This is a genomic window from Allobosea sp. ASV33, assembly GCF_016428755.1.
Lineage (GTDB): Bacteria > Pseudomonadota > Alphaproteobacteria > Rhizobiales > Beijerinckiaceae > Allobosea.
In genome coordinates this window covers 1-56,322 of sequence record NZ_JAELTI010000004.1, presented here as the reverse complement: position 1 = coordinate 56,322, position 56,322 = coordinate 1, and the positions used below count along the sequence as shown (strand labels likewise).

Genomic DNA, 56,322 nt, shown 5'->3' with positions numbered 1-56,322 from the left:
CCCAACCCCTTCCCGAACTTCCACACCATGCTGACGCGCGAGACCTGGAAGGGCACGGTGATGGATGCGGCCCAGCGCGTCTCGATCGAGGAAGCGCTGCAGGCCTATACCGAGTTCGGCGCCTTCTCCCAGAAGCAGGAAAAGGTGAAGGGCAAGCTCGCGCCGGGCTTCCTGGCCGATGTCGCTGTGTTCTCGCGCGACCTGCTCACCGCCGCGCCGGCCGATATCCTCAAGGACACAAGCTGCGATCTCACCATCCTCGGTGGCGAAGTCGTCTACGAGCGGGCTTGAGCGAGGGCATTTTCGAGCGGAGACGATCGGTTTTCGTGAAGAAAATGCGAAAAAAATTCGGAGCAGACCCGCGCCCTTCTGAATTGCGGAGCTGCTCCGGAGATTTGACGGCGTGGGGGAAGACAAGCGCGGCAAAGCCGTTATGGTTTCACTTGAAAGCAAACAACTCCGGATCAGCCGGAGCGGATAAACGGGAGGAATGATCGTGTTGTTGAAGAAATTGGCCTTTGCGACCGCGCTGACGCTGGCGGCCTTTACCATCTCGGCGCAGGCCCAGGAGCCGCGCCGCGGCGGGACGATCCGCTTCACGGCGCCCTATGGCGCGTCCTTCGTCAGCAATGACAGCCACGTCTCGAACCAGATCCAGGACGAGATCTACGGCTATGCGCTGCACAGCATGCTCTACAAATGGGATGCGCAGGCCGGCAAGCCGGCGCTCGACCTCGCCAAGAGCGTGACGGTCTCGCCCGACGGCAAGACCTATACCTACAAGCTGCGCGACGACGCGCTCTTCCATAACGGCCGCAAGATGACGGCCGACGACATCATCTGGTCCTATACCCGCCTGATGGACGGCGCGAAAAACTATCCCGGCGCGCGCTATATCGCCCGCGTCGTCGGCGCGACCGATGTCCAGAAGGGCCAGGCCAAGGAAATCTCCGGTCTCAAGAAGATCGACGATTACACCCTGGAGATGACGCTGACCGACAAGGCCGATCCCGGCTATTTCCTGTTCAGCGCGACCACGGCGATCATGCCGGCCAAGGAGGCGCAGGCGCCGGACTTCTTCAACAAGCCGATCGGCCTCGGCCCGTTCAAGTTCGTCGAGCACGTCCCCGGCTCGCGCATGGTCTTCGAGCGCTGGGAGAAATACTACCAGGCCGGCAAGCCCTATGCCGACAAGCTGGTGATCTCGCCGATGGGCGAGGCTGCGGCGCGCGACGTCGCCTTCCGCAACAAGGAGATCGACGTCTCGATCCTGGGCTCGACCCAGTATGTCGCTTACAAGGCCGACGCGAACCTCTCGAAGGGCATCCTCGAAGTCGCCGAGGTCTTCACCCGCAACATGGGCATGAACCCGTCCTTCAAGCCCTTCTCCGACAAGCGCGTCCGCCAGGCGATCAACTATGCGATCGACAGTGAGCTGATCATCAAGCGCCTCGTCCGCGACAAGGCCTATCGCGCGGTGAGCTGGCTGCCGCTCTCCTCGCCGGCTTTCGACAAGGACGCCAAGCCCTACGCCTTCGATCCCGAGAAGGCCAAGAAGCTCCTGGCCGAGGCCGGCTATCCCGACGGCTTCGAGTTCGAATGGACGGCCACTCCGAACGAGAGCTGGGGCGTTCCGATCGTCGAGGCGACGATCCCGATGCTCGCCAAGGTCGGCATCAAGGTGAAGGTCAAGCCGGTCGAGACCTCGGCGCTCGGCGGCGTCGTCGTCGGCGGTGACTTCCAGTCCTATATCTGGTCGAACACCTCGGGCCCCGACTCGCTGACGGCGCTGAAATGCTTCCACTCGTCGACGCCGCGTTCGTCCTGCAACTATACCACCTTCAAGAACGCGGCCTTCGACAAGCTGATCGACGACGCTTCGGCCGAGACCGATGCCGCCAAGCAGCTCGACCTGCTGAAGAAGGCCAACAACCTGCTGCAGGAAGAAGCCCCGGTCTGGTTCTTCAACTACAACAAGGCGGTCCTGGCCTATCAGCCCTGGCTGCACGGCCTGCAGCCGAACGCGACCGAGCTAGCGCTGCAGCGCTACGAGGACCTCTGGGTCGACGCTTCCTCGCCCGCGGCGAAGTAAGCGCGGTTGAATCTTGCCATCCGGGCTACCGGCCCGGATGGCGGAAGCATCTCCGTCATTCCGGACAAGCCGCGTCAGCGGCGCTGATCCTGAATCCATCGAAGGGCGTCGCGCTCTGCGATGGATTCCGGGTCAAGCCCGGAATGTCGATCCGGTTTTCCGCGGTCACCATGTGTCATGGGTCGGGTTTGATCCGCTTTTTCGGCGTCTGCCGGGATCGAACGGCGCCCCCGCACAGCGGCGGTCAGGAGTTCTCGCCATGTTGCCCTATGTCTTGCGCCGCCTGCTGCAGGCGATACCGATCCTGCTGGCGGTCGCGGCGCTGATCTTCGTGATGTTCAGTGTCATCCCCGGCAATTTCGCCACCAGCCAGATGGCCGACGGGCGCAGCAATATCGACGCCGCGACGATCGCGCGCATGAACGAGCAGTTCGGGCTGAACGACCCGCTGCCGCTGCGCTTCGCCAAATATGTCGGCGGCCTCGCGACCTTCGACCTCGGCGATTCCTTCCGCACCCGCCAGCCGGTGACCCACCTGATCGGCGAGCGGCTCTGGCCGAGCCTTCAGCTCGCGCTGGCTGCCATGCTCTTCGCCATCGTCATCGGCGTGCCGCTCGGCTTCTTCGCGGCGCTGAAGCCAGGCAGTTGGGTCGATATGCTCTCGATGGTCTTCGCGGTCTCGGGCCTGTCGCTGCCGATGTTCTGGCTCGGCCTGCTCCTGATGTACGGCTTTGCGCTCACGCTCGGCTGGTTCCCCAGCTTCGGCTATGGTGACGGCAATCCGCGCTACATCGTGCTGCCGGCGATCGCGCTCGGCGTCTCGCCGCTGGCCTTGCTGGCGCGCACCTCGCGCGCAGCTGTGCTCGAGATCATGCATGCCGATTTCGTCCGGACCGCGCGCGCCAAGGGCGCGAGCGGCTATCGCGTCATGCGCTGGCATGTCGCCCGCAACGCGCTCGTCATCATCCTGACCACGCTTGGCCTGCAATTCGGCTCGGTGCTCGGCCAGGCTGTGGTCGTCGAGAAGCTCTTCGCCTGGCCGGGCCTCGGCTCGCTTCTGGTCGACAGCGTCACCTGGCGCGACATCCCGGTGGTGCAGGGCTGCATCCTGACGATCGTGCTCTTCTTCCTCGTCGTGAACATCGCCGTCGACGTGCTCTGCGCGATCGTCGATCCACGCATCAAGTACAGCTGAGAGGCACGCGCCCATGAAGTTCCGTGCCAATCTCTGGATCGGCGGCGCCTGCTTCGCGCTCGTCGTCGCCGGCGGCATCTTCGCGCCCTGGCTTGCCCATACCGACCCGGTCATGGACGCCAACCTCATGAACGCCGAGATCCCGCCGGGCTCGGAATTCTGGTTCGGCACCGATGCGCAGGGCCGCGACATCTATAGCCGCGTGCTCTACGGCGCGCGCATCTCGCTGACGGTCGGCATCGTCTCGCAATTGATCAACACCTGCATCGGCGTGGCGCTCGGCCTCTCGGCCGCCTATTGGGGCGGCTGGTGGGACGATTTCGTCAACGGCCTCACCAACATGATGCTCGCCATTCCCTCGCTGGTCTTCGCGCTGGCGATCATGGCGATCCTCAATCCCGGCCTGACCAGCTTGCTGATCGCGCTCGGGCTGACCAACTGGTCCTTCACCTGTCGCCTGACCCGTGCCGCGACGCTCTCGGTCAAGCAACTCGGCTATGTCGAGGCGGCGCGCTCGCTCGGCTATGGCACCTTCCGCATCATGCTGACGCAGATCCTGCCCAATATCGCCGGCCCGATCATCGTCATCGGCACGCTCGGCATGGGCGGCGCCGTGCTGGCGGAGGCCTCGCTCTCCTTCCTCGGCCTCGGCATCCGCCCGCCCTTCCCGAGCTGGGGCTCGATGCTCTCCGATGCGCGCGACCAGATCTCAACCGCGCCCTGGATCTCGATCTTCCCCGGGCTTGCGATCTTCCTCACCGTGCTCGGCCTCAACCTGCTGGGTGACGGCCTGCGCGACATTCTCGACCCTCACTCCCAGCTTCGCAAAGCCTGACAGACAGACCGATGACGACCCAAGAAACGCCCGAAGACCTGATCGATCCGCCGCTCGAAACCATTCGCTTCCACGGGTTGAAGGCGGGGCCGAAGCTCCTCGTTTCCGGCGCCGTCCACGGCAACGAGACCTGCGGCCCGAACGCCATCGCCCGCGTGATCGAGGATTGCCGCGCCGGCCGCGTCGTGGTCCAGCGTGGCGAGGTCACCTTCCTGCCCGTCGCCAATCCCAAGGCCTACAGGCAGAACACCCGCGAGGGTGACCGCAACCTCAATCGCGACCTGCGCGAGCGGCCGCAGCCAGAGGACAACGAGGACCGGATCGGCAACCGCCTCTCCGCCATCCTGCGCCAGCACGACATGCTGCTCGACGTCCACTCCTTCACCGGGGAGGGCGTGCCCTTCGTCTTCTTCGGCCCGGACGACAATCGCGGCACGCTCGAACCCTTCCGCCATGGCGCGGCCGAGGCCGCCTTCGCCGCCTGCCTCGGCGTCGACCTGATGATCCATGGCTGGCTCGACATCTATGTCCGGCTGATCGCGGCGCGCGAGCGACTGAACCTGCCGCGGCTCGCCGTCACCGAAGGCTTCGGCACGACGGAATTCATGCGCTTCGCCGGTGGCTATGGCGTGACGCTCGAATGCGGCCGCCACGAGGACCCGGCCTCCGTCGATGTCGGCTACAAGGCGATCCGCAACGTGCTGGCCCATCTCGGGCTGACCGACGAGGCGCCACCGGCTCCCGAAAAGCGCGTCGTCGTCCACATGGACGATCTCGTCATCTGCGAGGCCGAGGGCGACCGCGTCGAGGGCACTTGGAAGACTGGCGACCGCGTCGCCAAGGGCACGCCGATTGCCCGCCGCGCGGATGGCACGGTCGTGGCGATGCCGCGCGACGGCTTCATCATCTTCCCCAATCCCAAGGCCAAGCCCGGCGAAGGCATCTGCTATCTCGGGACGGAGAGCACGCGCCGCTATTGAGGCGGAGCGGTCTACCCGCCGCTCTTCTCCGGCTTGCCGATGCGGCTCAAGTCGAGCTGCTTCTGCAGGCCGAGCATGACGCTGAACGAGGTCACCGGCGTGAGCCCGGTCTCCTTGGTCTTGCGCCAGGCGCCGGAGGCCGTGGCGGTGAAGCCCTTGCTTAAGCTGCGCTGGTAATCAATGCCGATGCCCTTCTGGTCCGAGCGGGCATCGAGCCCGACATAATCGTCGGTCTTGCGGCGAGCGGAAAGGCTGATGGCATTGTCGTCGTCGATCCGGGCCGTCAGCTTCGCCTCATGCGCCGTCGTCACATTGATGACGGAGAAAGGTAGGGTGGTGTCCTCCACCGTGCGGGCCGAGCCGAGATCGAGCGTGAAGCGCTCATAGGGCAGGCGCAGCTTTGCCGTGTAGAGCAGGCTCTCGACCGCATCGAATTCCTTCTCCGGGAAATAGGCCCGGAACGGCGACAGCGAGCCTTCGATCGCGGCCCCGCCCAGCACCGTCGAGAAGAACAGGTTGGGCTGCAGCCGGTTATGGTCGCGCCGGAAGCCGAGATAGTCGACGCCTTCGATGTAATGGACGCGCGAGGCGCTGAAGGAGAGGCCGATCTCGGTCTCGCCCGAGCGCCAGGCCGCGCCGGCCGTCAGCCCGAGCGTGCCGAAATTTTCGTCGCGTGGCAGGAAGTCGCCGAGATTGAAGACATTGCGCTCGTTCAGTGCGGTGAGGCGCGCCTCCCCGCTGGCAAAGAGGCGGAACGGGCCGATGCCATGGTCGAGGCGCTCGCGCCAGGCCAGGCTGCTCTTCCGGCGCGACCAGCTCTGCTCGTTATTGACTGACAAGGAGGATTGGAGCGCGCTCGCATCGCCCAGGCTGAAACCGTGCTTCAGCGTCAGCGAATGGGCGCGGGCCGAGGCGAGCGCGCGCGGGTCGTACTGCGTCTCGACCAGCGAGAGGTTCAGCCCGTAGCCGTCCTGCAACGTACCGTGAAGATAATCCCAGGTTGCATAGGTCGTGACGACGGGAGTGCCCTTTGCGCCCTGGATGCCGGCCGGATTGCTGTCGAAGCCGCCGCGAAGCCCGATGACGGCGATCGAGCTTTCCCTCTCTTCGCCGGATGCCTCGGTCGCCAGCGCAGATGGCGAATGCAGGGCTAGGGCTGAAAGGATGATGATGCGCGTCGCTACCGCCATAGTCTCACCAATTCTGTCGTGATCATGCGATGATATTGGTTAATGAATTGGAAATATCTTAATTATTACTGTAAATTGCAGTTTGTGTTATTCAGTTCGCTGCGTATTGAATTCGCCGAGTTGCTGTAAGTATGTCCCGAGATGCGGGTTAACTTTACCCGGTATGGTTAATGTGGAGACAAAGTTGTCTTATCTAGTTGTTGCAACTTATACGAGTGTTGTCGCTTCCGGCCCGGAGGCGAAGACAGGGAGAAGCAAGATGAAATACGTGATTGTTCTCGCTACGGTTGCAGCTTTCGCCGTTTCTCCGGCCATGGCCGGTGGGCGTGGCGGCTCGCTGATCGGCGGTATCGTCGCCCCGGTGACCACCGCGGTGTCGGGCGTCAAGATCAATGCGCTCAACAATGTCAGCGTCCTTAGCGGCAACGGCATCGCCAACGGCAACAAGATCGGCATCGTCGCGCCGGTGAAGGCGATCGTCAGCAAGAACGGCCTCGTCGGCGGCCTGCTTGGCGGTCTCGGCCATGGCTGCGGCTGCAACTGACGCCGCGTTTCCGACATCCCCACATGAAACTTGGAATGGGGCTGGCACGCGCCGGCCCCTCTTTTTTGCGTAGGGATCGCATCGCGCCGGGCGATCCCTAAAATGCCCGGGATCGGGCTGACGGGTTCTTAGAGCCTCGCGCGTAGAGCCATGCGCCATGCATCTGCTGATGAGGCCCCGCAAACGCGCCGCGCAGTTGCCCGCGGATATCGAGATCGAGATCATCTCGCGTCTCTTCGCGGCCCTGCCTCAGATTCTCTGCATCGCGGCCGGGCTGATCGTCGGCTCCGCCATCATGGCCGTGCAGACGGGCGAGGCGGTCTTCTGGTGGCTGACGGCAGCCGGCGTCGCGACGACGTTGGCGCGCATCGCCAATATCGTCGGCTTCAAGCGGCGCGACCCCGCGCGCAAGCTCACGCTTGCCGAGGCCCGGCGCTGGGAGGCGGGCTACGCCTATACCGCCTTCGCCTTCACGCTCGTTATCGCCGCGCTGACTCTGACCGCCGCGGCCGTGGACCATGCCGGCGGCTTCGTGCTCAGCCTCGGACTGACCATGGCGCTGACGGCCGGATCCTATCTGCGCACCTTGCGCTACTGGATCTGCGCCGTGCTCTCGACGATCGCGATCGGTACGCTGGTCGTCGCCTTCCTCGTCTCGGGCGATCCGCTCTATCAGGCGCTCAGCGTGCTTCTCCTCGTCTATCTCTATTCGATCTACGAGAGTTCCGATCACATCATCGGCCAGTTCGAGGAGTTGCTGATGGTGCGTCGGGAGCTCGACTTCGCCGCGAGCCACGACCCGTTGACCGGGCTCGTGAATCGCCGGGGGCTCGACCGTGTGCTGCGCGAGGCCGGCGAGAGCGGCGAGGCGCTCGGCCTCCTGCTGCTCGATCTCGACGGCTTTAAGCTGATCAACGATCGCCATGGCCACCAGGCCGGCGACGAGCTGCTGCAACAGGTCGCGATGCGGCTGAAGGGCGTCGTCCGCCCCGGCGACAGCGTGGCGCGGCTCGGCGGCGACGAGTTCGCTCTTGTCGTGCGCGGCGTTGCCGATGCGGTCGCGCTCTCGGAGGTTGCCGAACGGGCGGTCTCGGTCGTCAAGGCGCCGTTCATGCTGGCTGGTCAACTGGTCTCGGTCGGCGCCAGCGTCGGGGTCTCCGTCAAGTCGGAGCAGGATGCCGGGCATTGGACGGTCGAGGTGCTCACGCGCGCCGCCGACCAGGCGCTCTATGGCGCCAAGCGCGCCGGCAAGGGCCGCAGCATGGTCGCGCATTGGGATGACGTTGCCTGACATCGCCTGGGAATGCCGTTAGCTTGATCTTGGCATCTCGTTCACCTACCGTCCGGCAGGTAGCTGCGCGGTGATGCGATGCAGGAACGGGAGAAGGCGATGTCATCAGGCGGAAAGCTTGTCGCGGAGGGCGCGCGCCGTTCGCCTTACTTCACCGAGGAGCATGAGGCGCTGCGCGACCAGGTCCGCCGCTTCGTCGAGACCGAGATCAAGCCGCATGCCCTGCAATGGGAGGAGGATGGTTTCGTCCCGCGCGCCGTGCTGCGCAGGATGGGCGAGCTCGGCTTCTTCGGCATCCGCTATCCCGCCGACTACGGCGGTTCCGAGATGGATATGATGGCGACCGTCGTGCTGGCCGAGGAACTGGGCCGCTCGACCTTCTCCGGCGTCGCGATCACCGCGCTGGTCCATACCGACATGGCCTCGGTCCATATCGCCAATGCCGGCAATCAGGCGCAGAAGGACAAATACCTGCCCGGCATCATCGCCGGCGAGAAGATCGTCGCGGTCGCCGTCACCGAGCCTGATGCGGGCTCGGACGTGAAGGGCATCCGCACCACGGCGCGGCGCGAGGGCGACCATTACGTCCTCAACGGCGCCAAGATGTTCATCACCAACGGCGTCCATGCGGATCTCTACTGCGTCGCCGCCAAGACCGACCCGCAGGGGCGGCCCTCGCAATCGGTCTCGATCTTCGTCGTCGAGAAGGGCACGCCGGGCTTCTCGGTCTCGCGCGCGCTCGACAAGCATGGCTGGCGCTCGTCCGATACGGCCGAGCTCTCCTTCGTCGATTGCAAGGTGCCGGCCGAGAACCTGCTCGGGCAGGAGGGGCGCGGCTTCTACGCGATCATGAGCAATTTCCAGAACGAGCGCACCGTGATCGGCGCCATGGCGATGGGCGAGGCGCAGGCCGCGATCGATTTCACGCTGGACTATGTGAAGACCCGAAAAGCCTTCGGCGCGCCACTCTGGGAGAAGCAGGCGATCCGCCAGCGTCTGGCCGAGCTTGCGGGTAAGGTCGAGGCCGGGCGCCAGCTCGTCTATCACGCCGCTTGGCTCGATGCGCAGGGCTTCGACGCCACCCGCGAGGTCTCGATGGCCAAGGCCTATTGCGGCGAGCTGGTCAACGAAGTGATGTACGATTGCCTGCAGTTCCATGGCGGCATGGGCTACATGCGCGAAAGCGCGATCGAGCGCATGACCCGCGACGCCCGCGTCCAGGCGATCGGCGGCGGCGCGACCGAGGTGATGCTCGAGGAAGTGGCGAAGCGGCTGTGAACCAGAGGCGCCTGTCATCCCGTGCGCGCCGCAGCGTGAAACGCTGCTGCGCAGACACGGGACCGTCTCCCGGAGAAGGCGCCTTCTCGTCACGCGGTCCCGTGTCTGCGCAGCGGCACTGCGCGCCGCAGCGCGCACGGGATGACACTCTATGAATGACGCGCCAACCACCCGGCCAGCCGCCGAAGGCGGCTCGCGCCGGCTGATCCTCGACCATGCCGCGCGGCTGCTGCGCGGCGGCGGCTACCACCAGACCACCTTGCGCGAGATCGCCGAGGCGGTCGGCATCCGCAAGGCGAGCCTCTATTACCATTTTGGCTCGAAGGAGGAGATCGTCGAGGCGGTCGTCAACGATGGCGTGCGCTTCGTCCATGAGGCGGTCGTCGCTGCGCTCGCCGCGGAGGAGGATGCCTCGCCGCGCGTGCGGCTGGAGGCGGCGATCCGCGCGCATCTCTGCGCCCTGCACGGCCATGGCGATTACACCTCGGCCAGCATCAAGGTCTTCACCTTCGGTGCGGCGCCGGTGCCGGAAAGCGTGCGGGCCGTGCGCCGCGCCTATGAGGATGTCTGGCGCCGCCTGATCGCCGAATGGCAGGAAGCTGGCGGCATGCCGGCCGGCAATTCGCCGGATGTGCTCAGGCTCTTCCTCCTCGGCGCGCTCAACGGCTCGACCGATTGGTACCGGCCGGAGCGCCATGCGATCGACGCGCTGGCGCGCGAATTCGTGGCGCTGCTCTCGCCGCATTGACCGGTAGTCCCGCCTTCCACGCAGGGGCGGGCGGCATCGCCATGGCTGACCGATGCTCCGGCGATTGCTAGCATCCCCGGCGCGGGGCTGACGGTCGCCTCGCGATCTGACGAGGATTCTTCGCCTGATGCGCGCCTTCTATCACCCCGACCAAGCCCTTCACGATCCCCAGCAGTACATGCGCTTCGGCAAGGTCGTGGCCCCCAAGGACCTGCCGGAGCGGACGGAGCGCCTGCTTGGCGCGCTCGGGAAACACGGTATCGCGCCGGAGAAGCCGGCGGCGCATGGCAAGGAGCCGGTCCTGGCGATCCACGATTCCGGCTTCGTCACATTCCTCGAAACCGCCTGGGCGCACTGGCAGGACCTGCCGGCCGAGCGCGGCCCGGAGGTCTGGCCGAGCACCTTCCCGTATTGGAGCGGGCGCCCGGACGAGGATGTCCGCCCGCCTTGCCGCCCGACCGGCTTCATCGGCCAGCTCGGCTGGTATCTCGGTGATCTCTCGGTGCCGATCGGCGAGCATTGCTGGCACTCGACGTTGCGCTCGTCGGAGACGGCGGTCTCCGCAGCCGATGCGATTCTGGCCGGCGAGCGCGCCGTCTACTCGCTCTGCCGCCCGTCCGGCCACCATGCCCGCGCCGATCGCGCCACCGGCTTCTGCTATCTCAACAACACCGCGATCGCGGCCCAGCGCCTGCGCTCGAAATTCGGCAAGGTTGCAATCCTCGACGTCGATGCCCATCACGGCGACGGCACGCAGCAGATCTTCTATCGCCGCAACGACGTGCTGACGATTTCGGTCCATGCCGACCCAGCCAACTACTACCCGTTCTTCACCGGCTATGCCGACGAGCGCGGCAACGGCCCTGGCGAGGGCTTCAACCTCAACCTGCCGCTGGCGCATGGTGCCGGCGGCGCCGCGATGGAGGCCGCCGTCGCCGAGGCCGGCAAGGCGATCCGCAATTTCGGCGCCGAGGTCGTGGTGATCGCGCTCGGCTACGATGCCCACAAGGACGACCCGATCGGCGTCTTGAAGCTGGAGGCTTCGGACTTCGGCACGATCGGTCGGCAGGTGAAGGGTTTCGACCTGCCGACGCTGGTGGTGCAGGAGGGCGGATACGCCATGGAGGCGATCGGCGATTGCCTCGACGCGTTCCTGGGCGGGTTCAAGTAGCGCCTGTCTTTTCTGGGATTACCGCTGTCATCCCGTGCGCGCTGCGGCATGAAATGCCGCTGCGCAGACACGGGACCGCGCGACGAGAAGGCGCCTTTCCGGGGAATGATCCCGCATCTGCGCCGCAGCACTGACGTGCCGCGGCGCGTGCGGGATGACGCCCTTCAGTGCTGCTCGATGCAGCTCAGATCGCCGCTTCGATCAGGAACGGCCCCTTCCGGCTCAGCGCCGCCTTGAACAGGCTGGTGAACTCCTCGGCGGTTGTGGCCCGCGCCGCTTCGACGCCCATGCCCTTGGCCATCATCACCCAGTCCAGCGCCGGCTCGTCGATGTTCAGCATCAGCGTGGCGTTGCGGCCGAAATCGTTGACGCCGACGGCGCGCATCTCGCCATGCAGGATCTGGTAGGTCCGGTTGGCGAAGACGACGGTGACGATGTCGAGGTTCTCACGCGCCTGCGTCCACAGGCCCTGCACCGTGTACATGCCCGAACCGTCGGCTTGCATGCCGATGACCTTGCGGTCGGGGCAGGCGACGGCGGCGCCGATGGCGAGCGGAATGCCTTCGCCGATCGCGCCGCCGGTGAGCTGGATATAGTCGTGCTGCGGCGCGCTGTGGCAGTCGTAGTAAAAGCTGCGGCCGGACGAGACCGACTCGTCGCAGACGATGCAGTTCTCCGGCAGCAGGGCCGAGACGATGGCGCAGGCCTTGTCGGCATCGAGCTTGCCGGTCGGCAGGCCGGGCTGCTCCTTGCGCGCCGGGGCGATGTAGAGCGGCGCCGTCTTGGTCGCGCCCATCTCCTCGGCGAGCGCGGTGATCGCGGCCGGCAGGTCGTCGCCGGAGATCGCGAGCTTGGCGACCTCGCAGCCGTCATGGATCAGGCGGCCGGGCTTGCCGGGATAGGCGAAGAAGCCGACCGGAACCTGCGCGCCGACAAGCACGAGATAATCGACGTCCTTGAGCTGCTCGAGCGCCTTGTCGATCGGATAGAACACCTTGGGCATGGCGACGCGGCCGGCGCCGCGCTGGATGCGCCCGTTCGACATCTGGCTGAAGATCTGGGCGCCGGTCACGGCGCAGATGCGGGCGGCCATCTCCATCGGCTTTTCGCGGAGCGCGAGGCCGGTCAGCATGATCGCGCCGCGCTTGCCGTGCTTGCGCAGGCCGGCCGCGACCTCGCGGATCGTCGCGCCATCGACGTTCTTCAGCGCCGGCAACTCGGTCGGCTTCAGCGTGGCGGGCTCGACGCTGCCCCAGGCGCAGTCCGCCGGCAGGATCACGGTGGTGACGCCGGGTAGGGTCAGCGAGGCGACATAGGCTTCGCCGATCGCCGGGCCGACATCCTCCGGCGTCGCGATGCGGCGGACGAAATGCGACATCGGCTCGGCCAGGCTCTCGATATCGCTGGTCAGCGGCGCGTCATGCTGGAGGTGATAGGTCGCGTGATCGCCGACGACATTGATCATCGGCGTGCGGGCGCGCCGGGCATTGTGCATGTTGGCGAGCGCGTTCGCCATGCCGGGGCCGCAATGCAGCAGCGTCGCCGCCGGCTTGTCGGCCATGCGGGCATAGCCGTCGGCCGCACCGGTCACCACGCCCTCGAACAGGCCGAGCACGCAGCGCATCTCCGGCTTGCGGTCGAGCGCCGCGACGAAATGCATCTCGGAGGTTCCGGGATTGGCGAAGCAGGTATCGACGCCGTTGATCAGAAGCGTGTCGCAAAGGCGGTCGGCGCCGTTCATTGGAAAACCTCGACTCGAAAGAAATAAGGGCGTCTACGCGCCGGCGGGCGGAAGAGGAGGAAATTCCCTCTGCCCTGTCAAACGAGAGAATGTCATGACTTCCCCAAGCGGCGCTGATCGGCCGCTTGACGTGTTTGCATATGCAATTAGGTTGTCTTGGAACGAAGGTTGCATCGCAGCACGAATGACGTCTAGGCGTCGCAGTGAGGCGTCAGCCCAAAAGCAGGGGAAGGGTTTCAATCATGGCAGTTTTCAAGCGCACCGGCGCGGCGGTCGGTTTTGGCCTTGCGGCGCTTCTCGCGGCAGGCGGCGCCCAGGCGCAGACCAAGGTCAATATCGGCATTTCCGGCTGGACAGGCTTCGCGCCGCTGGTGCTGGCCAAGGAAGCCGGCATCTTCGCCAAGAATGGTCTCGACGTCACCATCAAGAAGATCCCGCAGAAGGACCGCCACCTCGCCATCGCCTCGGGCGACGTCCAGTGCGCCGCGACCACGGTCGAGACCTGGCTGGTCTGGGATGCCGCCGGCATCAAGACCAAGCAGATCTTCCAGCTCGACAAGAGCTACGGCGCCGACGGCATGGTCGTGCGCAAGGACATCGCCTCGATCAAGGATCTGAAGGGCAAGACCGTTGCGGCTTCCGCGCCCGGCACCTCGCCCTATTTCGCCCTGGCCTGGATGCTCAAGGAGAACGGCCTCTCGGTGAAGGACGTCAAGGTCGTCAACATGGAGCCCGGCCCGGCTGCGCAGGCCTTCATCGCCGGCCAGAACGACGCGGCGCTGACCTATGAGCCCTATCTCTCGACGGTGCGCGAGAAGCCGGATGCCGGCAAGATCATCGCCACCACGCTCGACTATCCGATGGTGATGGACACGTTCGGCTGCACGCCCGCCTTCCTCGTCGACGAGAAGGCGGCGGCTGCGCTGACCAAGAGCTATTTCGATGCGCTCGCCATGATCAAGGCGGAGCAGGCCAAGGCCTATGAGATCATGGGCGCCGACGTGAAGCAGACCGGCGAGCAGTTCGGCAAGTCGGCCGGCTATCTGCGCTGGTCGGATGCCGAGGGCAACAAGACCTTCTTCTCAGGCGAGTGGCAGGCCTTCAACGCCAAGGCGGCCGATGTGCTGCTGGAGGTCGGCCTGATCAAGACGAAGCCTGATTTCGCTTCGCTGGTCGATACGCGCTTCGTCGCCGGCAAGTGAGGCCCGGGGCTGCTTGAGATCTCCGCAAGTCCTCATCCTGAGGAGGCCCGCAAGGGCCGTCTCGAAGGATGTTTCAGGAGGTTCGGGAACCATCTGGAGCATCCTTCGAGACGCCGCTTCGCGGCTCCTCAGGATGAAGGCTGCGGGATGACAGCGGATCTTGATCGCGTAAACGGCGACATCCTCCCGGATGTTCTGGAGCCCGGCCTGCATGTCGTTTTCTGCGGCACGCAGGCCGGCGCCGCCTCGGCCAGGCTCGGCGCCTATTATGCCGGGCCGGGCAACAAGTTCTGGCCGGTGCTTCATGAGATCGGGCTTGTACCGGAGAGGCTTCGGCCGGAGGAGTTCCGGACCATCCTGCGCTACGGCATCGGCCTGACCGATGTCGCCAAGCGCAGCTCGGGCCCGGATTCCGCGCTGCGCGGCGACCATTTCGACGTGGCCGGCTTCGTCGAGCGGATCGCTGCGAATCGGCCCCGCATCCTCGCCTTCAACGGCAAGCGTGCGGCGCAGGCCGCTCTCGGCATCCGCGAGGGCCGGCTCGCCTACGGGCCGCAGGCGCACAGACTGGCCGACGCCGACATCTACATCCTGCCCTCGACCTCCGGCGCCGCCGCCGGCTTCTGGTCGATCGAACCCTGGAAGCAACTGGCCATGGCCATGACCGGAATCCAATCGCGATGAGACCCTTGCAACCCGTCTCGGCCTCGGCCCGTATCGGCTATGGCCTGGCCTTCTTCGCGCTCTTCGTCGCGCTCTGGTCGGTCGCGACCTTCGGCGGCTATGTCCAGCGCCTCTTCCTGGCCGATCCGCTGACCATGGTCGGCGAAGGCTACAACCTGATGGTCCGCTACGGCTTCAGCTTCGACATTCTGATGACGATCTGGCGCGTCGTCGGCGGCTTCGTCATCGCCGTCATGGTCGCCCTGCCGATCGGCATCCTGATGGGCGCCTACAAGCCGGTCGAGGCCTTCCTGGAGCCCTTCGTCTCCTTCGCGCGCTATCTGCCAGCCTCGGCCTTCATCCCGCTGCTGATCCTCTGGGCCGGCATCGGCGAGACGCAGAAGCTGCTCGTCATCTTCATCGGCTCGGTCTTCCAGCTCATCCTGATGATTGCGGTCTCGGTCGGCTCGATCCGGCGCGACCTCGTCGACGCCGCCTACACGCTGGGCGCGACCGACAGCTCCGTGGTGCGCCGCGTGATGCTGCCGAACGCCGCGCCCGAGATCGCCGAAATCTTCCGCCTCGTCCTCGGCTGGGCCTGGACCTATGTCATCGTCGCCGAGCTGATCGGTTCGTCCTCCGGCATTGGGCACATGATCACCGACAGCCAGGCGCTGCTGAACACCGGGCAGATCATCTTCGGCATCATCGTCATCGGCCTGATCGGCCTCGTCTCCGATTTCCTCTTCAAGGCGGTCAACCAGCGCCTGTTTCCGTGGGCGCGCGCATGAGCAAGCTTGTCATCGAGAATGTCGGCAAGGTCTTCGCAGGGCAGCGCGGGGCTGAGCCGACGCGCGCCCTGATGCCGACCTCGCTCACTGTCGCCGACAACGACTTCATCACCATCCTCGGCCCCTCCGGCTGCGGCAAGTCGACCTTGCTGCGCATCATCGGCGGGCTGGAGACGGCGAGCGAGGGGCGCGTTCTGCTCGACGGCTCTGCCGTCGTGGGGCCAGGCGCCGATCGCGGCTTCGTCTTCCAGAGCTACACGCTCTTTCCTTGGCTGACGGTGCAGCAGAACATCGCCTTTGGCCTGCGCGAGAAGGGCTTGGCCGAAGCCGAGCGCCTGAAGATCGCGCGGGACTGGGCGGTGCGCGTCGGTCTGGGCAGCTTCGTCGACCATTTTCCGAAACAGCTTTCCGGCGGCATGCAGCAGCGCACGGCGATCGCCCGCGCGCTGGCCAACGACCCGAAAATCCTCTTGCTTGACGAGCCCTTCGGCGCGCTCGACAACCAGACCCGCGCCCTGATGCAGGAAATGCTGCTCGGCATCTGGGAGCGCGAGCAGAAGACCGTGCTCTTCGTCACCCATGACATCGAAGAGGCGATCTTCGTCGGCTCTCGAGTCGTGGTGATGAGCAAGCGCCCGGGGCGGATCAAGGCCGATATCGCGGTGGATCTGCCGCATCCGCGGCCCTACACCATCAAGACGACCCCGGAATTCGTCGCCCTGAAGGAGCGGCTGGTCGAGGAGATACGCGCGGAGGTGATCGCGGCGGATCACTAACCGGACGGCCCGCCATGCTTCCGTAGCGGAACCGGGTGACCTTGCCTGCGTTGTCATGTCGCAGGCGAAGGGCTGCCTTGCGCTTAAAGGCCGTTACGGCTGCGTGGCAAATTGCCATCTTGAGCGAAAGGGGCGCTGCCGAAGGTAGGGCCAATGCATTCGCTGATCGCCAGAATGTTGTCTCGGCTCGCGATCGAGCCACGTATCGATGTCGTATTTCCCGACGGGACATTGCAATCCGTCGGGCAGGGCGCCGCGCCCCGATTGCGCATGCGCATCGTGGATTCGCCGACGGAACTGAAACTCGCGCTCAATCCCGAGCTCGCCCTCGGCGAGGCCGTGATGGACGGCCGCGTCGTGGTCGAGCAGGGCTCGCTCTACGACCTGCTCGATGCGCTCGTCGCCGCCGTGCACCGCGCCCGCCCTAAGGGCTGGGGCAAGGTCCTGGAGGGGCTGCGCACCGCGGTGCGCCGCTTTCACCAGCACAACACGCCAGCGCTCGCCCGGCGCAATGTCGCGCATCACTACGATCTCAAGAGCGACTTCTTCCGGCTCTTCCTCGATCCGGACATGCAGTATTCCTGCGCCTATTTTGCAGAGCCCGATATGACGCTGGCCGAAGCACAGGTCGCCAAGAAGCGCCACATCATGGGTAAGCTCGATCTCAAGCCCGGCCAGCGCGTGCTCGATATCGGCTGCGGCTGGGGCGGCATGGCGCTCTCGATCGCCGGCGAGACCGGCGCCTCGGTCACCGGTATCACGCTTTCCGAGGAGCAACTCGCCATCGCCCGGCAGCGTGGCGCCGAATCCGGCCTGCCGGTCGAATTCCGCCTGCAGGATTACCGCCACCTGAACGAGCCCTTCGACCGCATCGTCTCGGTCGGCATGTTCGAGCATGTCGGCGTCGGCTATTACCGCGACTATTTCCGCAAGATCCGGGAATTGCTGAGCGACGATGGCGTCGCGCTGGTCCATACGATCGGCCGCTCGACCCCGCCCGGCGCGACCAATCCCTTCATCGCCAAATACATCTTTCCGGGCGGCTATATCCCCGCCATGTCGGAGGTTGCAGCGGCGGTCGAGCAGGAGGGGCTCGTCATCACCGATGTCGAGGTGCTGCGCTTGCATTATGCCGAGACGCTGAAGGTGTGGCGCGAGAACTTCCTCGCCCGGCGCGACGAGGCGGTGGCGATGTATGACGAGCGCTTCGCCCGGATGTGGGAGTTCTATCTCGCCGCCTGCGAGGCGAGCTTCCGACATGACGATCTGGTGGTGTTCCAGTTCCAGCTCGCCAAGAAGCTCGACGGCCTGCCGATCACGCGCGGCTATATCGCGGAGCGTGAGGCCGAGCTTGGACGGAAGGCGACGCAAGCGAAGGTCGCCGAGCCGGCTTAGATGGCGGCTTCTAACAGCACCACCTTTGTCATTCCGGGTTCTTCGCTCCGCGAAGCCCCGGAATGACAAAGTCTTCGAGCCGGCCTAGGCCGGCTCCGGCCCGACATAGCGGGCGCGAGGCCGGATCAGGCGTCCGGTCTCACCTTGCTCCAGCGCATGCGCGATCCAGCCGGCGCAGCGTGCCGCGGCGAAGAGTTGGAACGGCACATCCGGCGCAAGCCCGAGTTCAGTCGCGATTGCCGTCAGCACGAAGTCGATATTCGGCTCCTCGCCGGTCAGCGCCGTCACAGCCCGGCGCGTCTCCTCATAGGCCGGTGGTAGCGAGAAGGCCGTGAGTAGCGCCCGTGCCCGCGCATCGCCGTCCGGATAGAGCGGATGGCCGAAACCGGGCAGGGGCATGCCGGTCGCCAGCCGGGCAGAGACCGCCATCTCGACGCCCTCACTGGCGATCTCGCGCATCAGCCCGAGCACCCGCGGGGTCATCCCGCCATGCAGCGGTCCCGACAGCGTCGCGAGCCCGGCCAGGATGCAGGCCGCGAGCGAGGCGCGTGTCGAGGCCGCGACCCTGACCGCGAAGGTCGAGGCGTTGAGCTCATGGTCGGCGAGCAGCACCAGAGCGCGGCGGATCAGGTCGGCACCGCGTTCGTCGCAGCCCCAGGCCTGCGCCAGCCGGTGATGGATCGGCCCCTGGCCCGGCCGCCCGGCGATGGCGTCGACGAGCGAGTCGATGACGGAGGCGGCTTCCAGATAGAGCGCCTTCTTGGTGCGGCCGGCCATGGCGGGGTCGCTGGCGGCGCGCGCGGCGATCACCGCGAACATGCGCTGTCGGGCCGGCGCCTCCGGCACGATCGTGAATAGCGGCGGAAAGCGCTGCGAGCCGCAATCCCAGAGCAGCCGCGCGACATCCTCCAGCTTCGCCGTCTCGGCCAGCTTTTCGGCATCCTGTCCGCGATACCAGAGCTTGCCGCGCTGGATCGTGGCGATGCCGGAGGCCAGGATCGGCTCGCCGAAGGCGATCGCATCCTCTGCGATGGCTGCCGGTTTCCGCCCCCGCGCCTTGCGATGCTCCAGCCGCGCCACATCCTCGGCCCGGTAGAGCCGGCGGCGCGAGTCGCCCGCATCGCCGCGCGCCTCGATCAGCCCGCGGCTGACATAGGCGTAGAGCGTCTGCGGCTTCAGCCCGAGCCGCTGCATCACCTGTTGCGCTGTCAGCCAGTCGGTCATGGGAAAATATATTGATTATATTGTTCAAGATTGATTCTATCGGCGAGGCTATCAATCTTCAAGGCCTCAGATGTTGAGGAGAACCGCCATGTCCGATGGCCTTGAAGATGTCGTTGCCGCCCATACCGTGCTCTCGGAAGTCGATGGAGCGGCGGGCCGGCTGGTGATGCGCGGCCACAGCCTCGATGAGCTCGCGGGCCATACCTCCTTCGAGGAGATGGCCGCGCTGATGCTTGACGGCTTCGTGCCGGACCTGCCCGCCATGAAGGACTTAGCCGCAGCGCTCGGCGCGGCGCGGCAGGAGCTGTTCGAGTCCGTGGTGCGGAAAGCTGTCGTCCCTCTCACGCTCGCCCCGGTCGAGATGATCCGCGCGATGACAGCGCTGATTCCCGATGGTGAGGATGCCGGCACGGTCCTGCGGCTGCTGGCGGCGCCGGCCGTGTTCACGGCTGCGTCCCTGCGTCTGCGGCAAGGTCTCGCGCCGATCGCGCCTGATCCGTCGCTGTCGCAGGCGGCCGACACATTGCGCATGCTGACGGGCAAGGCGCCGACGAAGCAGCAGGCGGCGGCGCTCGACACCTATCTGGTGACTGTCGCCGATCACGGCCTCAACGCCTCGACCTTCGCGTCGCGCGTTGTCGCCTCGACCCGCGCCGGGCTGGTTTCGGCGGTGCTCGCCGGCATCGGCGCGCTCAAAGGCCCGCTCCATGGCGGCGCGCCCGGCCCGGTCATCGAGATGCTCGATGCGATCGGCTCGCCCGCCAATGCCCGGAACTGGCTGGAGACGGCGCTCGATCGCGGCGATCGCCTTATGGGCTTCGGTCACCGCATCTATCGTGTGCGCGATCCGCGCGCGGATGCGTTGAAGGGCGCGATCCGCCGGCTCGGCGCCGATAGCGGGCGCCTCGCATTGGCCGAGGCGGTGGAGCAGGCGGCGCTCGCCATCCTGCGCGAGCGCAAGCCCAACCGGACGCTGGAGACCAATGTCGAGTTCTACACGGCGCTGCTGCTGGAGGCGCTCGGTTTCACGCCGGACTCTTTCACTTGTGTCTTCGCGTTGGGCCGGACGATGGGCTGGCTCGCCCATGCCAAGGAGCAGATCGCCGGCGGCCGTCTGATCCGCCCGCAATCGGTCTATGTCGGCCCGCAGCCGCGCCAGGCGGCCTGAGCCGCCCACTCGCGCGTCATTCCGGGCGACCAAAGGGAGACCCGGAATCCATCGAAGGGCGATGTGCTCTACGATGGATTTCGGCTCTGCGCCGCTGGCGCGGCTTGGCCGGAATGACGGAGTTCAGGCTTGTGAGGTTAGCTTCACGACGAACAGCTCGCCGCCATTCTGGGCAGCGAGCTTTGCGGTGACGGGCGCTTCTAAGACAGCGCTATCTCCAGCCGCCAGAGCAGCTCCATTCACCTGCCACTCTCCATGCCGAGCCACCAGGACCAGCACGCCACGCTCAACCGCGATCTCATGCGATCCGCCGCTCAGGCGCTCGACGCTATGGCTCCACGCCCCGCGGCGGCTCATCACATTGAGGTCGTCGATCGCTCCATCGACCAGCACCCCGTCCACCGCCCGGTCGGCGGCGAAGAAGAACGGTGCGGTCGCGCGGTCGAGCGAAACCGTCTCGCCATCGCCAAAGGCCAGCCGGATGCCATTGCCGGTCAGCACGGACAGCGTTCGGTCGATGCCGGGAAAGGACGAGAACGGTCCGTCGGCGCCCACATGGGCCATCGATATCCGCCAATCGAAATCGCCGAGCGAGGCGCCTTCAGGCGCCGCCGCGATTTCGGTCGTGGTGCCGCCGCCGTTCTTCCACGGCATGACCTTGCAATCGGCGGCGCGGATGATGCGCATGGCAGACTCCTTCGAATTCAAGCGGAACACTTGTCATTCCGGGGCTCCGCGCAGCGGAGAACCCGGAACCCACGACCGGGCGAGGCCGCCCTGGTCAAGGCGTCACACCCAGTCGTGGCTTCCGGGTTCGCCCTTTGGGCGTCCGGAATGACAAGGAGGTTCCTCAGCCCAAAATCCCCGGCAGGTTGAGCCCCTTCTCGCGGGCGCAGTCCAGCGCGATGTCGTAGCCGGCATCGGCATGACGCATCACGCCCGTCGCCGGGTCGTTCCAGAGCACGCGCGAGAGGCGGGCGGCCGCATCGTCGGTGCCGTCGGCGCAGATCACCACGCCCGCATGCTGCGAGAAGCCCATACCGACGCCGCCGCCATGGTGCAGCGAGACCCAGGTCGCGCCCGAGGCCGTGTTGAGCAGGGCGTTGAGCAGCGGCCAGTCGGAGACGGCATCCGAGCCGTCCTTCATCGCTTCGGTCTCGCGGTTCGGCGAGGCGACCGAGCCGGAATCGAGATGGTCGCGGCCGATCACGACCGGCGCCTTGAGCTCGCCGGTCCTGACCATCTCGTTGAAGGCGAGCCCGAGGCGGTGGCGATCGCCGAGGCCGACCCAGCAGATGCGCGCCGGCACGCCCTGGAACGCGATGCGCTCGCGCGCCATGTCGAGCCAGTTGTGCAGGTGCTTGTTGTCGGGCAGCAGTTCCTTCACCTTGGCGTCGGTCTTGTAGATGTCCTCCGGATCGCCCGAGAGGGCCGCCCAGCGGAACGGGCCGATGCCGCGGCAGAACAGCGGGCGGATATAGGCCGGCACGAAGCCCGGGAAGGCGAAGGCGTTCTCCAGCCCCTCGTCCTTGGCGACCTGGCGGATGTTGTTGCCATAGTCGAAGGTCGGGATGCCCATGTCCTGGAAGGCGATCATCGCCTCGACATGCTCGCGCATCGAGGCGCGGGCCGCGGTCTCGACCGACTTCGGATTGGCTTCGCGCGCCTGCTTCCACTGGCCCATGGTCCAGCCCTTCGGCAGGTAGCCGTTGATCGGGTCATGCGCCGAGGTCTGGTCGGTGACCATGTCCGGGCGGATGCCGCGGCGGACCATCTCGGGCAGGATCTCGGCGCAGTTGCCGAGCAGTCCGACCGACTTCGCCTCGCCGTTTTTGGTCCAGCGGGCGATCATCTCCAGCGCCTCGTCGAGCGTCCCGGCCTTCTCGTCGAGATAGCGGGTGCGCAGGCGGAAATCGATCGAATCGGGATTGCACTCGACGGCGAGGCAGGAGGCGCCGGCCATCACCGCGGCCAGCGGCTGGGCGCCGCCCATACCGCCGAGGCCGCCGGTCAGGACCCATTTTCCCTTGAGATTGCCGCCATAATGCTGGCGCCCGGCCTCGACGAAGGTCTCGTAGGTGCCCTGCACGATCCCTTGCGTGCCGATATAGATCCAGGAACCGGCCGTCATCTGGCCGTACATCGCGAGCCCCTTCTTATCGAGCTCGTTGAAATGATCCCAGTTGGCCCAATGCGGCACGAGGTTCGAATTGGCGATCAGGACGCGCGGCGCGTCCTTGTGGGTGCGGAACACGCCAACCGGCTTGCCGGACTGGACGAGCAGGGTCTCGTCGGCCTCGAGCTGGCGCAAGGTCGCGACGATGCGGTCGTAATCCTCCCAGGAGCGGGCGGCGCGGCCGATGCCGCCATAGACCACGAGCTCCTGCGGGTTCTCGGCGACATCGGGATGCAGGTTGTTCATCAGCATGCGCAGCGGTGCCTCGGTCAGCCAGCTCTTGGCGCTGAGTTCGGTGCCGGTGGCGGGGCGGATGACGCGGGTATTGTCCAGGCGGGTCATGAACGGCTCCGTTCGAGTTCCTTGGCCGCGTCGAGGGCGGCGGCGATGATGGCTGACAAGGCGGTTTGCAAGGCGGCGGCCTTCGGCGCGTCGAAGGTCCAGGGCGCGGTCTCGTCGGTCAGATAGGCCGAGAGCGCGATTTCCATCTGGAGCGCGTGAACGCGCTCGGAGGGGCGCCCGTAATGGCGCGTGATCCAGCCGCCCTTGAAGCGACCATTGGCGATCTGGGTCAGGGGATGGCCGGCCATCGCGGTGACGGCGGCGGCCTCGACGCTCCCGGCGCAGCTCTGGCCGGAATTGGTGCCGAGGTTCAGTATCGGCAGCGTGCCCGGAAACAGGCGCGGGATCACCGACTTGATCGAGTGGCAGTCCCACAGCACGCAATAGCCGTGCTCGGCCTTCACCCGTTCGATCTCGGCGGCCAGCGCCGTGTGATAGGGCTGGAAATAAGCTGCCTTGCGCCGCTCGATCTCGTTCGCGTCCGGAGCCTTCTGCCAGATCGGCGCGCCGTCGAAGGTCGTGCTCGGAACGAGCTCGGTCGTCGCCTGGCCCGGATAGAGCGAGACGCCGGACGGGTCGCGGTTGAGGTCGATGACGAAGCGCGAGAGCTGCGCCTCGACGATTGTGGGCTCGAACGGCGCGGCGAAGCCGTAGAGCTGGCGCATATGCCAGTCAGTATCCTCGACCAGCTTTCCGCGTTCGTTGAGCTGCGCCGCGACCTCCGGCGGAAGGCCGGTGCCGGGATGCGGCATCGAGAGGATCAGCGGGGACGAGCCCCGCGTGACCGTGACGGTCTCGGCGCTCATGCGCTGCACTCGGCGAAGCTGTCGAGGCCGGCTGCCTTGCCGACGGCGCCGGAGAGCACGAACTCGGTCGCGGCCGCGAGGTCGGGGGCGAGATAGCGGTCCTCGGTGAGCGGCGCGATCTTGCTGCGCAGCAGCGCGAGCACCGGCTCCAGGCGCGCGCTGGTCTTGAGCGGGCGGTGATGCTCGATCGCCTCCGCCGCCGCCATCAGTTCGACGCCGATGATGCTGGCCGCGTTCTTCGCCATGTCGATCAAGCGGAAGGCGCCATGCGTCGCCATCGAGACATGGTCTTCCTGGTTGGCCGAGGTCGGGATGGTGTCGACCGAAGCCGGATAAGCCTTCTGCTTGTTCTCGGAGGCGAGCGCGGCAGCGGTGACCTGCGCGATCATGAAGCCCGAGTTCAGGCCGGCATCGCGGGCGAGGAAGGGCGGCAGGCCGCTCATCACGGGGTCGACCAGCAGCGCCATGCGGCGCTCCGAGAGGTTGCCGATCTCGCAGACGGCCATCGCCAGGATATCGGCGGCGAAGGCGACCGGCTCGGCGTGGAAATTGCCGCCCGAGACAATCTCGCCGGGGCCGAGCACCAGCGGATTGTCGGTGACCGCGTTGGCCTCGATGGAGAGTGTCGCGGCGACATTCGCCAGCAGCCCATGAACCGCGCCCATCACCTGCGGCTGGCAGCGGAGCGAATAGGGGTCCTGCACCTTCGTATCGCCATGGCGATGGCTCTCGCGGATCGCGCTGCCGGCGATCAGGTCGAGCAGGATCTTGGCGACCTTGATCTGGCCGGGCTGACCGCGCAGAGTCTGGATGCGCGGGTCGAACGGAGTATCGGAGCCCTTGAGCGCATCGACCGAGAGCGCGCCGGCGACGAGCGCGGCGTCGAAGACGCGGGCGATGGCGGCCAAGCCCGTGAGCGCCAGCGTGGTCGAGACCTGCGTGCCGTTGATCAGCGCGAGGCCTTCCTTGGCGCCGAGTGCCAGCGTGGCGAGGCCCGCACGCTTGAGGGCATCTGCCGCCGGAAGCGTCTCGCCCTTCAGGCGGATCTCGCCGTAGCCCATCAGGGCTGCGGTCATATGGGCGAGCGGCGCGAGGTCGCCGGAGGCGCCCACCGAGCCCTTGGCCGGGATCACCGGCAGGGCGTCGGCCTTGAGCGCGTTAGTCAGCGCTTCGATAACGACGGGGCGCACGCCGGAGGCGCCGCGCGCCAGGCTCGCCGCCTTCATCGCCAGCAGCAGGCGGACGACACCGTCGGGCAGGGCCGGGCCGGTGCCGACCGCATGCGAGAGGATCAGGTTGCTCTGGAGCTTGGCGAGATCGGCATCGGCGATGCGCACGCTGGCGAGCTTGCCGAAGCCGGTATTGACGCCATAGGTCACGGTGCCGGCAGCGACGATCTCCTCGACGATCTTCTGGCCGGAGGCGATGTTCTTCGCGCTCTCACCACTGAGCGAGGCGACGGCGCCGTCGAGGATCGCGCGCCAATCGGTGAGATGTGCTGCGCCCGGGTTCAGCGAAACCGTGATCATTGTCCGTTCCAGATGCGGGTGTGAAGGGGATTGAAACCGATGCGGTAGGCGAGTTCGGCCGGGCGCTCGATCTCCCAGATCGCGAGATCGCAGCGCTTGCCGGATTCGAGCGTGCCGATTTCGTCCTGCAGGCCGAGCGCGGTCGCGGCGTTGCGGGTGAGGCCGGCAAGAGCCTCTTCCGGTGTCATGCGGAAGAGCGTGCAGGCCATGTTGAGCACCAGCAGCGGGGAGGTCAGCGGCGAGGAGCCGGGATTGGCGTCGGTCGCGAGTGCGATCGCCGCGCCATGCTTGCGCATCAGTTCGATCGGCGGCTTCTGCGTCTCGCGCAGGAAGTAGAAGGCGCCCGGCAGCACGACCGCGACCGTACCGGCCTTGGCCATGGCGATGACGCCGTCCTCGTCGAGATATTCGAGGTGGTCGGCGGAGAGTGCGCCCATCTCGGCTGCGAGCTTGGCGCCATGCAGGTTGGAGAGCTGCTCGGCATGGATCTTGATCGCGAGGCCCTTGGCCTTGGCGGCCTCGAATACTGCCTTGGTCTCGTGGGGCGAGAAGGCGATGCCCTCGCAGAAGACGTCGACCGCATCCGCCAGACCCTCGGTCGCGACGGCATCGAGCAGCGGCCCGGCGACGAGCGCGGTGTAGTCGCCCGACCGCCCCTTGTATTCCGGCGGCACGGCATGGGCGCCGAGGAAGGTGGTGCGGACGGTGACAGGGCGCTCGCGGCCGATCCGGCGGGCGACGCGCAGTTGCTTGAGCTCCGCCTGCTGCTCCAGCCCGTAGCCGGACTTGATCTCGACGGTGGTGACGCCCTCGGCCATCAGCGCGGCGAGGCGCCGGTCGGCGGAGGCGAAGAGCGCATCCTCGCTCGCCTCGCGCGTCGCCTTGACGGTGGAGAGGATGCCGCCGCCGGCCCGCGCGATCTCCTCATAGGTCGCGCCCTGCAGGCGCAGTTCGAACTCGTGCGCCCGGTCGCCGCCATAGACGAGATGGGTGTGGCAATCGATCAGGCCGGGCGTGATCCAGCGTCCCGCGCAGTCGATGGTCTCGGCCGCCTGGAAGGAGGGCGCCGCGCTGCGCGGCCCGGCATAGACGATGCGTCCGTCGCGGGCGGCGATGACGCCGTCCTCGATCGCACCATAGGGCGCATCGATCGCGGCCGACATCGTCGCCAGCCGCGCATTCGTCCAGAGCTTGTCGCAGACAATCGCTTCACCAGGCGCTTTCGCCACCGTGCGTCCTCCCGCTACTCTTTGATATCAGGCCATGCTATCCAATTGCATATGCAATTGGCAAGTGGTATTTGCATATGCAATTGAGCGCCAGCGAGCGACGGAGCGAAACGGTGACCGAGACCCTGCATCTGGCCGAGGCTCTTCTGCCCGAAGGTTTTGCCAGCGATGTGAAGCTGACCATTGTCGAGGGCACGATCGCGTCCGTTGAGACAGGGGTGAAGCCAGCAGGGGATCAGCACAGCTTCTCAGGGATCGCTCTGCCCGGCATGCCGAACCTGCACAGCCATGCCTTCCAGCGCGGCATGGCCGGCTTGTCCGAGCGCCGCGGCGCGCCGGAGGATTCCTTCTGGACCTGGCGCGAGGTGATGTACCGCTTCCTCGACCGGCTCGATCCCGATGACGTGCAGGCCATTGCCGCGCAGGCCTTCGTCGAGATGCTGGAAGGCGGCTTCACTGCGCTCGCCGAGTTCCACTATCTCCATCACGACAAGGACGGGGGCGCCTACGCCAATATCGCGACGATGGGGCAGGCGATCGCCTCGGCCGCGCAGGAAACCGGCCTCGGCCTCACGCTTCTGCCGGTGCTCTATCGCTTCGGCAATTTCGGGCAGGCGCCCTCGGTCCACGGCCAGCGCCGCTTCGTCAACGAGCGCGACGCCTATCAGCGCCTGCTCGAAGGCAGCGCCACCGCGATCCGCGACCTGCCGGACGCGCGGCTCGGCGTCGCCCCGCATTCACTGCGCGCGGTCGCGCTCGACGATCTCGATTGGGTCTCCTCGCTGCGCCCGAACGATCCCGTACATATCCATGTCGCCGAGCAGGTGCCGGAGGTCGAGGCCAGCCTGAAGATCACCGGCAAGCGCCCGGTCGAACTGCTGATGGACACGATCCCGCTCGACAAGCGCTGGTGCCTGATCCACGCGACGCATCTGAGCGATTCCGAGCGGAACGGCATCGCGCGCAGCGGCGCAGTGGCTGGGCTGTGCCCGATCACCGAGTCCAGCCTCGGCGACGGCATCTTCGATGGCATTCGCTATGCCCAAGCGGGCGGCGCCTATGGCGTCGGCAGCGATTCCAACATCCAGATCGATGCCGGCTCGGAACTGCGCCAGCTCGAATACTCGCAGCGCCTGCGGGATCGTCGCCGCGCGCTCTTCGCCGAGGAGAAGGCTTCGACCGGTCTCGCGCTCTGGCAGGCCGCTTGTGCCGGCGGCGCGCGGGCCTGCGGCCGTGCCATCGGCGCCATCGCGCCCGGCCACCGCGCCGATTTCATCACGCTCGATACCGATCATCCGGCCCTCGTCGGCCGCTCCGGCGCCGAGGCGGTCGACAGCGCGATCTTCGCCGCCAACGCCATGCCTTTGCGCGATGTCGTCGTCGGTGGCAGGAGGGTGGTGGCCGAGGGGCGCCATCTCGCCCGCGATTCGGTGCGCGCGCGCTTCGCCAGCGTGATGCGGCGCCTGCTCGCAGCGGAGTAACCAGGGACGACGATGACGGAAACCCGGCTCGACGCGGTGAAACTGGACGGTGCCGGGCCGGTCTATGACCAGATCCGGCGGGCGATCCGCGATCTCGTCGTCAGCGGGGAATGGCAGCCCGGCACGAGCGTGCCGCCGGAGCATGCGCTGATGGAGCAGCTTGGCGCATCGCGCATGACCGTGCATCGCGCTCTGGTACAGCTTGCCCGCGAGGGGCTGATTACCCGCCGCCGCCGCTCGGGAACCGTGGTCGCGACGCCGCCGGCGAGCCACGCCATGCTCGACATCCTCTCGATCCCGGAAGAGGTGCGCCAGCTCGGCCAAGCTTACGCGTATGAGGTGCTGGCGCGCACCGACGGCCGGCCTTCGCCGGAGGTCGCCGAGCTGTTCGGCCTGAAGCGCTCCGACAAGGTGGCGCATCTCATCGTGCTGCACCGGGCTGACGGCAAGCCGCATGTTCTGGAGGAGCGCGTCATCCATGCTGCCGGCGTGACCGGACTGGCGGATGAGAACTTCGCCGAGACGCCGCCGGGCGACTGGCTGCTGCAGCATAGCCTCTGGTCGCAGGCCGAGCATGCGATTAGTGCGATCGGGGCAGGGGAGGAGCAGGCGGCATTGCTCGACATCGCGGTCGGCGAGCCCTGCCTGCTGGTCGAGCGGCGGACCTGGAACCAGTCGCATCCGGTGACGGCGGTGCGCCTGCTCTATCCGGGCTTCCGCCACCGCTTCGTCGGGCGCTTCGGACCGTATGGGGCCGCCTGAGAGCAGCGCGCCTCACGCTCTCCGCAAAAGAAAAGGCCCGCCGGTCGGGCGGGCCTTCGTTTTAGGTGATGCTGCCTCAGCAGTCGTAGACGTAGCGGCGGCCCCATTCGTCGCGCCCGTAACAGCGCTGCGGCGTTGCCGCGCCGCCGATGATCGCGCCGCTCGCGCCGCCAATCGCGGCACCGGCCAGGGCGCCGCCGGCGCGTCCGGTGGCTGCTCCGCCGATGATGGCGCCGGCGCCCGCGCCGACCAGCGCGCCCGTGCCGGCATTCTGTTCGCGGGCGGTACAGGCGCCGAGAGCGGCACCCAACGCCGCGACGAGCATTAGCTTCTTGATGATCATGACCTCTCCTCCTCCATGAGATAACGAGTCGCTCGAAGCACCAAACAGCCCCCGACGGCTTAAGTTCCGCCGTAGGGCGGGAGACCATCGCCGCTTTGGCCCGGTCATCATTGGGGAGGCGGGCATTGTGTCGGCACGAGGGCCGCGAAAATTCGCCGGCCTGCCGGAACCTATCGCCGCAGCATCGGTTGAAGAGGCAAGTCCCGCCGGAGGGCGCTTTCTCCGGCATCCCATTGCGACACAAGGGGGAAGACGATGACAGATGTTCCCATGACTGCCAGCTCGACAGCCGCTGCTGCGACCGCCAATCCGCTCATTGCGGGTGCCCGCGTCGCCGGTACGGATGTCTACAATGCGGGCGGCGATCATCTCGGCGAGATCTACGACGTGATGCTCGACAAGCTGACGGGCAAGGTCGCCTACGCCATCATGTCCTTCGGCGGTTTCCTCGGGTTGGGCGAGAAGTATCACCCGATCCCCTGGAGCGTGCTCGACTACGACACGCAGCGCGGCGGCTATGTCGTTCCGCTGACCAAGGAACAGCTCGAGGCCGCGCCGATGTACGATAGCGAAGGCGAGCCCGACTGGGAGGACAAGGCTTACGGCAAGCGTGTCCACGACTACTACGGCACGATGCCCTACTGGATGATGTAGCAGCCGCGCGTTTTCGCGCGAAGCGGATATCGGTTCGCGAGACGAGCCCAAACTCCCGCCAGCGAAGACGCGACAAATCTGGATTTGAATCGATTCCGCTTTTTGAGGAAAGGCGGAATCGATCCAGGCGCAGGTCGCGGCGGTTGCTATCCCCCCAGCCGAACCGTCGTGGCGGCGGGATGCGGGCCGAAAGGCCCGCATCTTCTTTTTGGTGCTCTTCGCAAAACGCCTGAATTTGCGGCGGATCGCGTATTTTTCACCGCCCTCTGGGAACAGCAGCACCTCTTCGTGCGTCTAGCCGCTGGGGGAAGACGACGCCCGATGATCCGCAGCAGCCCCTGAGCGAAGCGGTCCGGCCCTCAATCAGGAGAAGGCGAGATGCGCATCCGTTACGGCTATCGGATCGAGTTGGTCTGTGCCCATGACATGCCGTTGATCACGCTGCTCGATGTTCACCCGTCGCGCCGCCACGATCTGACGACGCCGGATGAGATGAAGCTGACCGCGCTCGCCGATCCCTCCTTGCCGATCGCGATGACGCAGGATCTCGACGCCTTCGGCAACATTCGCCGCCGCATGGTCGCGCCCCCTGGTGGCATCCGCCTGGAATCGCAGGGCATCGTCCACGATTCCGGCGAGCCCGATGTCGTCAATCCGGCGGCCCGCGAAATATCGCCGTCGCGTCTCCCCGATGCAGCCCTCATGTATCTGCTCGGCAGCCGCTATTGCGAAACGGACAAGCTCTACGACCAGGCCTGGAGCCTGTTCGGGCTTGTTCAGCCGGGCTGGCCGCGCGTGCAGGCAATCGTCGACTTCGTCCACAATCACCTGACCTTCGGCTATCATTTCGCCCGAAATACCCGCACGGCCGCCGAGGCTTTCGAGGAGCGTATCGGCGTCTGCCGCGACTTCGCGCATCTCGCCGTCGCGCTCTGCCGCTGCATGAACATCCCGGCGCGCTACTGCAACGGCTATCTCGGCGATATCGGCGTGGCGCCCGATCCGGCGCCGATGGATTTCAACGCATGGTTCGAGGTCTTCCTCGGCGGGCGCTGGTACACATTCGATGCCCGCCATAACGAGCCGCGCATCGGCCGCGTGGTCATCGCTCGCGGCCGCGACGCCACCGATGTCGCCATGATCAGCTCCTTCGGTACCCATACGCTGCAGCGTTTCGAGGTCGTTACCGAGGAGGTGGAGGACGTGTCGATGCCTCTGGTGCCGGCGATGTCGGAACAGTTCGACGCCCGCCCGGCCGCCGCGTAAGCGCCCTTGCGCGTGGTCGAACGCCACCCATCTACCCCAGCACCATGCGCTACACGATCGTCGTCAATGCCCGCGCCGGAACCGTCCTCGAGGCCGGCGCGGATGCTTTCGTCGCGCGGCTTAAAGCAGCTTTCGCCAACCATGGCTGCGGCACGGAGATCCGCCTCGTGCCTCCGCGCGAGATCGACGATGCGCTTTCGCTGGCGATCTCGGATCGCCACGCGATGCCGGTCCTTGCCGGCGGCGACGGCACGATCAACGGCGCCTTGCCGGTCCTGATCCAGGCTGACCGTCCGATCGGCATCCTGCCGATGGGCACGGTGAACGTGCTCGGCCGCGACCTCGGAATCTCCGGCACGCTGGAGCAGCAGATCGCGGCGCTCTGCCGGGGCGAGCCGGTCGAGATGGATGTCGGCCGCGTCAACGACCGGCTGTTCCACTCGCTTTCCGGCATGGGCTTCTTCAGCCTGATGGCGCGCGAGCGCGAATATGCGCGCCGGCGCTTTCCCTTCAGCCGAAGCGCCGCGTTCAGTGTCGCCGCGACGCGCTCGATCCTGTTCACCCGGCCGGTCACGCTCGACATTAAGGTCGGCACGGATCACAGCATCGTTGAGGCCGATGCCGTGCTCGTCACGGTCAATCGCTTCGAGGGCGCCGACTGGCGGCGGCCCCGGCTCGACGACGGCATTTTCGAGGTCCATGTCCTCAATGCCGGCGGTCTCTACTCGCGCAGCAAGGCGGCGCTGTCGGTGGTCTCGGGCCGTTGGCGCGACTCGCACAACCTGACCTCCTTCACCGGCGATGCGGTGACGCTGATGCGGCGCGACAAACGGCGCGGGCACATCACCTTCGATGGCGAGGTCGAGCGCAAGGTGGGGCCGTTGAGCTACGGCCTGCTGCCCAAGGCGCTGCGGGTGATTTCCGCCCGCCCGGCGCAGGCCTGACAGTCGGGTGCCGCAGGAGCGGCAGAACGCCGTCTTTTCGACATCGCCTGCCGTCCGCTAACCTCAAGCTCGACACCTGTCGGAGATCGCCTTCGTTGCCCGAGCCTCGCATCCTGGTTCCCGCCGCCGCCCTGGTCTTCCTGGGCCTCGCGCTGCTGATCGTCTCGGGGCACAAATTCTCCTTCGACACCACGCTGATCATGCTGTTCCGCGATGCCGCCAATCCCGCGGTTCCGCTCGGCCCGGCCTGGTTCCATGAAGCCGTCCGCGACATGACCGCGCTCGGCAGCTTCGTCGGCCTGTTCTTCATGGCGCTGACGGCGACACTCGCGCTCTGGCTCTGCGGCTACCGCCATCTGGCGATCGGGCTCGTCGTCAGCCTCGTCGCCGCCTTCCTGGCGAGCACCGTCCTGAAAATCACGATCGCCCGGCAACGGCCCGATATCGTCGAGCACGCGGCCTTGACCTTCACGGCGAGTTTCCCCAGCGGCCATGCCTTCCTTTCGGCCGCGACGTTGCTGACCATCGCGAGCTTCGTCGGCCTTGCCTCGCGCCGAACCGATATTGCCCGCTTCTGCATGGCGATGGCCGTGATCTTGACCGGCCTGATCGGCCTCAGCCGCATCTATCTCGGCGTGCACTGGCCGACCGACGTCCTCGGCGGCTGGTGCCTCGGCATCGTCTGGTCGGGCGTCGCGACGGCCTGGCTCGGCCGCAGGATGGTGGCTTCCGACCCAGCGTGACCGGGCTCAGCGCATGTCGATCGTGGCGTTGACGCCGAGATCGGGCGTGCGGCCGAGGATCTTGGCCGTCGCCAGCTTGAAGGCGACGAGCACGCTGCTCGACGGGCCGTCCCAGATCTCGGCCGAGGTCGGCGTGAGCGCGAGCAGGGTCGCGTCGGGGTCGTCGGGGCCGTTCGGGAACCAGGCGCTCGCCATCGGCGTCCAGACGGCGCGCAGCGTCTCGCGGCCCGGCACCTCGGAGGCCGAGCAGGAAATCGCGGCGTAGAAATTGCGGTCCTCATGGCTGATCGCCACGTTGACGGAAGGCGAACGCAGCGCCGCGCCGATGATGCCGGTATGCCGGTGCGTGATGAAGAGCAGGCGGTGGTGGTCGCGGTCGAGCTGGCCCGACATCGGCCGGGTCTTGATATCGCCGTCGGCGACGAGCGAAACCATGTAGACGGGATGGGCGGCGAGGGCCGACCAGATGCGCTCCTGCAGTTCGGTGTCGGGCATGGCAACCTCCTGCCGGTGCGATCCTGTCACGGCCAAGCCTCGCATGGAACCGATCCGTGCGCCATGCCAACGCCGGGCGGATTGCATCGTTCCCGGCGCGCTGCGGAACATCGCGGCCCGGTCGGCGTTGAGATCGGGCTCGCGGTTCGTCCGCCTTCGACAAGGATACTTCATGCTCGCTTCGCGCAATCTTCTGGTCGTGCTCGTCCTCGTGCTCGTCGCTGCGCTCGCGGTGACCGGCTATTCGCTCTACCAGGAGAAGAAGCAGCCGGATGGCGTCGAGATCTCGGTCGGCAAGAACGGGCTGTCGATCAAGGAAAAATAGCTCCGCCGCAGCTTGCGATGCTCTCGCGGGGGAGCCGGCTGCCCGTAGGGTATTGGCCTTGCCGGCCCAAAGGCGCTAACACCCGAACCACGAACCTGTGTCGTGGGAGAACCAGATGAACGCGCCCTTCAAGAACCTGATCGCCGGCGAATGGGCCGGCGGGTCCAATGCCTCCCGCAACATCAACCCCTCGAACACGAACGACGTGGTCGGCGAGTACACGCAAGGCTCGGTCGAAGACCTGAACAACGCGGTCGCCGCCGCCAAGGCGGCCTTCCCGGCCTGGAGCCGCTCCACCCCGCAGGAGCGCTACGACATCCTGAAGAAGGCCTCCGACGAGATCCTCGCCCGCAAGGATGAGCTCGGCCGCCTGCTCGCGCGCGAGGAGGGCAAGACGCTGGCCGAAGGCATCGGCGAGGCGACCCGCGCCGGCCAGGTCTTCGCTTTCTTCGCCGGTGAGTGCCTGCGCCTCGGCGGCGAGATGGTTCCGTCGGTGCGTCCCGGCGTCGGCGTCGAGATCACCCGCGAGGCGGTCGGCATCGTCGGCATGATCACGCCCTGGAATTTCCCGATCGCGATCCCGGCCTGGAAGATCGCGCCGGCTCTGGCCTGGGGCAATTGCGTCGTCATCAAGCCGGCCGATCTCGTGCCGGGCTCGGCCTGGGCGCTGGTCGACATCCTCCAGCGCGCCGGCCTGCCCAAGGGCGCGCTCAATCTCGTCATGGGCCGCGGCTCGGTCGTCGGCCAGGCGCTGCTGGAGCACAAGGACGTCACCGCCATCTCCTTCACCGGCTCGGTCGGGACCGGCCGCAAGGTCGCGGCTGCCTGTATCGCCTCGAACCCGATGAAGAAGGTCCAGCTCGAGATGGGCGGCAAGAATCCGCTCGTCGTGCTCGACGATGCCGATCTGAAGGTCGCCGTCGAGGTCGCCGTCAACGGCGCCTTCTTCTCGACCGGCCAGCGCTGCACGGCCTCCTCGCGCCTGATCGTCCAGGCCGGCATCCACGACAAATTCGTCGAGGCCTGCATCGAGCGCCTCAAGACCGTCGTCGTCGACGATGCGCTCAAGGCCGGCACGCATATCGGCCCGGTGGTCGACCAGAGCCAGCTCGACCAGGACCTGAAATACATCCAGATCGCCAAGGACGAGGGCGGCAAGCTGGTCTTCGGCGGCGAGCTGCTGAAGCGCGACACCCCCGGCTTCTACCTCCAGCCGGCGCTGTTCACCGAGACCACCAATGCCATGCGCATCTCGCGCGAGGAGGTCTTCGGACCGGTCGCCAACATCGTCCGCGTCAAGGATTATGACGAGGCGCTGGCCGTCGCCAACGATACCGAGTTCGGCCTCTCCTCCGGCATCTGCACGACCTCGCTGAAGCATGCGACGCATTTCAAGCGCAACAGCGAGGCCGGCATGGTGATGGTCAACCTGCCGACGGCGGGCGTCGATTATCACGTCCCGTTCGGTGGCCGGAAGGGTTCCAGCTACGGCCCGCGCGAGCAGGGCGCCTACGCCAAGGAGTTCTACACCACGGTCAAGACGGCCTACACGCTGGCCTGATCGGTTCGGAACCGATGACGATTCGAGGGCCGCGCCGCGAGGCGCGGCCCTTCTCGTTCAGAAGCCTTCCAGAACGATCTTGCCCTTGGCGCGGTTGCTCTCGATCAGGGCATGCGCCCGCTTGAGATTGCTCGCGTTGATCGTGCCGAAATGCTCGGCCAGCGTCGTGCGGATCTGGCCTTCATCGACCAGCCGCGAGACCTCGGCCAGGAGCTTGCCCTGCTCGCCCATGTCCGCGGTCTTGAACAGCGAGCGCGTGAACATCAGCTCCCAGTGCAGCGACAGGCTCTTGCGCTTCAGCGGATTGACATCGAGCGTCTTCGGGTCGTCGATCAGGCCGAACCTTCCCTGCGGCGCCATCAGTTCGACGATGCCCTCCAGATGGGTGTCGCTATGCGTCGTCGAGAAGACGAAGGCCGGCGCGCCGATGCCGAGCGCCGCGACCTGCGCCGGCAACGGCTTGCTGTGGTCGATGACATGATGCGCGCCGAGTTCCTGCGCCCAGGCGCGGGTTTCAGGCCGTGAGGCGGTGGCGATCACTGTCACATCGGTGAGCTGGCGCGCGAGCTGGATCGCGATCGAGCCGACGCCGCCCGCGCCGCCGATGATGAGCAGGGCATGCGCCCCGCCGGGCACGGGCTTGCGGATGTCGAGCCGGTCGAACAGCATTTCCCAGGCGGTGATCGCGGTCAGCGGCAGGGCGGCGGCTTCGGCGAAGCCGAGGCTCTTCGGCTTCGGCCCGACGATGCGCTCGTCGACGAGATGGAATTCCGCATTCGAGCCCGGTCGGTCGATCGCCCCGGCATAGAACACGGCATCACCCGGCTTGAAGCCGGTCACCTCCGGCCCAACCGCCTTGACGATGCCCGCCGCATCCCAGCCGAGCACGCTGGTCTGGCCTTCCGCCGGCTGGCTGCGGACGCGGATCTTGGTGTCGACCGGATTGACCGAGATCGCCTTGACCTCGACCAAGAGGTCGCGTCCGGCCGCCTTCGGCTCGGGCAGGTCTAGAGCGATCAGGCTGGTCTCGGCGGTGATGGGTTGCGATTGGCGATATCCGACGGCGCGCATGGCGTCCCTCCTGCATTGCGATACAGCCGAGATGCGCATAACATTGAAAACACGCAAGAACGCACAATTTCAGCCTATAGTGTCGAAAAGGATACCGTCATGCCGCCGCGCTTCCAGGAGCCCTATTGTTCGGCCGGCTGCCCCGTCGAGGCGGCGCTCGGCCTGATCGGCGGCAAGTGGAAGGGCATCGCGCTCTATCACCTGATGGGCGGCACCTTGCGCTTCAACGAGATCCGCCGGCGCATTCCCGGCGTCACCCAGCGCATGCTGACGACGCAGTTGCGCGAGCTGGAGGCGGACGGCCTGATCGTGCGCGTCGTCTATCCGGAAGTGCCGCCGCGGGTGGAATACAGCCTGTCGACGAAGGGCCGGACGCTGGAGCCGGTGATCATGGCGCTGAAGAGCTGGGGCGAGGCGCATGCCCGCGCGCCGCAGCCTCAGGCGGCCGAAGCGGCGGCCTGAAGGCTCAGCCGACCGGGACGACGTCCACGGCGACGCCGACCTTCTGCGTGCCCGGCCCGATCACCACGCCGTCGAGCGGGGCGACATCGGCATAGTCGCGGCCGAAGGCGGTGACGATATGGTCGTCGGCGACGATCAGATCATTGGTCGGATCGAGCCCGACCCAGCCGATCTCCGGCCCGCACCACAGCATCGCCCAGGCATGGCTGGCATCGGCGCCTTCGAGCCGCTTCTGGCCTGGTGGGGGGATGGTGCGGATATAGCCGGAGACATAGGCCGCCGGCAGGCCGAGGCCGCGCAGGCCGGCGATCATGATATGCGCGAAATCCTGGCAGACGCCGTGGCGCTGCTCGAAGGCCTCGGCCAGCGGCGTCGTCACCTCCGTCGCCTCGGGGTCATAGGTGAAATCGCGCCTGATCCGGGCCATCAGCTCGCAGGCCGCTTCCAGCACGGGGCGTCCCGCCTCGAAGCTCGAACGCGCATAGTCGACCACGACCGGAACCTGCGGCACGAGCCGGCTGGGATAGAGATGATGCGCCGGCGAATCCGGCGCGAGGCTCCGGGAATCGAGGGCCAGCGCCGCGACATCCTCCCAGTTCCGCGTCAGCCCGGCATGGGGCGGCAGCGGGCGGTCGACCTCGATCCGCGCCCGCATCTCGAGCTTCAGCTCGCGATGCGGCTTGGTGATGGTGATCGTGGTCATCTGGTTGCCGAAGAAGCAGATGCCGTTATTGCGCTCGGCCGGGCGGGGCGTGATCAGCAATTCGCTCTTCAGCACGCGCTGGCCGTTGCCGTCGCGCGGCAGCAATCGCAGGATGCAGCGGGAAAAGGGCACCGGCCGGCTATAGCCGTAGGTGGTGATGTGGCGCAGCTCGTAGATCACGCGATGCTCGTCATCCGCGAGCCTTCGGGGCCGCTGTTCTGCAGGAAATAGCGATCGGCGATCGCGCCCGAGAGCCCCATCAGCAATTGCTCGAACAGCAGGATGCTGGTCCGGTCGAGTCGGCTCGCCTCCATCGTCCGGCAATCGGCCGCGAGCCGCAGCACCAACCGGCGGGGCGCTTCCAGCATGCCGTCATCGGCAAGCGCCGGCAGGTTCGCGATCTCGGTGTCCAACCGCTCGACCTGGAAGGCGACCGAGCGCGGATTGTAGGGATCGAGCATCACGAGATCGAGCACCGGCTGCAGGCTGGCGCCGAGCAGGTAGCGCGAGCGGTAGGTGATCTGCGAATCCGTCAGGTCGAGCAAGGCGTCCAGATTGTCGCCGGAGGCGTTGCTGTCCGCAAGTTGCCGGGCGAAGCGGCAGGTCGCGATGCCGCGCTCCAGGCGCCGGCCGATATCGAGGAAGCGCCAGCCATTGCCGCGCACCATGTTCTCCTGGCCGAGGCCGGAAAAGGCGGCGAGCGATTTCAGCGCCCGGTCGGCGATCTCGTAGGTCTCGCCCTCGCTCGGCTTGCGGCCGTCCTCGGGGTCGAGCTGGTGCTGGAGATCGCCGAACAGCCGCCAAGCATCGACGGAGAGGCGCTCGCGGATGACCGACGCCGTGCGCCGGGCTTCGCGCAGCGAAGCGGCGGCCGAGCCGTAATCGTCGAGGCTGTAGATCGCGGCATAGGCCTGCGCTGCCGGCGTCCGCTTCTCCTGCCCGCCCGGGGCGGCGCCGGAGGCGACGAGCATGCCGGCGAGCTGGCGCACCGTGTCGTTGCGCCCCGGCGCCGGATCGGGATCGATCTGCCGGCCGAGCAGCGCACGCACGAGACGCAAGGTCGCCTCGCCGCGCTCCAGATAGCGCCCGAGCCAGAACAGGTTGTCGGCGGCCCGGCTCGGCAGCGTGCCGGTGACGCGGCGGATGCTGACCCGGTCCGGCGTCGGCAGCAGGCTGACCTGGGCGACGGGCTCCTCCGAGGTGACCCAGACGTCGCTGGAACGCACGCCGTTGCGCATGCTGACGGCGCGGGCATCGGGCTCGTCGGAAATGCGGCAGAACCCGCCCGGCATCACCTTCCAGCCGTCCGGCGTCGCGGCGGCGAAGACGCGCAGCGTCATCGGATGCGGTTCGAGCCGCCCGTTCTGGAAGACCGGCATGGTCGAGAGCCGGACGACCTCCTGCCCGACATAGTCCATGCCGCGCGCCTCGATGCGTTCCCGCAGGGCCGCCCGCTCCGTCTCCGGCAGTTCCCCAGCGACGACCTGCGTCGAATCCGCGCCGTTGCCGGCGCCGCGGAAGGCTGGCGCGATGCTCATCTCGCCGAGCCGGTCGAGCACGGTCCGGCGTTCCCGTGGCTGCCCGCACCACCAGGTCGCGATATTCGGCAGGATCAGGTCCCGGCCCAGCACATGCCGGGCGAGCGCCGGCAGGAAGCCCATCAGGGCGCGCGCCTCGACGACGCCGGAGCCGAGCCCGTTGGCGACACGGACCTGGCCCTGCCTGACGGCCTCGACCAGCCCGGCGACGCCGAGCGCCGAGCGCGAGTTGAGCTCCAGCGGATCGGCGAAATCGCCGTCGATGCGCCGCCAGATCACGTCGGCCCGTTTCAGGCCGGCGATGGTGCGCACATGCACCCGGCCGTCGCGCATTAGCAGGTCGCCGCCCTCGACGAGCAGGAAGCCGAGATAGCGTGCGAGATAGGCCTGCTCGAAATAGCTTTCGTTGAGCGCACCCGGCGTCAGCAGCGCGATGCGCGGCTCGACGCGCTTGGAGCGCGCGACCAGCCCGGCCCGGAAGCTCTGGAAGAAGGCCGCCAGCCGCTCGATATTCATGCTGCGGAACATGTCCGGAAAGGCGCGCGCCAGCGCCAGCCGGTTCTCCAGCGCATAGCCGGTGCCGGACGGCGCCTGTGTGCGATCCTGCAGCACCCACCAGCGCCCGTCCGGGCCACGGCCGAGATCGGCGGCATATAGCTGGAGCGTGCCACCGCCCGCGATGCCGTGCAGCGGGCGCAGGTAATCCGGGCTGCCGGTGACGACGGCGGCCGGCAAATGGCCTTCCGCGATCAATTCGCCCGGCCCGTAGATGTCGTCGAGCACGGTGGAGAGCAGTTCGGCGCGCTGCGTCACGCCGGCCGCGATCACCTGCCATTCCGCCTCGGGTATGACGAGCGGCACATGCGAGAGCGGCCAGGCCCGTTCGCCGACGCCGGGATCGCGCTCGTCGATATCGCCATGGACGCGATAGGAGACGCCGGTATCGCGGACATGCCGGTCGGCGAGCCCGAAGCGCTGGGTCAATTCGGAGGGCGACAACGCGCACCATCCCGACAGGAACGGCTCCCAATGCGGGCGTACATTGCCGCTGCCGTCGATGAACTCGTCGAACACGCCGGGCAGCGGGCGATAGCCGGCAAGCAGCGCCGCGCGTCGCTCGGCCCTGCTGCGTCCCGATCGGGTGCGGCCCTGCACCGGCATGCTTCGCTCTAAATCCCTGTCGGGCGCCTCAAGTCCAGCGTGAGCGGGAATTCGGCGCTGCGTTCCTCCGGCGGAATCGCCAGAGGGCCGGGACTATGACCGATCGACTCGAAACGTGCGAGCCGTCTTGCCTCCGCCTCGTAGGAATTGACCGGGGGTGTCTCGTAATTGCGACCCCCGGGATGGGCGACATGATAGACGCAGCCGCCGAGCGAGCGGCCTGACCAGAGATCGACGATGTCGAAGGTCAGGGGCGCATGGACCGGGATGGTCGGATGCAGGCCGGACGCCGGCTGCCACGCCTTGAAGCGCACCGCCGCGACGGCCTCGCCGGATGTGCCGGTCTGCGTCATCGGCAGGCGCCGGCCGTTGCAGGTGACGAGATGGCGGCCCGGCACCAGGCCGGTGGCCTTGACCTGCAGGCGTTCGATCGAGCTGTCGACATAGCGCACCGTGCCGCCGATCGCGCCTTCCTCGCCCATGACATGCCAGGGTTCGAGCGCCTGCCGGATCTCGATCTCGACGCCGCCATGCGCAACCTTGCCGAAGAAGGGGAAGCGGAACTCGGCCTGCGCCTCGAACCAGACGGGATCGAAAGCGTAGCCGGCGCGCTGGAGATCGCCGAGAACGTCCTTGAAATCCTGCCACACCATCTCCGGCAGCATGAAGCGGTCATGCAGGGCCGTGCCCCACCGGACCAGCTTGCCCTCCAGCGGCTCGCGCCAGAACCAGGCGATCAGCGCCCGCAGCAGCAATTGCTGGGCGAGCGACATCCGCGCATCCGGCGGCATCTCGAAGCCGCGGAACTCGACGAGCCCGAGCCGGCCGGTCGGCCCGTCAGGCGAGTAGAGCTTGTCGATGCAGATTTCGGTGCGGTGCGTGTTGCCGGAGACGTCGACCAGGAGGTTGCGGAACAGGCGATCGACCAGCCAGAGCGGGATCGGCTTCTCGCCGGGCTTCGGCACCTGCGCCAGCGCGATCTCCAGTTCGTAGAGCCCATCCTGCCGGGCTTCGTCGATACGCGGTGCCTGGCTGGTCGGGCCGATGAACAGCCCGGAGAATAGGTAGGACAGCGACGGGTGCCGATTCCAGTAGAGGATGATGCTCTTCAGCAGGTCCGGCCGGCGCAGGAAGGGCGAGTCGGCCGGCGTCACGCCGCCGAGCACGACATGGTTGCCGCCGCCGGTACCGGTATGGCGGCCGTCGACCATGAACTTCTCCGCGCAGAGCCGCGCCAGCCGCGCCTCCTCATAGACGCCCTGCGTGATGGCCGCAGCCTCGCGCCAGTCGGTCGCCGGATGGATATTGACCTCGATCACGCCGGGATCGGGCGTCACCTTGATGACGTCGAGGCGCGGGTCGAAGGGCGGCGCATAGCCCTCGATATGCACGGGCTGGCCGAGCTCTTCCGCCACGGCTTCGACGGAGGCGACGAGGTCGAGATAATCCTCCAGCCGTTCGACCGGGGGCAGGAAGACGCAGAGCACGTTGTCGCGGATTTCGAGGCTGAGCGCGGTGCGGACATGATCGCCGCCGATCTCCTGCTCGCGCCGGTCCTGGACGGGGCCTGATGCGGCCGAGGCCCCGATGCTCATCTGCGCCGGGCCGGGCCGCTCCTCCTCGGAAGCCGGTTCGGCCGGCCGCGCTTCGGGATGATCGGTCCAGCTCGCTCCGGCCGGCCCGGCCGCCGCCAATGGCGGGCGCGGCTCCAGCGGGTCCTGCGGATGGATATGCGGATACTCGGCCTTGGGTACGACCGGCAGCGAGCCCAATGGCAGGCGGTAGCCGACCGGTGAATCGCCCGGCACGAGGAAGAGCTTGCCGCGACGCAGCTTCCATTTCTCCGAGCGCCAGCGGCGGTCGCTCGCACCGGCCTGCCAGCGCTGCACCGGGATGACATAGCCGCGCGGATTGCCGAGACCGAGCTCGAAGACCCGCGCCATTCGCGAGCGCTCCTCCGGATCGGAGAGGCGCGAATCGAGCGGGTCGACATTGTCGGGAAGCTGCGCCTCCTTGAGCAGCCAGACGCCGGTATCCTCATAGGCCGGCACGACGTAATCGGCGCCGAGGCCGAGCTTCTCGGAGAGCCCTTGCGCCAGCGCCTCGGCGTCGCGGATGGTCGCGGCGATCTCCAGCTCGCGGTCGCCGCCGGTCTGGGCTTCCGGTTCGCGGGCGATGAGATCGGCATTACGCCAGATCGGCTGGCCGTCGCGGCGCCAGTACAAGGCGAAGGCCCAGCGCGGCAGGGTTTCGCCCGGATACCATTTGCCCTGGCCGTAATGCAGCATTCCGCCCGGCGCGAAACGCTGGCGCAGCCGCCGGATCAGCGTGTCGGCGCGCTGGCGCTTGGTCGGTCCGACGGCAGCGATGTTCCATTCCTCGCCTGTCTGGTCGTCGATCGAGACGAAGGTCGGCTCGCCGCCCATGGTGAGTCGGACATCCTGCGCCTTGAGATCGGCCTCGACCTTCTCGCCGAGCGCATCGAGCTCGGCCCAGGACGCATCGGAGAAGGGCAGGGTGATGCGCGGCACCTCATGCACGCGCGTCACGCTCATCTGGAAGTCGAAGCTCGTCTCGGCATAGCTCGCCACGCCCGAGACCGGCGCGGCCGCGCGGTAATGCGCGGTGGCCGCCAGCGGCAGGTGGCCCTCGCCGGTAAGCAGGCCCGAGGTCGGATCGAGCCCGACCCAGCCGGCGCCGGGGATATAGACCTCGGCCCAGGCATGCAGGTCGGTGAAGTCCTTGTCCGTGCCGCGCGGGCCTTCGAGCGGATCGATATCCGCCTTCATCTGGATCAGGTAGCCGGAGACGAAGCGCGCGGCGAGGCCGAGATGCCGGAGCGCCTGGACCAGCAGCCAGCTCGTGTCGCGGCAGGAGCCCGAGCCGATCGAAAGCGTATGCTCCGGCTCCTGCACGCCGGGCTCCATGCGGATGCCATAGGCGATGCGCTGCTGCAGGCGGGCGTTGAGGTCAACGATGAAGTTGACCGTGTTCATCGGCTCGCGCGGCAATTCGGCGAGGAAGGCCGTAAGCAACGGCCCGGCCGGTTCCTTCACCAGATAGGGCGCAAGCTCCTCGGTCTGCTCCGGCGTATAGGCAAATGGGAAGGTATCGGCCTGCGCCTCGACGAAGAAGTCGAACGGGTTGATGATCGACAATTCGGTGACGACATCGACCTCGATGCGGAATTCGGTCACCGGCTCTGGGAAGACAAAGCGCGCCAGCCAGTTGCCGGCGGGGTCCTGCTGCCAGTTCACGAAATGCTGCGCCGGCGTCACCTTCAGCGAATAGCTCTGGATCGCGGCGCGGCAATGCGGCGCCGGCCGCAGGCGCACGATCTGCGGCCCGAGCGTGACCGGCCGGTCGTAGCGGTAATGGGTGAGATGGTTCAGCGCGGCGATGATGGCCAAGTTTCGTCATCCCTTTTCGCCGGCGGAAGCCGCCGGAACGTCAGGTTAGCGGGGCAGCCGGCATGCGCAAGGCGCCGTCAGGGCCGTGACGGTGCTGGACGGGGCAGCTCTGCTCAAGAGATGTGCAAAATGCACCGTTGCGCCCTTTCCATCGCCGTTGGTCGACTGGACAGCCAAGGCCGAGTGGTTGCAGATAGCGCCCAACGGGCGGCTAGCGTCCGCGAAACACCAACAATGGGGAAATCGATGCGTCACGTAGCCAAGTTGATGGCGGTTTCGGCCTTTGCGGCCCTGATGTCGACCACCGCCGCCTTCGCGCAGACGCCGAAGGACACGATCGTGATGGCCAAGCAGATCGACGACATCATCACGCTCGATCCGGCCGAGGCCTTCGAATTTTCCGGCGTCGAGGTCGGCGCCAATGTCTACGACAAGCTGATCAACGTCGATATCACCAAGAACAACGAGCTGATCCCGGATCTTGCCGAGAGCTGGAGCGTCGGCTCCGACGGCCTGACCTACACCTTCAAGCTGCGCAAGGGCGTCAAGTTCCACTCCGGCAACCCGCTGACCGCGGCCGACGTGGTCTATTCCTTCCAGCGCGCCGTCACCCTCAACAAGTCGCCGGGCTTCATCCTGCGCCAGTTCGGTTTCGTCGCCGAGAACGTGCTCGACAAGGTCAAGGCGGTCGACGAGAACACCGTCCAGATTACGGTTTCCAAGCCCTACGCCCCGACCTTCTTCTATAACTGCCTGACCTCCGGCGTCGCCGCGATCGTCGACTCGAAGCTGGTCAAGGCCAATGAGAAGGACGGCGACTGGGGCAATGGCTGGCTGAAGCTGAACTCGGCCGGATCCGGCGCCTACAAGGTCCGCAGCTACCGTCCGAACGAGCAGTACACGCTCGACGCCAACGAAAACTGGTACAAGGGCGCGCCGAAGAGCAAGCGCATCGTCGTGCGCCATGTCGCGGAGCCCGCTTCGCAGCGCCTCCTCGTCGAGAAGGGCGACGTCGACATCGCCCGCAACCTCTCGAAGGACCAGCTCGAGGCCGTCAAGAAGAACGACGCGATCAAGATCGTCCAGGGCGACAAGGGCTACATCCTCTATCTCGGCCTGAACCAGAAGAACCCGAACCTCGCCAAGCCCGAAGTCCGCGAGGCGCTGAAGCTGCTGGTCGATTACGGCTCGATCGAGAAGAACATCCTCGAGGGCACCTACAAGGGTCACGAGGCCTTCCTGCCGCAGGGCTTCCTCGGCGCGATCTCGGACAAGCCCTATGCGCTCAACGTCGCCAAGGCGAAGGAGCTGCTCGCCAAGGCCGGTCTCGCCAACGGCTTCACCGTGACCATGGACACCCGCTCGGTCGCGCCGATCACCGACATCGCGCAGGCGATCCAGGCGACCTGGGCCCAGGCCGGCGTTAAGCTGGAGATCATCCCCGGCGACGGCAAGCAGACCCTGACCAAGTACCGTGCCCGCACCCACGACATCTATATCGGCCAGTGGGGCCCGGACTATCTCGACCCGCACACCAACGCCGAGACCTTCGCCATCAACGAGGACAATGGCGAGGACGCGAAGTCGAAGACGCTGGCCTGGCGCAATGCCTGGGACATCCCGGACATGACCAAGGTCACCCAGAGCGCCGTGCTGGAATCAGACGCCAACAAGCGCAAGACCACCTATGAGGCTCTGCAGCGCGAGCACCAGAAGGTCTCGCCCTTCGTCATCATGTTCCAGCAGGTCGAGGTTTCGGCCGAGCGCAAGAACGTCAACGGCTGGGCGATCGGGCCGACCTCGGACACCAATCGCTACGCCACCATCGTCAAGAACTGAGGCCTCAGCCTCGAACGCCCGCCGCGACCGTGAAAAGCCGCGGCGGGCTTCCCTCATTTCGATAGACCGTCATTCCGGGCTTGACCCGGAATCCGTCGTAGAGCTCAGCGCCTTATGATGGATTCCGGATCGGCGCCGCTTTCGCGGCTTGCCCGGAACGACGCAAGATTGGTCCGCCTGAGCATCAGGCCAAAGAAACGGAGGCGGGTCATGACAGCCGTGACACAAGCTCCCCCAGCCAAGGCGGCGTCGTCGGGAAGGCTCGGCCGCTGGGGCCGTGCGCTCTCGCGCGAGTTGACGACCGTGGTCATCACCATGTTCGGCCTGCTGCTGGTCACCTTCTTCATCGCCCGCGTCATCCCGATCGACCCGGTGCTCGCCGTCGTCGGCGACAACGCCAAGCCCGAGACCTATGAGGCGGCGCGCATCGAGCTCGGCCTCGACAAGCCGCTCTGGCAGCAATTCGCCATCTATATCGGCAAGGTCTTCACCGGGAATCTCGGCACCTCCGTGCTGACCTCGAACCCGGTCACCGAGGACATCAAGCGCGTCTTCCCGGCGACGCTGGAGCTCGCCACGCTCGGCACGCTGATCGGCGTCCTCATCGGCGTGCCGCTGGGCATCCTCGCCGCCGTCAACCAGGGCCGCTGGCAGGACCAGGTCGCCCGCGTCGTCGGCCTCGTCGGCTATTCCGTCCCGGTCTTCTGGATCGGCCTGATGGCGCTGCTGCTGTTCTACGCCAAGCTCGGCTGGGTCTCCGGCCCGGGTCGCATCTCTGTCGTCTGGCAGGACATCGTCACCACCCGCACCGGCATCATCATGATCGACGCCGCGCTGGAGGGCGAATGGGAGGCGTTCTGGGACGCCTTCTCGCATCTGATCCTGCCTGCGCTGGTGCTCGGCCTGCTCTCGGTCGCCTATATCAGCCGCATGACGCGCAGTTTCATGATCACCGAGCTGCAGCAGCAATATGTCATCGCCGCCCGCGTGAAGGGTGTCTCCGAGACCGCGGTGATCTGGCGCCACGCCTTGCGCAACGCCGCCGTGCCGCTCTTCACCGTGATCGCGCTCTCCTACATGCATCTGCTGGAGGGCTCGGTGCTGACCGAGACGATCTTCGCCTGGCCGGGGCTTGGCCGCTATCTCACCAATGCGCTGCTCAACGCCGACATGAACGCGGTGCTCGGTGGCACGCTGGTGGTCGGCGTCGTCTTCATCGCGGTCAATCTCCTGACCGACATCATCGGCCGCCTCGCCGATCCGCGCGTGCGCTGAGGAGATGGATTTATGAGCGATACCTCCTCCGCGGGCCTGCATGCCTGGCTGATCAGCGACTCGCCTGAGTCGCGTCGTCAGGCCCGCCTCGGCCAGCTCTACCGGCAATGGCTCGCCTTCAAGCGCAACCCGATGGCGGTGGCGGGCCTCGCCATCATCGTCCTGCTGCTGCTGATCGCCGCCTTCGCGCCTCTGATCGCGCCGTTCGACCCGCTCGCCCAGGCGCTCGACAAGCGGCTTCTGCCGCCGTCGTCGACCAACTGGTTCGGCACCGACGCGCTCGGCCGCGACATCTTCAGCCGCATCGTCTACGGCACGCGGATCACGCTGGTGATCGTGCTGCTGGTCGTCGTCACCGTCGGCCCCTTCGGCCTGTTGATCGGCGCGATCTCCGGCTATTACGGCGGCTGGGTCGACCGGTTGCTGATGCGCATCACCGACGTCTTCCTCGCCTTCCCGCGCCTTGTGCTGGCGCTGGCCTTCGTCGCGGCGCTCGGCCCCGGCATCGTCAACGCCATCATCGCCATCGCGATCACGACCTGGCCGCCCTATGCCCGCGTCGCCCGCGCCGAGACGATGGTGATCCGCAACCAGGACTACATCGCAGCCATGCGCCTGCAGGGCGCCTCGCAGGCGCGCATCATCTGGAAGCATGTCGTGCCGATGTGCATGTCCTCGCTGATCGTGCGCACCACCTTCGACATGGCCGGCATCATCCTGACCGCCGCCGGCCTCGGCTTCCTCGGCCTCGGCGCCCAGCCGCCCATGCCGGAATGGGGCGCGATGATCTCGGCCGGTCGCGAGCAGATCTTCGACCAGTGGTGGGTCGCGACCTTCCCCGGCGTCGCCATCTGTATCGTCGCGCTTGGCTTCAACCTGCTCGGCGACGGGCTCCGCGACGTCATGGATGCGAGGTGAGCCGATGACGAGCGAACAGCCTCTTCTCGAAATCGACAATCTCAAGGTCGATTTCCACACGCCGACCGGCATCGTCCGGGCCGTGCGCGGCTTGTCCTTCACGCTCGGCCGCGAGCGGCTCGGCATCGTCGGCGAGTCCGGCTCGGGCAAGTCGATGACCGGCCGCGCCATTCTCGACCTGATCCCGCATCCGGGCGCCGTCAGCGCCGACCGCATGCGCTTCCGCGGCCAGGACCTGACGACCATGGACAAGGGCGCGCGCCGCAAGCTTCGCGGCCGTCATATCTCCATGGTGATGCAGGACCCGAAATTCTCGCTGAACCCGGTCGAGACCGTCGGCAGCCAGATCGCCGAGGCCTATCGCATCCACCGCAAGGCCGGCGCCCGCGAGGCCCGCGAGCGCAGCCTCGCCATGCTGGAGCAGGTGCAGATCCGCGAGCCCGCCCGCGTCTACGACCTCTATCCGCACGAGGTCTCGGGCGGCATGGGCCAGCGCGTCATGATCGCGATGATGCTGATCGCGGAGCCCGAGGTCCTGATCGCCGACGAGCCGACCTCGGCGCTCGACGTCACCGTCCAGCTCCAGATCCTCAAGATCCTCGACGATCTCGTCACCGAGCGCGGCATGGGGCTGATCTTCATCAGCCACGACCTGCATCTGGTGCAGTCCTTCTGCGACCGCGTCATCGTGATGTATGGCGGCAAGGTGATGGAGGCGCTGCCGGCGGCCGAACTGGCCGACACCGCCGCGCGCAGCCGCCGCCATCCCTATACGCTCGGTCTGCTGGAATGCCTGCCGGACCTCGACCATCCCCGGGCGAAGCTCGCCACCCTCAACCGTGACCCGGCGTGGTTGGCATGACGAACGCAGCGATCTCCGTCGACAAGCTCAACGTCTCCTTCGGCGATTCCCATGTCGTGAAGGACCTCTCCTTCGATGTCCGCAAGGGCGAGAGCTACGGCCTCGTCGGCGAGTCCGGCTCGGGCAAGTCGACCGTTCTGCGCGTGCTCTCCGGCCTCAACCGGGAATGGAGCGGCAATGTCGCGATCGAGGGCGCGGTGCAGCCCAAGGTCCGCGACAAGGCCTTCTATCGCAATGTCCAGATGGTCTTCCAGGACCCCTATGGCTCGCTGCATCCCAAGAAGACGGTCGACGACACGCTGGCCGAACCGCTCGCCATCCACGGCATCGGCGACGCCGAGGCCCGGATCGGCAAGGCGCTTTCCGATGTCGGCCTGCCGGCCTCCTTCCGCTTCCGCTATCCGCACCAGCTCTCCGGCGGCCAGCGCCAGCGCGTCGCGATCGCGCGTGCTCTCGTGCTCGAACCCTCGATCCTGCTGCTGGACGAGCCGACCTCGGCGCTCGACGTCTCGATCCAGGCGGAGGTGCTGAACCTGCTCGCGGCGCTCCGGCAGGAGCGCAAGCTGACCTATATCCTCGTCAGCCACGATCTCGCGGTCGTCGGGCACATGTGCGAGCGCCTGCTGGTCATGCAGTTCGGCCGCGCCGTCGAGGAAATGACGGTCGAGACGCTGGCCGCCCGCCAGCCGCAGACGGCCTATGCCCAGCAATTGCTGACCGCGAGCGCGGGCTTCCGGCGCGCGGGCTGATCAATGAGGGCAGCGGCCCTGCGCCGCCCCCTCTTTGCAGCGCGGCAAATCCGTCTCACTCTGGTCGCAGCCTTGCGCTAGCTGCTTCGTGTCCGGTTCGGATTGCGACCGGCTGGCGAGGTTTCGCGCCGGTCCAGCGAACCGGCACCGCCTGACGGAGTTACAGGACCTATGGACGCCATCGTGGACAACGTGCTTCGGCCCGAGACTATTCCCGAGCGGACGCCGGTCCCGCCCTTCGATCTCGTGATCTTCGGCGCGGGCGGCGATCTCGCCCTGCGCAAGCTCTTCCCGGCGCTGGCCCAGCGCAACCGCGAGGGCGTCCTGCCCGGCGAGAGCCGCATCCTCGCCATCGTCCGCAAGGAGGAGGATGTCGAAGGGCTGCCGAAGCAGATCGCCAAGCGCCTCGACGAGGAGGGCATCCCGAAGGATCAGGTCGAGCCTTTCCTGCGCAGGCTGACCATGGTGCTGCTCGATGCACTGAAGCCCGAGACCTACAAGACCCTGAAGAAGGCGCTTGGCGAGAGCGACCGCGTCCGCTCCTTCTATCTCTCGACGCCACCCGACCTCTTCATCCCGATCTGCGAGAACCTCGCCAAGGCCGATATCCTGACGCCGACCTCGCGCGTCATTCTGGAGAAGCCGCTCGGGCGCGATCTCGCTTCGGCCCGGGCGATCAACGATGCCGTCGCGCGCATCCTGCCGGAAAGCCGCACCTACCGGATCGATCATTATCTCGGCAAGGAGACGGTGCAGAACCTGCTCGTCCTGCGCTTCGCCAACACGCTGTTCGAGCGGACATGGTCGAGCCGAGACATCGATCATGTCCAGATCACCGTGGCCGAGACGGTCGGCCTGGAGCAGCGTGCCGGCTATTACGACAAGTCCGGGCATATGCGCGACATGGTCCAGAACCATCTCATGCAGCTCTTGACCCTCTTCGCCATCGAGCCGCCGAACATGCTGGAGGCAGGCGCCGTCCGCGATGAGAAGATCAAGGTCTTGAAGGCGCTGCGCCCGATCGTCGGGCCGGATGTCCAGCGCTATACCGTGCGCGGGCAGTACGGACCCGGCCAGATCGACGGCCAGCGCGTCAAGGGCTACGCCGATGAACTCGGCCATGCCTCGAACACCGAGACCTTCGTCGCAATCCGTTGCGAGGTCGACAACTGGCGCTGGGCCGGCGTGCCGATCTACCTGCGCACGGGAAAACGCATGGCGCAGCGCTATTCCGAGATCGCCGTCACCTTCAAGCCGGTGCCGCATTCGATCTTCGGCAATGGCGGCGGAGACCGGCTCGACGCCAACCGCCTCTTCATCCGCCTGCAGCCGAACGACGGCGTGCAACTCCAGTTGATGATGAAGGTGCCGGGCTCCGGCCGGCTCAAGATCGTGCCGCGCCAGCTTGACCTGCGTTATTCCACCGCCTTCGACGAGCGCACGCCGGACGCCTATGAGCGCCTGCTGACCGACGTGATCCGCGGCGACCAGACGCTGTTCATGCATCGCGACGAGGTCGAGCAGGCCTGGACCTGGGTCGATCCGATCATCGCCGGCTGGCAGGACTATTATCCGCATCCGCATCGCTATGCCGCCGGCTCCTGGGGCCCGTCGCAGGCGATCGGCTTGATCGAGCGTGACGGCCGTTCCTGGGCCGATCCGGATCTGGTCTGATGGCCGGCCCGCTCGCCTGGCACCGCTTCGCCACGCTGGCCGATGCCTCGGAGGCACTGGCAGAGGCCGTCGCGATCCGCTTGAAAACGTTGCTCGACGGGCAGGGCAGGGCGCTTCTCGCCGTGCCCGGTGGCACGACCCCGGCCGGCTTCCTCGCCGCGCTCGGCGAGCATGACCTGGCCTGGGAGCAGGTCACGCTGCTGCCGACCGACGAGCGCTTCGTCGCGGCCGATGACGCAGCCTCGAACGAGCGCATGATCCGCGCGCAATTTGCCCCGCTGGCCGCAGGGCGCGCCGCGTTCCTGTCCTTCCACGATCATGGCAGCGACATTGAGGCTGCCGCCGCCGTGCTTGGCGCGAAGCTGGCCGAGCTGCCCGAGATCGACTTGCTCGTCAGCGGCATGGGCGCGGACGGGCATATCGCCTCGCTCTTTCCCGGTGCCGAAGCCGCCTTCAACGCGGTGCCGGACAGCGGCATCGTCGTCGCGCGCCCGCCGGGCCTGCCGCCGCGCTTGTCGCTCTCGCCGGCTCGCCTGCTCGGCGCGGGCTGGGCGAGCCTGCTCGTCTCCGGCGCCGCCAAGGAAGCCGTGCTGAAGGCCGCCCCCGAGCGCGAGCAGAAGCCGCTGCCGGTCGATCTTCTGCTCGGTAGTGCGCGAGGGCTCGACGTCTACTGGGCGAAGGAGTAGAGCCCGGTTTCCAGTTCAAATCGATTGAAAGACGAGGCCATGGACGAGACTGCCGCGATTGCCCGGTTGAAGAGCTGCGGCGTGATCCCCGTCGTGGTGATCGAGGACGCCTCGCGCGCCGTCGATCTCGCCCATGCGCTGGTCGCCGGCGGCATCGATGTCGTCGAGGTCACGCTGCGCCGTCCCGCTGCGATGGAAGCCCTCGCGGCCATCGCGAAATCGGTGCCGAAGGCACTTGCCGTGGCTGGTACGGTGGTCACACCCGCCCAGGCCCAGCAGGTCAAGGATGCCGGCGCGCAGGCCGTGGTCAGCCCCGGCTTCAGCGAGAGCGTCGATGAAGCCCTGCGCAAGGCTGGCCTGCCCTGGCTGCCGGGCGTCGCGACCGCCTCCGACTGCATGCGCGCCGTCGCGGCCGGCCGCACGACCGCGAAGTTCTTCCCGGCCGAGCAGGCCGGCGGCCCGCCGGCCCTGAAGGCGCTTTCCGGCCCGTTCCCGCAGATGACCTTCTGTCCCACCGGCGGCGTCGGCTTGAAGAACCTCGGCGATTATCTCGCCCTGCCTCAGGTCATCTGCGTCGGGGGCTCCTGGCTGGTCCCCGCCGATGCGATCGCTGCCGGCGATTGGAAGCGGATCGAGACGCTGGCGCGTGAAGCGAAGGAAGCGTTCGTGAAGGCGCGGGGGTAATCACTCGCGGTTGTCACCCCGTGCGCGCTGCTGCACGCAGTGCTGCTGCGCAGACACGGGACCGTATGACGAGAGGGCGCCTTTTCCTGAGGCCGATCCCGCATCTGCGCAGCAGCACTGCGTGCAGCAGCGCGTGCGGGAAGACACCCTTCACGCCGCGAGTTTTTCGCGCACCATCTCGGCGATCGCCAGCGAACTGGTCAGCCCCGGGCTCTCGATGCCGAGCAGGTTGACCAGTTCCGCCACGCCATGCACCTCAGGTCCGTCGATGCGGAAATCCGGCATCGGTTCGGTCGGCCCGTGCAGCTTCGGCCGGATGCCGGCGTAATCCGCGACCAAAGCTCCATCCGCCAGCCCCGGCCAGTAGGTCCGGATCGCCGCGTAGAACTTCTCCGCCCGCGAAGGGTCGACCACCAGATCCTGGTCATGCTCGACCCATTCGACATCAGGCCCGAACTTCACCCGCCCGCCCATGTCGATCGTGGCGTGGATGCCGAGACCTGCCGCTTCCGGCACCGGGTAGACCAGATGGCTGAACGGCTGCTTGCCGGTCAGCGCGAAATAATTGCCCTTGGCATAATGCTGCACCGGCACATGCTCAGCCGGAAAACCGTCGAGCAGGCCGAGCAGCTTCGGCGCACCGTGGCCGGCTGAATTGACCACGGTCCGCACGCTGTAGGTCGCCGGATCGTCGCCGCCGAATTCGACGCTGAAGCCATCCGCCTCGCGCCGCCAGCCGGTGATCGGCGTGTTCAAGGCAAGCGAGCCGCCGGCCGCCTCGCATTCGCCGAGCAGCGACAGCATCAGCGCATGGCTGTCGACCACGCCGGTCTCGGGCGAGAGCAGCGCGATCTCGCAGCGCACTTCCGGCTCCATCGCCTTGGCCTCGGCGCCGGAGAGCCAGCGGAGCGTGTCTACGCCCGAGGCCTTGGCGCGGGCCATGATCGTCTCAAGCGCCGGCTTCTGGGCTTCGGAGGTGGCGACGATCAGCTTGCCGCAGGCCTTGTGCGGCAAGCCGCGCTCCCCAAGGTAGCGGTAGAGTAGCTCACGGCCCGCGACGCAGACGCGGGCCTTCAGCGAGCCGGGCGGATAATAGATCCCGGCATGGATGACCTCGGAATTGCGGGCCGAGGTCTGGGTGCCGATGCCCTCGGCAGCCTCGGTGATGACGACCTCGCGTCCGGCCAGCGCCAATTCGCGGGCAACCGCGAGGCCGACGACGCCGGCCCCGATCACCAGACAATCGATGTCGCTCATCGCCCGTGCCGTCAGCCGCGCTGCGGCATCGCGATCTCGATGAGGCTCGCCCAGTAGTTCACGCCCACCGGGATCGCCGCATCGTTGAACTCGTAGGCCGGGTTGTGCAGGCCGGCCGAGTCGCCGTTGCCGATATTGATGAAGGCGCCGGGGCGCTCCTCCAGCATGTAGGAGAAATCCTCCGAGCCCATGGTCGGCGGCACCTCGGTGTTGATCGCGTCCGAGCCGAAGGCCTCCTTCGTAACGCTGGTGGCGAAATCGGTCTGGCCGGCATGGTTGAAGGTCACCGGATAGCCGCGGCGATAATTGAGCTGGTACTTCATGCCGAAGGCCTTCATCACGCCCTCGACGATCTCGGCGATGCGCTTCTCGGCGAGGTCGCGGGTCTCCGGCGTCAGCGTGCGCACCGAGCCCTTGATCTCCGCGGTCTGCGGAATGACGTTGAAGGCCTCGCCGGCATTCAACGCGGTCACCGAGACGACGATCGAGTCGAGCGGATCGGCATTGCGCGAGGCAACCGTCTGCAGCGCCGAGACCAGCGCGCAGGAGGCGACGATCGGGTCGTTGACGCGGTGCGGCGCGGCCGCATGGCCCCCGAGGCCTTCGATCTTGATGTGGAGCTGGTCGGCCGCGGCCATCGCGGGACCCTTGCGGATCTCGAACTTGCCGACGGGCACGCCCGGCTTGTTGTGCATGCCGTAGACTTCCTGGATGCCGAAGCGGGTGATCAGCCCGTCGTCGATCATCGCCTTGGCGCCGGCGCCGCCCTCTTCGGCCGGCTGGAAGATCAGCACGGCGGTGCCGTCGAAATCGCGGGTCTCGCTCAGGTACTTGGCGGCGCCGAGCAGCATGGCGGTATGGCCGTCATGGCCGCAGGCATGCATCTTGCCGGGAACGGTCGAGCGGTGCGGGAGATTGGTCTCCTCGTGGATCGGCAGCGCGTCCATGTCGGCGCGCATGGCGATGACGCGACCGGAATCCTGGCCCTTGCCCTTGATGACGCCGACCACGCCGGTCTGGCCCACGCCGGTGGCGACTTCGTCGACGCCCCATTCCCGGAGCTTGTCGGCGACGAGGCCGGCGGTCCGGTGCACGTCGTACATCAGCTCGGGGTGGCGATGGATGTCGCGGCGGATCGCGGTGATTTCGGGGGTGAGCGCCGCGATGATGTCGGTCTTGGGCATCGTATCCTCTGAGATGGTATGGGGCGACCGCGCAGAAAGCGGGTGCCGTCGCGCAGGCTAGCCCAGCCGCACCCCGCCTGTCCAAGCCGGTGGCGCGCAGGGGATGGGCCTTCGCGGAATGACGGGGCTCTCCACCGGGTCATCCCGTGCGCGCTGCGGCATGGAATGCCGCTGCGCAGACACGGGACCGTTCTCCGGAAAAGGCGCCTTCTCGGAGGCCGCGAGGATAGGCGCCTTCGCGTCACGCGTCTGCGCAGGGGCATTCCATGCCGCAGCGCGCGCGGGAAGACAGTGCTGGTTTCTTCCGCACCGTTTCCGTGATCGCCTGCCACCCACCGGGTCATCCCGTGCGCGCTGCGGCATGGAATGCCGCTGCGCAGACACGGGACCGCTCTCCGGAAAGAGCGCCTTCTCGGAAGTCGCGAGGAGAGGCGCTTTCTCGTTACGCGGTCCCGTGTCTGCGGCGCACCGCTGCGCGCTGCACCGCGCACGGGAAGACAGCGTTTCCCCCACCCAATCTCGCCTGTATCATCGCGCCATGACCAAGGGCCATGAGCGATCAGGATGACGCGCCTGAAATAATCTGGAAAGACCGCAGCCATGATTTGGCCTTGCTTCACGATTAGCGGAGGCGGCATCCGCTCGGGCCATCGAGATTATCTGGCCTGATCCTTTCCAATTTCCCTTACATGTTTGGTAGATGATGCGTCGCTTGTCGTTGTTTGCGTTACTGTGCGGTTTCTTGCCTGCCGCCGCCCTCGCTGATGTCACGCCTGAAAAAATCTCCTTTCAGCCCCAGGTCAAAGGCCTGGGCTGCCTCAAGCCCGAGACGAAGGCGATGATCGCCGAACTCGTCGCGAAGATCGGCCCGATCCAGATCACCTCGACCTGCGGCGGCCGCCATGCCCGCCACTCGCAGCACTACAGCGGCAAGGCGATCGATTTTCGGCCGATGGCGACCTCGCCGCGCAAGGCAGCGGCTGCCGCCCGCGCGCTCGCCAGCGTCGGCGGCGTCGGTTCCTACTCGAACGGCCTGGTGCATGCCGATATCGGCGAGCGCGAGCTCTCCTGGTACGGCCACAAGCGCAGCCGTTACGCTTCGGCCAGCAAGCGCAGCCGCTATGCCCGGCTTGCCCGCTACGGCAATTGACGAAGGCGGGCGCGCTCTTTAGCGGGGCGCGTTCGCGAGCTTGTGCCGATAGACCAGGTCGTCCGGATCGGGTCTGTCGGCCAACGGGTCACGGACGGCACCAAGCCGCTCGGCCAGGGCGATCGAAGCCGCATTGTCCGGCGCGATATAACTGACCAGCTCGCGCAGCCCGAGTGTCTGCATGGCCCAGTCGCGCAAAGCGCAGGCTGCCTCGGCGGCGTAGCCTTGTCCTTCGTGGCCCTCGTAGAGCAGCCAGCCCAGCTCCTTCTCCGGGAAGAGCGGGCCGTGGCTGATGCCGACCTGGCCGACGCAGGTGCCGTCCGCGCGCCTGTCGATCATCAGCGCGCCATGGCCGAACAGGCTCCAGCAGGCGATGTCATGGCAGAACAGGCCCCAGGCTTGCCGCTGCGACAGCGGGCCGCCCAGCCCAGCCGCGCGCGGCGAGGCCAGGAAGTCCGCATAGGCAGGAAAATCGGCCTCCACCATGGGGCGCAGCACGAGGCGCTGCGTCTGCAGCGTCGGGATCGGTCGGTCGTTCATCGCCGGCTTCTGGATGCTGTTCGGGGCGATTCAGGCGCCGAAGCTCTGGCGCCAGCCCTCGATATCCTCGAGCGCGACATTCGAGCCGCAGAGCACGAGGCAGACCCGCTCGTCGGGCCTGAAGCTGTCCTTGCGCGCCACGGCCGCGGCCACCACGCAGGCCGCCGCCGGCTCCAGCAGCACCCGCCCGTTCTGGAGCACCCAGACGATTTCGCGGAC

At 66.9% G+C, this 56,322-nt stretch carries 51 protein-coding genes and 1 pseudogene (1 of these 52 only partly in view); 34 read left to right on the top strand and 18 right to left on the bottom strand.

The genetic code is table 11. The features are described from left to right. The 5 genes from JHD80_RS02190 to JHD80_RS02170 form a co-directional block, all read left to right on the top strand. A protein-coding gene (locus JHD80_RS02190; protein WP_199084735.1) for an amidohydrolase crosses the window boundary here: on the top strand, positions 1–291 show its 3' end. 1,329 nt of this gene lie to the left of the window's left edge; only the last 291 of its 1,620 coding nucleotides appear in the window; its start codon lies beyond the left edge, outside the window; it ends in the stop codon at positions 289–291. 211 nt (positions 292–502) lie between these two features. Next, positions 503–2,092 (top strand): ABC transporter substrate-binding protein, encoded by a 1,590-nt coding sequence (locus JHD80_RS02185; RefSeq protein ID WP_248311348.1) that lies wholly within the window; start codon positions 503–505, stop codon positions 2,090–2,092. A 259-nt stretch (positions 2,093–2,351) separates the two neighbouring features. After that, the gene (locus tag JHD80_RS02180) at positions 2,352–3,287 is read left to right on the top strand and encodes an ABC transporter permease (RefSeq protein WP_199084733.1); all 936 of its coding nucleotides are present in this window, start codon (positions 2,352–2,354) and stop codon (positions 3,285–3,287) included. Between the two features lie 13 nt (positions 3,288–3,300). Next, positions 3,301–4,122, top strand: a complete 822-nt coding sequence (locus JHD80_RS02175; RefSeq protein WP_199084732.1) for an ABC transporter permease — start codon at positions 3,301–3,303, stop codon at positions 4,120–4,122. 11 nt (positions 4,123–4,133) lie between these two features. Next, the gene (locus JHD80_RS02170; RefSeq protein ID WP_199084731.1) at positions 4,134–5,102 is read left to right on the top strand and encodes a succinylglutamate desuccinylase/aspartoacylase family protein; all 969 of its coding nucleotides are present in this window, start codon (positions 4,134–4,136) and stop codon (positions 5,100–5,102) included. An 11-nt stretch (positions 5,103–5,113) separates the two neighbouring features. On the opposite strand, the gene JHD80_RS02165 is transcribed toward JHD80_RS02170, so the two are convergent. After that, entirely contained in the window at positions 5,114–6,292 is a 1,179-nt protein-coding gene (locus JHD80_RS02165) for a hypothetical protein (protein ID WP_199084730.1), read from the bottom strand. 259 nt (positions 6,293–6,551) lie between these two features. On the opposite strand from JHD80_RS02165, the gene JHD80_RS02160 reads away from it, so the two are divergent. The 5 genes from JHD80_RS02160 (at position 6,552) to JHD80_RS02140 (ending at position 11,324) form a co-directional block, all read left to right on the top strand. After that, a complete protein-coding gene (locus JHD80_RS02160; RefSeq protein ID WP_199084729.1) occupies positions 6,552–6,836 on the top strand; it encodes a hypothetical protein in 285 nt (94 codons plus the stop codon). Positions 6,837–6,993: 157 nt separating this feature from the next. Next, the gene (locus tag JHD80_RS02155; RefSeq protein ID WP_210339778.1) at positions 6,994–8,127 is read left to right on the top strand and encodes a GGDEF domain-containing protein; all 1,134 of its coding nucleotides are present in this window, start codon (positions 6,994–6,996) and stop codon (positions 8,125–8,127) included. A 99-nt stretch (positions 8,128–8,226) separates the two neighbouring features. Further along, positions 8,227–9,405, top strand: a complete 1,179-nt coding sequence (locus tag JHD80_RS02150) for an acyl-CoA dehydrogenase family protein (protein WP_199084727.1) — start codon at positions 8,227–8,229, stop codon at positions 9,403–9,405. Positions 9,406–9,556: 151 nt separating this feature from the next. Next, positions 9,557–10,153 (top strand): TetR/AcrR family transcriptional regulator, encoded by a 597-nt coding sequence (locus JHD80_RS02145; RefSeq protein WP_199084726.1) that lies wholly within the window; start codon positions 9,557–9,559, stop codon positions 10,151–10,153. Positions 10,154–10,280: 127 nt separating this feature from the next. After that, positions 10,281–11,324 (top strand): histone deacetylase family protein, encoded by a 1,044-nt coding sequence (locus JHD80_RS02140; RefSeq protein ID WP_199084725.1) that lies wholly within the window; start codon positions 10,281–10,283, stop codon positions 11,322–11,324. A gap of 184 nt (positions 11,325–11,508) precedes the next feature. Here the strand turns inward: JHD80_RS02140 and JHD80_RS02135 are convergent, their stop codons facing one another. Further along, positions 11,509–13,065, bottom strand: a complete 1,557-nt coding sequence (locus JHD80_RS02135) for an acetolactate synthase large subunit (protein WP_199084724.1) — start codon at positions 13,063–13,065, stop codon at positions 11,509–11,511. A gap of 242 nt (positions 13,066–13,307) precedes the next feature. On the opposite strand from JHD80_RS02135, the gene JHD80_RS02130 reads away from it, so the two are divergent. The 5 genes from JHD80_RS02130 (at position 13,308) to JHD80_RS02110 (ending at position 17,892) form a co-directional block, all read left to right on the top strand. After that, positions 13,308–14,267, top strand: coding sequence for an ABC transporter substrate-binding protein (locus JHD80_RS02130; RefSeq protein ID WP_199084723.1), 960 nt, complete (start codon positions 13,308–13,310; stop codon positions 14,265–14,267). Between the two features lie 147 nt (positions 14,268–14,414). Continuing rightward, positions 14,415–14,951: a mismatch-specific DNA-glycosylase gene (locus JHD80_RS02125; RefSeq protein WP_199084722.1), complete on the top strand. Its 537-nt coding sequence runs from the start codon at positions 14,415–14,417 to the stop codon at positions 14,949–14,951. Then, on the top strand, positions 14,948–15,721 hold the full coding sequence (locus JHD80_RS02120) for an ABC transporter permease (protein ID WP_199084721.1): 774 nt from the start codon (positions 14,948–14,950) through the stop codon (positions 15,719–15,721). The genes JHD80_RS02125 and JHD80_RS02120 overlap by 4 nt, the downstream gene beginning before the upstream one ends. Continuing rightward, positions 15,718–16,497, top strand: coding sequence for an ABC transporter ATP-binding protein (locus JHD80_RS02115; RefSeq protein WP_199084720.1), 780 nt, complete (start codon positions 15,718–15,720; stop codon positions 16,495–16,497). Before JHD80_RS02120 ends, JHD80_RS02115 begins: the two co-directional genes overlap by 4 nt. Positions 16,498–16,671: 174 nt before the next feature. Continuing rightward, complete coding sequence (locus tag JHD80_RS02110) at positions 16,672–17,892, top strand: SAM-dependent methyltransferase (protein ID WP_282568349.1); 1,221 nt, start codon at positions 16,672–16,674, stop codon at positions 17,890–17,892. Between the two features lie 84 nt (positions 17,893–17,976). Here JHD80_RS02110 and JHD80_RS02105 read toward each other — a convergent pair whose 3' ends face one another. Beyond that, a complete protein-coding gene (locus JHD80_RS02105; RefSeq protein ID WP_199084718.1) occupies positions 17,977–19,116 on the bottom strand; it encodes a citrate synthase family protein in 1,140 nt (379 codons plus the stop codon). Positions 19,117–19,204: 88 nt separating this feature from the next. On the opposite strand from JHD80_RS02105, the gene JHD80_RS02100 reads away from it, so the two are divergent. Next, complete coding sequence (locus tag JHD80_RS02100; RefSeq protein ID WP_199084717.1) at positions 19,205–20,284, top strand: citrate synthase/methylcitrate synthase; 1,080 nt, start codon at positions 19,205–19,207, stop codon at positions 20,282–20,284. A 123-nt stretch (positions 20,285–20,407) separates the two neighbouring features. On the opposite strand, the gene JHD80_RS02095 is transcribed toward JHD80_RS02100, so the two are convergent. The 5 genes from JHD80_RS02095 to hutI all read right to left on the bottom strand — a co-directional run bounded on the left by JHD80_RS02095 (position 20,408) and on the right by hutI (position 26,300). Next, positions 20,408–20,971: a HutD/Ves family protein gene (locus JHD80_RS02095; RefSeq protein WP_199084716.1), complete on the bottom strand. Its 564-nt coding sequence runs from the start codon at positions 20,969–20,971 to the stop codon at positions 20,408–20,410. Positions 20,972–21,134: 163 nt separating this feature from the next. Next, entirely contained in the window at positions 21,135–22,802 is a 1,668-nt protein-coding gene (hutU, locus tag JHD80_RS02090) for a urocanate hydratase (protein WP_199084715.1), read from the bottom strand. Further along, positions 22,799–23,608 (bottom strand): N-formylglutamate deformylase, encoded by an 810-nt coding sequence (hutG, locus tag JHD80_RS02085; RefSeq protein WP_199084714.1) that lies wholly within the window; start codon positions 23,606–23,608, stop codon positions 22,799–22,801. Before hutG ends, hutU begins: the two co-directional genes overlap by 4 nt. Next, positions 23,605–25,137: a histidine ammonia-lyase gene (hutH, locus tag JHD80_RS02080; RefSeq protein ID WP_199084713.1), complete on the bottom strand. Its 1,533-nt coding sequence runs from the start codon at positions 25,135–25,137 to the stop codon at positions 23,605–23,607. The genes hutG and hutH overlap by 4 nt, the downstream gene beginning before the upstream one ends. Continuing rightward, positions 25,134–26,300 carry an imidazolonepropionase gene (gene hutI / locus JHD80_RS02075; RefSeq protein ID WP_210339784.1) on the bottom strand — a complete coding sequence of 389 codons (1,167 nt, stop codon included), beginning with the start codon at positions 26,298–26,300 and terminating at the stop codon, positions 25,134–25,136. The genes hutH and hutI overlap by 4 nt, the downstream gene beginning before the upstream one ends. A 179-nt stretch (positions 26,301–26,479) precedes the next feature. On the opposite strand from hutI, the gene JHD80_RS02070 reads away from it, so the two are divergent. Next, positions 26,480–27,847, top strand: a complete 1,368-nt coding sequence (locus JHD80_RS02070; protein WP_349237191.1) for a formimidoylglutamate deiminase — start codon at positions 26,480–26,482, stop codon at positions 27,845–27,847. Between the two features lie 12 nt (positions 27,848–27,859). Continuing rightward, entirely contained in the window at positions 27,860–28,609 is a 750-nt protein-coding gene (locus JHD80_RS02065) for a UTRA domain-containing protein (RefSeq protein WP_199084711.1), read from the top strand. Positions 28,610–28,685: 76 nt separating this feature from the next. Here the strand turns inward: JHD80_RS02065 and JHD80_RS02060 are convergent, their stop codons facing one another. Then, positions 28,686–28,952 (bottom strand): glycine zipper domain-containing protein, encoded by a 267-nt coding sequence (locus JHD80_RS02060; protein ID WP_199084710.1) that lies wholly within the window; start codon positions 28,950–28,952, stop codon positions 28,686–28,688. A 270-nt stretch (positions 28,953–29,222) separates the two neighbouring features. Here JHD80_RS02060 and JHD80_RS02055 point away from each other — a divergent pair, with 270 nt between their 5' ends. The 4 genes from JHD80_RS02055 to JHD80_RS02040 all read left to right on the top strand — a co-directional run bounded on the left by JHD80_RS02055 (position 29,223) and on the right by JHD80_RS02040 (position 32,559). Next, on the top strand, positions 29,223–29,606 hold the full coding sequence (locus tag JHD80_RS02055) for a PRC-barrel domain-containing protein (protein WP_248311339.1): 384 nt from the start codon (positions 29,223–29,225) through the stop codon (positions 29,604–29,606). Positions 29,607–29,984: 378 nt separating this feature from the next. Further along, positions 29,985–30,872, top strand: a complete 888-nt coding sequence (locus JHD80_RS02050; protein WP_199084708.1) for a transglutaminase-like domain-containing protein — start codon at positions 29,985–29,987, stop codon at positions 30,870–30,872. Positions 30,873–30,916: 44 nt separating this feature from the next. Further along, the gene (locus JHD80_RS02045; RefSeq protein ID WP_199084707.1) at positions 30,917–31,816 is read left to right on the top strand and encodes a diacylglycerol/lipid kinase family protein; all 900 of its coding nucleotides are present in this window, start codon (positions 30,917–30,919) and stop codon (positions 31,814–31,816) included. A gap of 95 nt (positions 31,817–31,911) precedes the next feature. After that, complete coding sequence (locus tag JHD80_RS02040) at positions 31,912–32,559, top strand: phosphatase PAP2 family protein (RefSeq protein ID WP_199084706.1); 648 nt, start codon at positions 31,912–31,914, stop codon at positions 32,557–32,559. Between the two features lie 6 nt (positions 32,560–32,565). On the opposite strand, the gene JHD80_RS02035 is transcribed toward JHD80_RS02040, so the two are convergent. Next, positions 32,566–33,054: a pyridoxamine 5'-phosphate oxidase family protein gene (locus JHD80_RS02035; protein ID WP_199084705.1), complete on the bottom strand. Its 489-nt coding sequence runs from the start codon at positions 33,052–33,054 to the stop codon at positions 32,566–32,568. Positions 33,055–33,226: 172 nt separating this feature from the next. Here JHD80_RS02035 and JHD80_RS02030 point away from each other — a divergent pair, with 172 nt between their 5' ends. Then, a complete protein-coding gene (locus JHD80_RS02030) occupies positions 33,227–33,379 on the top strand; it encodes a hypothetical protein (protein ID WP_199084704.1) in 153 nt (50 codons plus the stop codon). A gap of 115 nt (positions 33,380–33,494) precedes the next feature. Continuing rightward, the gene (locus tag JHD80_RS02025) at positions 33,495–34,940 is read left to right on the top strand and encodes an aldehyde dehydrogenase family protein (protein ID WP_199084703.1); all 1,446 of its coding nucleotides are present in this window, start codon (positions 33,495–33,497) and stop codon (positions 34,938–34,940) included. Between the two features lie 57 nt (positions 34,941–34,997). Here the strand turns inward: JHD80_RS02025 and JHD80_RS02020 are convergent, their stop codons facing one another. Next, positions 34,998–36,011 carry a zinc-binding alcohol dehydrogenase family protein gene (locus tag JHD80_RS02020; protein WP_199084702.1) on the bottom strand — a complete coding sequence of 338 codons (1,014 nt, stop codon included), beginning with the start codon at positions 36,009–36,011 and terminating at the stop codon, positions 34,998–35,000. A gap of 99 nt (positions 36,012–36,110) precedes the next feature. Between JHD80_RS02020 and JHD80_RS02015 the strand changes: the two genes are divergently transcribed. Continuing rightward, entirely contained in the window at positions 36,111–36,473 is a 363-nt protein-coding gene (locus JHD80_RS02015) for a winged helix-turn-helix transcriptional regulator (protein WP_199084701.1), read from the top strand. A gap of 4 nt (positions 36,474–36,477) precedes the next feature. Here the strand turns inward: JHD80_RS02015 and JHD80_RS02010 are convergent, their stop codons facing one another. Genes JHD80_RS02010 through JHD80_RS02000 form a run of 3 tightly spaced genes read right to left on the bottom strand, consistent with a single transcriptional unit; the run spans position 36,478 to position 43,285 of the window. Beyond that, positions 36,478–37,356 (bottom strand): transglutaminase N-terminal domain-containing protein, encoded by an 879-nt coding sequence (locus JHD80_RS02010; RefSeq protein ID WP_199084700.1) that lies wholly within the window; start codon positions 37,354–37,356, stop codon positions 36,478–36,480. Further along, the gene (locus JHD80_RS02005; RefSeq protein ID WP_199084699.1) at positions 37,353–39,875 is read right to left on the bottom strand and encodes a circularly permuted type 2 ATP-grasp protein; all 2,523 of its coding nucleotides are present in this window, start codon (positions 39,873–39,875) and stop codon (positions 37,353–37,355) included. The genes JHD80_RS02010 and JHD80_RS02005 overlap by 4 nt, the downstream gene beginning before the upstream one ends. A gap of 8 nt (positions 39,876–39,883) precedes the next feature. Further along, entirely contained in the window at positions 39,884–43,285 is a 3,402-nt protein-coding gene (locus JHD80_RS02000) for a transglutaminase family protein (RefSeq protein WP_199084698.1), read from the bottom strand. Between the two features lie 234 nt (positions 43,286–43,519). Between JHD80_RS02000 and JHD80_RS01995 the strand changes: the two genes are divergently transcribed. The 8 genes from JHD80_RS01995 (at position 43,520) to eda (ending at position 51,972) form a co-directional block, all read left to right on the top strand. Continuing rightward, positions 43,520–45,124 carry an ABC transporter substrate-binding protein gene (locus JHD80_RS01995; RefSeq protein WP_199084697.1) on the top strand — a complete coding sequence of 535 codons (1,605 nt, stop codon included), beginning with the start codon at positions 43,520–43,522 and terminating at the stop codon, positions 45,122–45,124. 210 nt (positions 45,125–45,334) lie between these two features. Then, a complete protein-coding gene (locus JHD80_RS01990; RefSeq protein ID WP_199084696.1) occupies positions 45,335–46,399 on the top strand; it encodes an ABC transporter permease in 1,065 nt (354 codons plus the stop codon). Between the two features lie 12 nt (positions 46,400–46,411). Further along, on the top strand, positions 46,412–47,317 hold the full coding sequence (nikC, locus tag JHD80_RS01985) for a nickel transporter permease (protein ID WP_199084695.1): 906 nt from the start codon (positions 46,412–46,414) through the stop codon (positions 47,315–47,317). Positions 47,318–47,321: 4 nt separating this feature from the next. Continuing rightward, entirely contained in the window at positions 47,322–48,179 is an 858-nt protein-coding gene (locus JHD80_RS01980; RefSeq protein ID WP_199084694.1) for an ABC transporter ATP-binding protein, read from the top strand. Next, positions 48,176–48,928, top strand: a complete 753-nt coding sequence (locus JHD80_RS01975) for an ABC transporter ATP-binding protein (RefSeq protein ID WP_199084693.1) — start codon at positions 48,176–48,178, stop codon at positions 48,926–48,928. Before JHD80_RS01980 ends, JHD80_RS01975 begins: the two co-directional genes overlap by 4 nt. Before the next feature lie 171 nt (positions 48,929–49,099). After that, positions 49,100–50,602, top strand: coding sequence for a glucose-6-phosphate dehydrogenase (gene zwf, locus JHD80_RS01970; protein ID WP_199084692.1), 1,503 nt, complete (start codon positions 49,100–49,102; stop codon positions 50,600–50,602). Then, positions 50,602–51,288: a 6-phosphogluconolactonase gene (pgl, locus tag JHD80_RS01965; RefSeq protein ID WP_199084691.1), complete on the top strand. Its 687-nt coding sequence runs from the start codon at positions 50,602–50,604 to the stop codon at positions 51,286–51,288. Before zwf ends, pgl begins: the two co-directional genes overlap by 1 nt. 39 nt (positions 51,289–51,327) lie before the next feature. Next, positions 51,328–51,972, top strand: coding sequence for a bifunctional 4-hydroxy-2-oxoglutarate aldolase/2-dehydro-3-deoxy-phosphogluconate aldolase (gene eda / locus JHD80_RS01960; RefSeq protein ID WP_199084690.1), 645 nt, complete (start codon positions 51,328–51,330; stop codon positions 51,970–51,972). A gap of 150 nt (positions 51,973–52,122) precedes the next feature. Here the strand turns inward: eda and JHD80_RS01955 are convergent, their stop codons facing one another. Together JHD80_RS01955 and JHD80_RS01950 are read right to left on the bottom strand one after the other, a co-directional pair. Then, positions 52,123–53,229 carry an NAD(P)/FAD-dependent oxidoreductase gene (locus tag JHD80_RS01955; protein ID WP_199084689.1) on the bottom strand — a complete coding sequence of 369 codons (1,107 nt, stop codon included), beginning with the start codon at positions 53,227–53,229 and terminating at the stop codon, positions 52,123–52,125. 11 nt (positions 53,230–53,240) lie between these two features. After that, a complete protein-coding gene (locus JHD80_RS01950) occupies positions 53,241–54,413 on the bottom strand; it encodes a M20 aminoacylase family protein (protein ID WP_199084688.1) in 1,173 nt (390 codons plus the stop codon). 838 nt (positions 54,414–55,251) lie between these two features. Between JHD80_RS01950 and JHD80_RS01945 the strand changes: the two genes are divergently transcribed. Next, on the top strand, positions 55,252–55,563 hold the full coding sequence (locus JHD80_RS01945; protein WP_199084687.1) for a DUF882 domain-containing protein: 312 nt from the start codon (positions 55,252–55,254) through the stop codon (positions 55,561–55,563). A gap of 18 nt (positions 55,564–55,581) precedes the next feature. On the opposite strand, the gene JHD80_RS01940 is transcribed toward JHD80_RS01945, so the two are convergent. Then, positions 55,582–56,103, bottom strand: a complete 522-nt coding sequence (locus tag JHD80_RS01940; protein WP_199084686.1) for a GNAT family N-acetyltransferase — start codon at positions 56,101–56,103, stop codon at positions 55,582–55,584. Positions 56,104–56,133: 30 nt separating this feature from the next. Next, positions 56,134–56,322: pseudogene (locus tag JHD80_RS01935) on the bottom strand (hypothetical protein); the annotation flags it as partial.

Excerpts from the sequence above, each read along its gene's own strand:
- JHD80_RS02145 (WP_199084726.1), top strand. The coding sequence starts at position 9,557 with ATGAATGACGCGCCAACCACCCGGCCAGCCGCCGAAGGCGGCTCGCGC.
- JHD80_RS01975 (WP_199084693.1), top strand. The coding sequence starts at position 48,176 with ATGACGAACGCAGCGATCTCCGTCGACAAGCTCAACGTCTCCTTCGGC.
- JHD80_RS02005 (WP_199084699.1), bottom strand. The coding sequence starts at position 39,875 with ATGCCGGTGCAGGGCCGCACCCGATCGGGACGCAGCAGGGCCGAGCGA.
- JHD80_RS02135 (WP_199084724.1), bottom strand. The coding sequence starts at position 13,065 with ATGAACGGCGCCGACCGCCTTTGCGACACGCTTCTGATCAACGGCGTC.
- JHD80_RS01980 (WP_199084694.1), top strand. The coding sequence starts at position 47,322 with ATGACGAGCGAACAGCCTCTTCTCGAAATCGACAATCTCAAGGTCGAT.
- JHD80_RS02045 (WP_199084707.1), top strand. The coding sequence starts at position 30,917 with ATGCGCTACACGATCGTCGTCAATGCCCGCGCCGGAACCGTCCTCGAG.
- JHD80_RS02130 (WP_199084723.1), top strand. The coding sequence starts at position 13,308 with ATGGCAGTTTTCAAGCGCACCGGCGCGGCGGTCGGTTTTGGCCTTGCG.
- JHD80_RS02100 (WP_199084717.1), top strand. The coding sequence starts at position 19,205 with ATGTCCGATGGCCTTGAAGATGTCGTTGCCGCCCATACCGTGCTCTCG.
- pgl (WP_199084691.1), top strand. The coding sequence starts at position 50,602 with ATGGCCGGCCCGCTCGCCTGGCACCGCTTCGCCACGCTGGCCGATGCC.
- JHD80_RS01990 (WP_199084696.1), top strand. The coding sequence starts at position 45,335 with ATGACAGCCGTGACACAAGCTCCCCCAGCCAAGGCGGCGTCGTCGGGA.
- JHD80_RS02165 (WP_199084730.1), bottom strand. The coding sequence starts at position 6,292 with ATGGCGGTAGCGACGCGCATCATCATCCTTTCAGCCCTAGCCCTGCAT.
- hutH (WP_199084713.1), bottom strand. The coding sequence starts at position 25,137 with ATGATCACGGTTTCGCTGAACCCGGGCGCAGCACATCTCACCGATTGG.
- JHD80_RS01995 (WP_199084697.1), top strand. The coding sequence starts at position 43,520 with ATGGGGAAATCGATGCGTCACGTAGCCAAGTTGATGGCGGTTTCGGCC.
- JHD80_RS02050 (WP_199084708.1), top strand. The coding sequence starts at position 29,985 with ATGCGCATCCGTTACGGCTATCGGATCGAGTTGGTCTGTGCCCATGAC.
- JHD80_RS02150 (WP_199084727.1), top strand. The coding sequence starts at position 8,227 with ATGTCATCAGGCGGAAAGCTTGTCGCGGAGGGCGCGCGCCGTTCGCCT.
- JHD80_RS02160 (WP_199084729.1), top strand. The coding sequence starts at position 6,552 with ATGAAATACGTGATTGTTCTCGCTACGGTTGCAGCTTTCGCCGTTTCT.
- zwf (WP_199084692.1), top strand. The coding sequence starts at position 49,100 with ATGGACGCCATCGTGGACAACGTGCTTCGGCCCGAGACTATTCCCGAG.
- JHD80_RS02105 (WP_199084718.1), bottom strand. The coding sequence starts at position 19,116 with ATGACCGACTGGCTGACAGCGCAACAGGTGATGCAGCGGCTCGGGCTG.
- JHD80_RS02115 (WP_199084720.1), top strand. The coding sequence starts at position 15,718 with ATGAGCAAGCTTGTCATCGAGAATGTCGGCAAGGTCTTCGCAGGGCAG.
- JHD80_RS02020 (WP_199084702.1), bottom strand. The coding sequence starts at position 36,011 with ATGCGCGCCGTCGGATATCGCCAATCGCAACCCATCACCGCCGAGACC.
- hutU (WP_199084715.1), bottom strand. The coding sequence starts at position 22,802 with ATGACCCGCCTGGACAATACCCGCGTCATCCGCCCCGCCACCGGCACC.
- JHD80_RS02060 (WP_199084710.1), bottom strand. The coding sequence starts at position 28,952 with ATGATCATCAAGAAGCTAATGCTCGTCGCGGCGTTGGGTGCCGCTCTC.
- JHD80_RS02035 (WP_199084705.1), bottom strand. The coding sequence starts at position 33,054 with ATGCCCGACACCGAACTGCAGGAGCGCATCTGGTCGGCCCTCGCCGCC.
- JHD80_RS02120 (WP_199084721.1), top strand. The coding sequence starts at position 14,948 with ATGAGACCCTTGCAACCCGTCTCGGCCTCGGCCCGTATCGGCTATGGC.
- JHD80_RS02110 (WP_282568349.1), top strand. The coding sequence starts at position 16,672 with ATGTTGTCTCGGCTCGCGATCGAGCCACGTATCGATGTCGTATTTCCC.
- JHD80_RS02125 (WP_199084722.1), top strand. The coding sequence starts at position 14,415 with ATGACAGCGGATCTTGATCGCGTAAACGGCGACATCCTCCCGGATGTT.
- eda (WP_199084690.1), top strand. The coding sequence starts at position 51,328 with ATGGACGAGACTGCCGCGATTGCCCGGTTGAAGAGCTGCGGCGTGATC.
- JHD80_RS02175 (WP_199084732.1), top strand. The coding sequence starts at position 3,301 with ATGAAGTTCCGTGCCAATCTCTGGATCGGCGGCGCCTGCTTCGCGCTC.
- JHD80_RS02055 (WP_248311339.1), top strand. The coding sequence starts at position 29,223 with ATGACTGCCAGCTCGACAGCCGCTGCTGCGACCGCCAATCCGCTCATT.
- JHD80_RS02155 (WP_210339778.1), top strand. The coding sequence starts at position 6,994 with ATGCATCTGCTGATGAGGCCCCGCAAACGCGCCGCGCAGTTGCCCGCG.
- JHD80_RS01940 (WP_199084686.1), bottom strand. The coding sequence starts at position 56,103 with ATGAACGACCGACCGATCCCGACGCTGCAGACGCAGCGCCTCGTGCTG.
- JHD80_RS02065 (WP_199084711.1), top strand. The coding sequence starts at position 27,860 with ATGACGGAAACCCGGCTCGACGCGGTGAAACTGGACGGTGCCGGGCCG.
- JHD80_RS01950 (WP_199084688.1), bottom strand. The coding sequence starts at position 54,413 with ATGCCCAAGACCGACATCATCGCGGCGCTCACCCCCGAAATCACCGCG.
- nikC (WP_199084695.1), top strand. The coding sequence starts at position 46,412 with ATGAGCGATACCTCCTCCGCGGGCCTGCATGCCTGGCTGATCAGCGAC.
- JHD80_RS01955 (WP_199084689.1), bottom strand. The coding sequence starts at position 53,229 with ATGAGCGACATCGATTGTCTGGTGATCGGGGCCGGCGTCGTCGGCCTC.
- JHD80_RS02095 (WP_199084716.1), bottom strand. The coding sequence starts at position 20,971 with ATGCGCATCATCCGCGCCGCCGATTGCAAGGTCATGCCGTGGAAGAAC.
- JHD80_RS02025 (WP_199084703.1), top strand. The coding sequence starts at position 33,495 with ATGAACGCGCCCTTCAAGAACCTGATCGCCGGCGAATGGGCCGGCGGG.
- JHD80_RS01945 (WP_199084687.1), top strand. The coding sequence starts at position 55,252 with ATGATCGCCGAACTCGTCGCGAAGATCGGCCCGATCCAGATCACCTCG.
- JHD80_RS02180 (WP_199084733.1), top strand. The coding sequence starts at position 2,352 with ATGTTGCCCTATGTCTTGCGCCGCCTGCTGCAGGCGATACCGATCCTG.
- JHD80_RS02030 (WP_199084704.1), top strand. The coding sequence starts at position 33,227 with ATGCTCGCTTCGCGCAATCTTCTGGTCGTGCTCGTCCTCGTGCTCGTC.
- hutI (WP_210339784.1), bottom strand. The coding sequence starts at position 26,300 with ATGTCGGCCGCGATCGATGCGCCCTATGGTGCGATCGAGGACGGCGTC.
- JHD80_RS02170 (WP_199084731.1), top strand. The coding sequence starts at position 4,134 with ATGACGACCCAAGAAACGCCCGAAGACCTGATCGATCCGCCGCTCGAA.
- hutG (WP_199084714.1), bottom strand. The coding sequence starts at position 23,608 with ATGAGCGCCGAGACCGTCACGGTCACGCGGGGCTCGTCCCCGCTGATC.
- JHD80_RS02140 (WP_199084725.1), top strand. The coding sequence starts at position 10,281 with ATGCGCGCCTTCTATCACCCCGACCAAGCCCTTCACGATCCCCAGCAG.
- JHD80_RS02015 (WP_199084701.1), top strand. The coding sequence starts at position 36,111 with ATGCCGCCGCGCTTCCAGGAGCCCTATTGTTCGGCCGGCTGCCCCGTC.